This window comes from Streptomyces sp. NPDC002125 (assembly GCF_053593715.1).
The window spans coordinates 113,639-169,509 of the sequence record NZ_JBSFDD010000013.1 but is presented as its reverse complement, the minus strand read 5'-3'; the positions used below and the strand labels follow the sequence as shown (position 1 = coordinate 169,509).

The following is a 55,871-nucleotide window of genomic DNA, read 5'->3' as shown; positions in this document are numbered from 1 at the left end:
CATGCTGGAGCTGGCGGCGTCCGGCTCCAAGGTGCTGCTGCACCGCTGCGTCGAGTACGCACGCCGTTACAACATCCCGATCCACGTCCGCTCGTCCTTCTCCGGACTCCGCGGAACCTGGGTCAGCAACGAGCCGCAAGGGGACCAGCAGGTGGAGCACGCCATCATCTCCGGAGTCGCCCACGACGTCTCCGAGGCCAAGGTCACGGTCGTCGGCGTGCCCGACAAGCCGGGCGAGGCCGCAGCGATCTTCCGCACCATCGCGGACGCCGAGATCAACATGGACATGGTGGTGCAGAACGTCTCCGCCGCCTCGACCGGGCTGACGGACATCACCTTCACCCTGCCCAAGTCGGAAGGCCGCAAGGCCATCGACGCCCTGGAGCGGAACCGCGCCGGCATCGGCTTCGAGTCCCTGCGCTACGACGACCAGATCGCGAAGATCTCGCTCGTCGGCGCGGGCATGAAGACCAACCCCGGTGTCACGGCGGGCTTCTTCGAGGCGCTGTCCGACGTCGGCGTGAACATCGAGCTCATCTCGACGTCCGAGATCCGCATCTCCGTGGTCACCCGTGTCGACGACGTCAACGAGGCCGTGCGCGCCGTGCACACCGCCTTCGGTCTCGACAGCGACTCCGACGAGGCAGTCGTCTACGGGGGCACCGGCCGATGACCGCGCGCCGCCCTTCGCTCGCGGTCGTCGGGGCGACCGGGGCGATCGGCGGCGTCATGCTCCAGATCCTCTCGCAGCACGCGGACGTCTGGGGCGAGGTCAGACTGATCGCCTCCTCGCGTGCGGCCGGAACGAAGCTGGTCGTACGCGGTGAGGAGGCGGAGGTCCTCGCGCTCACCGAGGACGTCTTCGACGGGGTGGACGTGGCCCTGTTCCTGGTGCCGGACGAGGTGTCCGCCCGGTGGGGTCCCGTCGCGGCCGCCCGTGGCGCCGTGGTCGTGGACGACTCGGCGGCCTTCCGGCTGGACGACGACGTTCCCCTGGTCGTCCCCGAGATCAACCCGCATGCCGCGCGGCTGAGGCCGCGCGGCATCGTCGCGTCCCCGAACTGCACGACACTCTCGCTGATCGTCGCGGTCGGCGCGCTGCACGCCGAATTCGGGCTGCGGGAGCTGATCGTCTCCTCCTACCAGGCGGTGAGTGCCGCGGGCCGGGACGGCGTCGCCGCGCTCCGCGAACAGCTCGCCCTGGTCGCGGGCACGGAACTGGGCACCCGCCCCGGAGACGTGCGGCGGGCGCTGGGCGACGGGGACGAGAGCCCGTTCGCCGCCCCGGTGGCACTGAACGTGGTGCCCTGGGCCGGCACCGACGCCGGGGACGGCTGGTCCTCCGAGGAACTCGCGATCCGCGAGGAGTGCCGGAAGGTCCTGGGGCTGCCGGACCTCAAGGTGACGGCGACCTGCGTGTACGTACCCGTCGTCGCGACGCACTCCATGTCCGTGCACGCCCGCTTCGAGAGCGAGGTGGCCGTGGACCGGGCGCACGAGATCCTGGCGACCGCGCCCGGGGTGGTGCTCTTCGACAATCCGGCGGCCGGTGACTTCCCCACCCCGTCCGACGTCGTGGGCACCGATCCCACCTGGGTGGGGCGCGTGAGGCGTTCGATGGACGATCCGCACGCCATCGAGATGTTCATCTGCGGAGATAATCTCCGAAAAGGCGCGGCTCTCAACGTGGCCCAGATCGCCGAATCCGTGGCCGGGGAATTCACTCGGGTCTGATCGAACCTTCTTTGTAGAATCTGTGTGCGCCCTGTGGGCAATCAGCTGGTCTGAACATCTTGAGCTGGGACGTTGTCATGTCCGACGATGATCTCCTGGCCCACTGCAACCGCCGGCGGTGCACGGCGCGTCTATGCCGTCACTTCTTGCGTGGCTGGCTGTGTTTTCGGGGCATTTGGGGAAGAGCAGGTACGAATGAGGGCATGTCGCACAGCATCGAACGCGGTGCCGTACGCGTACAACCCTGACGGGGGGCAGCGTGTCCAACTGGCGTGGCAGAGGTTCTCGACATCACAGTGGTGGGCCCGTTGCGAGGCGCTTCGGTGCGTCCGCTCCGGCGGCCCCGCGCGCCCGGCGGTATGCCGGTGATCGCGCCCATGCCCGCTGCGCGACCCACCCGGCTGCCGTCGCAGCGCGAGGGCGCTGAGGAGACCGTGGCGGCAGGAACCACGGTCGACCACCTCACCGAGACCTATCGCGCCCACTACCGTTCGCTGCTGGGCCTGGCGGCCCTTCTGCTGGACGACACCGCGTCCTGCGAGGACGTGGTGCAGGAGGCGTTCATCCGGGTCCACTCGGCGCGCAACCGCGTGCGTGATCCGGAGAAGACCCTCGCGTATCTCCGCCAGACGGTCGTCAACCTCTCCCGCTCCGCGCTGCGCCGGCGCATTCTCGGGCTGAAGCTGCTCTCCAAGCCGATGCCCGACATGGCGAGCGCGGAGGAGGGGGCGTACGACCAGCTGGAGCGGGACGCGCTGATCAAGGCCATGAAGGGGCTGCAGCGCCGCCAGCGAGAGGTGCTGGTGCTGCGCTACTTCTCGGACATGACGGAAGCTCAGGTCGCCGAGACGCTGGGCATATCGCTCGGTTCGGTGAAGGCGTACGGCTCCCGGGGCATCGCGGCACTGCGCGTCGTGATGGAGGCGCAGGCATGAGCGGGCCCGAGCACAGGCACGACGATGACCGGACTGGAAACGGAATTGTGAACCACGGGCCGGAAGACATGCCGAACACCGATCCGGAGCAGGACGGTGAACGGAAACAGGGCGAGGACGCGCTCGACGGCGCGGAAGCGGCCTCAGGAACCGGCGCCACGGAGGTCGGCGCCGATGGCGGGGCCGATGGCGGGGCCGGCGGTGGGGTCGGTGCTGTCCCCTCCCGTGAGGGCTCCGGCAGTGGCTCCGGCGCCGGTGGCACGCTGACCGAACTCTTCGGTGGCGGCGGTGTCTCCGAGGGCCGCGGCTCCGCGGGGCGTGGCTCCGGTGGGGACTCCGGCGGGGGCTTTCCCGGCGGGGGCTTTCCCGGCGGTGATGACGGCGACGGCCTGGACGAGGCCGCGCTGCGCCGCATGCTGCGAGGTGCGGTCGAGGACCTCGAACCCTCGGACGGGACGCTGGACCATCTGCACCGGGCCGTGCCCGCCAGGAGGGCCAGACGGCGCCAGGGTGTGGTGGGCGCGGCGGCAGCCGCGCTGCTGATCGGTACGGCGGTCCCCGCCTTCGTCCACGTGGCCAGCTCGGACGGCTCGGCCACCGCCAACCCCGCGATCGCGGGCCACGGCGAGCAGGCGCAGGGCGGCAGCGGCGAAGACGCGGGCGCCGAGGCCGACGGCGGCAAGACGTCGGGCCCCGCGCAGGGCGGCAACACCGGTGGCAAGGGCACGGAGGGAAGCTCCGTGGCTCCCTCGGAGGGTGCGGACCCGGACGCCGAGGGCGGCGGGGCGGACGCCGACGGTGACGCCCAGGACTCCGTGGCGGCGACCACCGCGACCTGCGACCCCGGCCAGCTGAGGGTCGCCTCCGCCGAGACGGGCGCGGTGGGTGCGGACGGCACGGTCTACGGGACCTTCAGGATCTCCAACGCGTCCGGCGACGTCTGCTCGGTGACCAGTAACGGAACGGTCGGCTTCCAGGCCGCCGGCGCCGCGGACCCGCTGAAGATCTCGGTGGTCCAGCACACGGCGGGCGACCCCGCGAGCGCGTTGCCCGATCCCTCGCTCGAACCGGGGACCGTGCTGCTGAAGCCGTCGATGGCGTACGAGGTGCGCTTCGCCTGGGTGCCGTCGGACACCTGCCCGACCACCGGCGGTTCACCCAGCCCGACGCCCACGGACGGCGACGGAGGCGGAGGCGGCAGCGAGGGCGCGGGCGCCGACACCGGAACGACGGACGCCGCACCGCAGTTCGGCAGCGCCGACGGCGGCACGGCGGACGGCAGCGTCGCGGTCACGCACACCCCGGAGGCGGGGGCGCCGACAGCGGAGACCACGATCTCCAACGCCTGCGCCGGGACGATCTACCGCACAGGTGTGCTGGGCGCCTCGTAGCCGGTACGAGAAGCGGTGCGCAGTTACCCGAAGCGGGCTGCTCGGTGGCCCGGCCGAGAACACACGGACTCAGCACGAAGGCCGTGGGCGGCGGGGGAGCCGGGGCCGGGCAGGTCGAGGCAACCCACTTGCGGCCCCGCGCGTCCTGATAACTGGACCACGGGGCGTGAGCCTTGCAGCCCTCGACACGGATAGTGAGCACCATGAACGCGTCCCCTGCCGCCGCCTCGGTGCCCGTCACGAGCGGAAGAGCCTGGGCCCGCGCAACGGCGTCAGCATTCGCCGGAGGACTCCTTCTCGGCATACTGACCAACCTGGCCCAGGGCTGGCTACCGGGGGCATGGAACCAGATCGCCAACTCCGGCGCGATCTGGTCCGTCGCCGCCTTCGCCGCGGGCGCGCTGCTGGCCCGGCAGGTCAGCCTGCCCGCGGCCGCCGTCGCGGGGCTGTGCGCCGAGTCCGGCCTCGTCGTTGGTTACTACGGCTACGCAGACGTCGCGCGCGACGGCATGGGCTCTCTGCTCGCTCCCCTCGTCTGGCTGGGTATGGCGTTCGTCGCCGGTCCCCTGTTCGGGGTGGCGGGCTCCTGGGCGCGAGGTATCAGCCCGCGCCACCGCGTCGTCGGCCTTGCCGCCCTCGCTGGTGTTTTCGGCAGGGAGGCCATCCACTACGCCTGGGTTCTGCACTACGCCCCCCAGGCATGGGCCTGCCTCGCCGTTCTGGTCCTCGTGCCGCTGCTCATGGGCCGCACGCACAGGGAACGCGTACTGGCCCTCCTGGCCGCCATTCCCTTCTCGCTGCTGGCCTATCTCATCTTCGACGAACTGATCCTGGCGACGGTCCTCGGCTGATACGCCCTTCGCGCACTCTCGAACCGGAACCAGAACGAACCGCTGCGCCGGTTGTCGATCACCCTCGCACGCTCACCACTGTTCGCCATTGGTGACGGAGTTGCTGCCGGCACCCCGTGCTGCGTGCCGGGCCCTCAGTCCGCGTCGGCCGCGAGCCCCAGCTGTACGTCGCGTGCGGCTTCCGCCTCGCGGCGCATCAGGCGGAACCACATGAAGAGCACGAAGCCGGCGAAGACGAACCACTCGCCGGTGTAGCCGAGGTTCTGGAAGGCCTTCAGGTCGAGCCCGCTGCCCTGCGCCGCCGCGGCGGGCACCGGCTGCATGCCACCCTCGCCCGTGGCTCCCGTCTCCGCCCCGGGCAGGGTGACCCAGGCGTCGTACACGTCGTACGGGACGAGGTTGACCAGGGAAGCGGCGCTGATCATGCCGAGCTGGCCGCCGGGGAGCCCGCCGCTGAGGTCGACGCCGGTGGTGCCGGTGTTCTCGGAGGCCTGCAGATCTCCGGTCACGGTGACCTCGCCTGCCGGAGCCGGGGGAACCTCCGCGTCCCCCGGGGTGCCGGGGAGCCAGCCCCGGACGACGGGCAGCGCCTTGCCGCTGTCGGTACGCAGCAGGTCCAGCACGTAGAAGCCGCTGCGGTCCTCCAGCTTGCGCCCGGGGACCAGGAACTGATCGGCGTACGTCCCGGTCGCCACCGCCGGGCGGCCGGAGGTCTCCGTGCTCACGGGCAGCAGCTCGTCGAGCGGCTTCGCGGGGCGGGTGCCCGGATCGGGGCGCGCCTCGGCCTCCTCGTGCGTCTGCACGCGGTCCTCGAAGCGGCCGAGCTGCCAGGTGCCCATGAACACGCAGAACGGGATGGCCAGCACGACGAAGAGGTTGATCCCCCACCACCGCGGGGTCAGCAGGAACCGGTACACCCCTCCACGGTACGGTTCCCCGCTCCCGGCCTAAGGAGCGGGGTGCACCATTTATCCGCTCCTTATGCCTCCGGCGCCGTCTCCTCCCCGGCCGGACCGCCCTCTGCCGTCCCCAGATGCCGCAGCACGAAGTCCAGCTCCAGACGGACCTGTTTGATCCGCTCCTCCACGACGAGCGAGCCGTGACCCGCGTCGTAGCGGTAGACCTCGTGGACGGCGCCGCGGGCCGCGAGGCGGTCCACGTAGTTCTCCACCTGGCGGATCGGGCAGCGCGGGTCGTTGACGCCGGCCGAGATGTAGACCGGGGCGCGCACGGCGTCCACGTACGTCAGGGGGGAGGAGGCCTCGAAGCGCTCGGGCACCTCCTCCGGGGTCCCTCCCAGGAGCGTGCGGTCCAGGGCCTTCAGCGCCTCCATCTCGTCGTGGTAAGCCGTGACGTAGTCGGCGACGGGGACGGCCGCCAGTCCGAGCGCCCAGGCGTCCGGCTGCGTGCCGAGGCCGAGCAGGGTCAGATAGCCGCCCCACGAACCACCGGCCAGCACGAGCCGGTCCGGGTCGGCGAGCCCCGACTCCACCGCCCAGTCCCGGACCGCCGCGACGTCCTCCAGCTCGATCAGCCCGACCCGGTGCTTGAGCGCGTCCGTCCAGGCGCGGCCGTAGCCCGTCGATCCGCGGTAGTTGACCCGGACGACCGCGAAACCGTGGTCCACCCACGCGGCGGGACCCGAGGCGAAGGCGTCGCTGTCGTGCCAGGTGGGCCCGCCGTGTATCTCGAAGACCGTGGGGAACGGACCCTCACCCGTGGCCGGTGTCTGCACCAGGGCGTGGATACGGCCGCCGGGGCCCTCCACCCACGCGTCCCGCACCGGCACCGACGCGGGCGCCTTCGCGCCCGGCGGATCGAGGACGACCGCGCCGGACGTGGAGCGGACGGCCGGCGGCAGTGCCGCCGACGACCAGAGATACTCCACCGTGCCGTCGGGCCGGGCCGTGGCTCCCGACACCGTCCCGGCCGGGGTGTCGACCCTGACCGGCTCCGCCGCACCCGGCTCGTACCGCCACAGCTCGCTGCGGGCCTCGAAGCTGTGCTGGATGAGCAGCGCGGATCCGTCCGGATACCACTCGGCGCCCGCGTCTCCGGGCAGATCGACCGGCAGGTCCGTCTGCGTCCCCGCCACCGGGTCCCAGATCATCGGCTCCCATCGGCCGCGCCGCTGGTGACCGACCAGCAGCCGGGTGTCTCCGGCCACCGGGGCGAAGCCCAGCACCGAGAGGCCCAGCTCCTTCGTGCCGCCCTCGGTGTCGTCCAGCTCGGCCACCGTCGAACCGTCGGGGCGCACCACCCGCAGCGCGGAGTGCATGGCGTCTCCGTGCTCCGTGTGCTCCAGGGCGATCAGGGTCCCGTCGTGCGAGAGATCGCCGACCCCGGCGGACTCCCGGTGCCGGTAGATCTCGACCGGCTCCGCCCCCGCGCGCACCAGATGGACGGTCGTGCCGTCCTCGTCCGTCGACCGGCCGACCACCGCCGTGCCGTCCCGGCCGATCGCCAGCCCGGCCGGGTAGGAGGGATCCAGACCGGGGGTGGCAGGCTCGTCCGCACCGCCTTCGAACGGCTGCCGCATCCACACGCCGAACTCGTCGCCGTCGGTGTCGGAGAACCACCAGACCGCCTCGCCGTCCGGGGTGAGCACCCCGTCGGTCGTCCCGTTGGGCCGGTCCGTCACCTGGCGCTGCTTCCCGGTCCCGCGGTCCCACGCGTACAGCTCGTACGTGCCGGTGGCGTTCGAGACGAAGAGCGCGCGGTCCGGAGCGTCCTCGGCCCAGTCCGGCAGGGAGACCCTGGCAGCGCGGAAGCGCTGCTCCCACCGAGGGGGTTCCTGCTCCCGGTCCGGTACAAACGCGTCGTTCTGTGTGTCGCTCATGACCCCATCCAACCCGATGTGGCCACATCACCGGGCGGCCTGTGGATAACTGTTCGCACGGATCCTCAGCCTGTGGGTAACTTTCCCGCATGTACGCATCGACGCCCGACGACTGGCACGAGACCAACCGCGCGCGCTGGGACGAGCGCGTGCCCATCCACGCGGCCGGCGACTTCTACGGTCTGGACGCCTTCCTGGCGGGACAGGACGCCCTGCGCGATTTCGAGCTCGCCGAGGTCGGCGACGTCACCGGCCGCACGCTGCTGCACCTGCAGTGCCACATCGGCGTCGACACCCTCTCCTGGGCCCGCCACGGCGCCGCACACGTCGTGGGCCTCGACTTCTCCGAGCCGGCCGTCGAGACGGCCCGCGGGCTGGCCGGGTCGCTGGGGCTGGGGCCGGAGCGGGCGGCGTTCGTCGCGGCCGATGTGTACGACGCGGCCGAGGCCGTGCCGGACTCCGCGTACGACATCGTCTACACCGGGCTCGGTGCGCTGAACTGGCTTCCCGACATAGGCCGTTGGGCGGAGACCGCGGCCTCGCTGGTGGCACCCGGCGGATTCCTCTACCTCGCGGAGTTCCATCCGCTGACCGACTGCCTCGACGACGAGACCGGCTCGACGGTCACCTACGACTACTTCAGCCGCGACGCCTGGGTGGAGGAGTCGCCGGGCACCTACGCCGATCTGGACGCCGTGACCGTCCACAACCGCAGCGTGGAATGGCAGCATCCGGTGGGAGAGGTGGTCTCGGCGCTGGCGGCCGCCGGGCTGCGGATCGAGTTCCTGCACGAGCACGACGCCTCGCTCTTCCCGCGCTACCAGGCGCTGGAGCGGCACAAGGACGGGTACTACCGCTTCCCGGCCGGCCGCCCACGCATCCCGATGATGTACTCGGTCAAGGCATCACGGCCGGTCAGCGGCTGACCGGGCCGAGGCCCCGGCCGATTGTCAGTGGCGCCGTCCACACTCGGGGTATGACGGAGACGACCGGCAGGGACGGTACGCCATGGGGAGCCGCCGAGCTGCGGGCGGCGGTGCAGGCCTACTGGGCCGCCGCCAACGCCCGTGACTGGGGCGCCTTCGCCGCCACACTCGCCGACGACGTGGTGTACGACCTGCCGCAGACCCGGGAGCGCATCCTCGGCAAGGAGCGGTACACACGGTTCAACCAGGAGTATCCGGGGGACTGGCAGGCCCGGATCGAGCGGATCGTCGCCGACGCGGAGGGCCTGCAGGCCGCAGCCAGGACCCTGGTCACCGTCGGGCCGGAAGAGCTGTACGCCATCCACTTCTTCACGTTCGACGAGCGAGGCCGGATTGTCGGGGTGACTGACTTCTGGCCGGAGCCCTACGAGCCCCCGGCGGGCCGGGAGCACCTCACCGAGCGGTACTGAGTCCCACGAGGTCGATGGGGAGCCCCCCGGGGCCGCCGGGGCCCAGGCCCCGCAGGAGCCCCGGAGCGCCCGCCGGGGCCCCAGGGCCCGCAGGAGCCCCGGAGCGCCCATGAGCCCGCCGCGCGGGACGCGGCGGGCTCATGCACTGCTCTACGCGCGTTACACCGCAGAGCGGAAGGCGGGCAGATATCCGCCCGACTGCCCCACGGCCTTGGGGTGGTACGAGTTGGAGACCGGGATGGACACGCTGTGGATCCAGGCGTCGCCCGAGCAGAGCTCATGACCGGTGAACTCGTCCACCACGCTGGAGTAGGTGAACCCGGCGTTCGCCGCCCGCTTGGCGAGCACCCCGTTCAGCACGTCCGACGCGTTGTTGATCGCCCCCCGCTCGGTCTCCGTGAGCCCGGCGATGCAGGTGCCCGCCAGCTTGTAGAAGCGCGGGTAGCCCAGCACCACCACATCGGCCTGCGGAGCACGCGAGTTGATGCCCGCGTAGAGGGAGTCGAGGCGGCCCGGCAGCGTGCTCTGGATCTGCGAGATCGCCGTGTTCACCCGGCTCACGCAGGTGGCCTCGCTCTGCAGGACGCAGGTCTGCATGACGTCCGCGAAGCCGACGTCGTTGCCGCCCGCCGTGACGCTCACGAGCGTGGTCGATGAACTGAGCGCGCTCAGCTGGCCGCTGGACACGGTCGACGTCGTCGCGCCCGAACAGGCGACGAACTTGAACGACGCCGGGGCGTTCGCGTTGCTCCAGAGGTACGGGTAGGCGTTGGTGCTGCGCTTGCAGTCACCGCTCTCGGAGGTGTAGCTGCCGGCGCCTACTCCGGAGGAGTAGGAGTCACCGAGAGCGACGTAGTTGGCGCCCGCGGCGGATGCCGGCTGCGCGAGGCCGATGGCGGCCACGGCGGCGATCGCCAGGGTGCAGATGGATGCCCGGAACGTTCGTACTGACACGGCTGCCAGCCCTTCGAAATGTGGGGGACGAGTGGGGAGTTCGTGGGGCGAGCACGTTTGTAGCAGCTTCTGGTACCCGGCGGTAATGGCCCCGGGGAAAGTCGTCTGATATGCCCGAAGGATCGTTCGGTAGACGATGCTCCGCGCGTAGATAAACCTTCAACGGGCCCTCAAAATGGTGAAGTTACGGAGCTCTCCGGCACCCTGCGTGACTTCTCCGGGCCACCTCGGGCGGCTGCCGGCTGTTCGAATCGGCAGCCGTTCCACCGCCTTCACAATCCCCGCCGCGCGGCAGCCCCCCAGCACACGACTGCGGCCGCCAGGAGCCCTGGCGGCCGCAGTCGTACGCGGAAGCGCGTCCCTCTAGAGCGTGCGCTCCAGACGGTCCGCCATCAGCCTGCTGAACCGCGACGGATCGCTCAGCTCGCCGCCGTCGGAGAGAAGGGCCAGCCCGTGGACCAGCTCCGCGGTCTCGGCCAGCTCCGTGGTGTCCTTCTGCTCGCCGCTCCCGGCGGCGTGTGCCTTCTTCAGGCCGCTGATGAGCGCGTGCGAGGGGTTGAGTTCGAGGATGCGCTTGATGTGCGGCACCTCCTGGCCCATCGCGCGGTACATGTTCTCCAGCGCCGGCGTGACATCGTGCGTGTCGGAGACGATGCAGGCCGGCGAGACGGTCAGCCGCGAGGAGAGCCGCACCTCCTTCACGTGCTCACCGAGCTGCTCGGTCATCCAGGTCAGCAGGCCGGCGTAGTCCTGCTGCTGCTTCTCGCGCTCGGCCTCGACCTCCTTCTTCTCCTCGTCGGTGTCCAGGTCGACCTCGCCCTTGGCGATCGACTGCAGCTGCTTGCCGTCGAACTCCGGCACGGACTGGACCCACACCTCGTCGACCGGGTCGGTCAGCAGGAGGACCTCGAAGCCCTTGGCCCGGAAGGCCTCCATGTGGGGCGAGCTCTCCATGGCGGCACGCGACTCGCCCGTCATGAAGTAGATCTGCTCCTGGCCCTCCTTCATCCGCTCCACGTACGAGCGAAGGGTGGTCAGCCCCTCCTCGTCCTGCGTCGAGGCGAACGAGGAGATCTCCAGGATCGCGTCGCGGTTCTCGAAGTCCTGGAGCAGTCCCTCCTTCAGTACCCGGCCGAATTCCTTCCAGAACGTCGCGTACTTCTCGGCGTCGGCGGACCTCATGTCCTTCACCGTCGAGAGGACCTTCTTGACCAGGCGGCGCCGCATCATCTCGATCTGGCGGTCCTGCTGAAGGATCTCGCGCGACACGTTGAGCGAGAGATCCTGGGCGTCGACGACACCCTTCACGAAGCGCAGATACGTCGGCATGAGCGCTTCGCAGTCATCCATGATGAATACGCGCTTCACATAGAGCTGGACCCCGCGCTTGTGGTCCTGCATGAAGAGATCCTGCGGCGCGTGGGACGGCAGGAAGAGCAGGGCCTGGTATTCGAAAGTGCCTTCCGCCTGCATGCGGATGGTTTCGAGCGGATCGGTCCAGTCGTGGCTGATGTGCTTGTAGAGCTCGCTGTACTCCTCGTCGGTCACCGAGTCCTTCGACCGGGCCCACAGCGCCTTCATCGAGTTGACCGTCTCGGTCCCGGGCTCGGCGCCCTCCTCGCCCGATTCCGCCGCCATGCGGATGGGCCAGGTGATGAAGTCCGAGTAGCGCTTGACGATTTCCCTGAGCTTCCACGGCGAGGTGTAGTCGAAGAGCTTGTCCTCGGTGTCCTCGGGCTTGAGCCGCAGCGTGACCGATGTGCCCTGCGGGGCGTCGTCGACGGTCTCGACGGTGTACGTGCCCTCGCCGCCGGACTGCCAGCGCGTGCCCGTCTCCTCGCCCGCGCGGCGGGTCAGCAGGGTGACCTCGTCGGCGACCATGAAGCTCGAATAGAAACCGACGCCGAACTGTCCGATGAGCTCCTCGGAAGCCGCGGAGTCCTTGGCCTCCTTCAATTCCTGGACGAACTTCGCCGTACCGGAATTCGCGATCGTACCGATCAGCTGCACGACCTCGTCGTGATTCATTCCGATGCCGTTGTCGCGCACGGTCAGCGTGCGCTTCTCCTGGTCGGCCTCGATCGAGATGTGGAGGTCGGACGCATCCGCCTGGAGCTGGTCGTCGCGGAGAGTTTCCAGTCGCAGCTTGTCAAGCGCGTCCGAAGAGTTGGAAATGAGCTCCCGCAGGAATACATCCTTGTTCGAGTAGATCGAATGGATCATCATCTGCAGGAGCTGACGCGCTTCTACCTGGAACTCGAATGTCTCGGCCGGCATAGGTGCGGATTCCCTTTCCTGGGTAAGTCGTCTGGGCCGAGACATATCGTAACCAGGTACCGCGCCGCCCATGTGCCGTTCCGGACGGGGCCGTTGGCAGGCGGGTGCCCGGGGATCCGTCGCGCCGGGGCGCCCTCCGGGGGGCGCGGGGCCCGGAGCCGGGCAGACTGGTGCGCATGGGTGAGACGCGAGCGGACGCAGGACGTACGGGCGACCCGGGGGCACCGGTGATCACGGGCCGGGAGCCGGGCAGCTTCGCCCGGGGTGTCCTGGCCGAGCGCCACCCCGCGCTGATCAAGCAGGTGCGTGAGGCATTCCCGTACGGCCCCCGGCAGCAGGAGGCGCTGGACGCCCTGCTCCACGAGATCATCCACGGCGTCGTCGAACCGCTCACCCGTGCCAGCCCGGACCGCGAGCTCTGGCTCGCCGGCGGACGGGAGCACTTCGGGCGCCCGTGGTTCGACGCCCCGTTCCTCTGGTCCGAGAGCTACTTCTACCGCAGACTCCTCGGCGCCGTCGGCTACTTCGACGAGGGGGCGTGGCAGGGCGTCGACCCCTTCGCCCCCTTCAAGCGGGCCGAACTCCGGGGCGCCACGGTGGAACAGGAACTCCGCGCCCTGGACGACCTCGCCGGCGTACCCGCTCACGAGCGTGCGACGGCTCTGCTGCTGGCCTCGCTCTGGGGCAACCGGGCCGATCTCGGCTTCCGCGGGCCGGAGGGCGGGACGTCCCCCGGTGAGGCCGATCCCCGGCTGGTCGCCGACGACAGCGCGGCACTGTGGTCGCTCCTGGCGCCCGGGGCGCGGGCCGCCGTCGCCGTCGTCGCGGACAACACGGGCCGCGAGCTGATCCCCGACCTGCTCCTCGCCGACCACCTGCTGGAGCACGGCCACGCCGAGCGGATCGTGCTGTACGTCAAACCCACTCCGTACTACGTCTCCGACGCGATGACGGCCGATGTCGTCGACTGCCTGCGCCGGCTGGGCGAGGCCCCCGGCGAGGCGGGCCGGATCGGCGGGCGGATCTGGGAGTCCATGGGCACGGGCCGCTTCGAGGTGCGTACCCATGCCTTCTTCTGCGCGCCGTTCCCGTACGAGCGGATGCCCGCCGACCTGCGGTCCGAGCTGGCCGCCGCGACGCTGACGATCCTGAAGGGCGACCTCAACTACCGCCGTCTGGTGGGGGACCGGCTCTGGCCGGCGACGACGGCGTTCGACGCCCTCACGGCGTACTTCCCGGGCCCCGTGGCCGCGCTGCGCACCCTGAAGTCGGACGTGGCCGTCGGCCTGGGCCCGCGGACCCTGGAGCGGCTGGAGGGATCGGGCCGCGCGTGGCGTACCAGCGGTACGCACGCGCTGATCCAGGTGCGGACGCGTTGACCCGCTGACCCAGGTGCGCACACGGCGCGGCGTCAGTGCGCTTGTGGCACCGTGCCGGGCAGCCGTCAGCGCGCCCGTGCCACCCCGTGCCGGGTGAGGAGGTCGTGCCAGCCCTGCTCCAGACGCTCGATGGGCATCCCGCGTCCGCACGTCAGGTGGTGGACGAGGGTGGCGTCGATCGAACCGAGCAGGGTGTGTGCGACGAGCTCCCGCTCGCCGTCCGCTTCGGCCTCGCGCAGCAGCATGCCGACATGGCTCAGCCGCAGCCGGTACGCGGGCACGGCGTAGGTGCGCATCGGATCGGTGCGGGAGGCCAGGATCAGCTCGTGGTGGTCGAGCTCGTGGCGCATCACCGCGGGCCCGAAGGCGTGCAGCCGGTCCGCGGCGGGGGCACCGGGACCCATCGGCCGCGGTCCGGAGAGGAATGCGGCCTGGAGCATCGCCTCGCGGTGGTCGAGGAGCGCGATGAGCAGACCGGTGCGGTCCCCGAAGCGCCGGAAGACCGTGCCCTTGCCGACTCCGGCCGCGGCGGCCACCGATTCCATCGTGAGGTCCGCCGCTCCGCAGTGGGCGAGGAGGCGGGAGGCGGCGTCCAGCAGGAGCGTCCGGTTGCGTGCCGCGTCCGCCCGAAGCTGCTCGGGTTCGCCGACGCCGGCGAGCGTCAGGTTCGTCCGCGCCTCACCGGGGCCGGGCGGCCTGGGCGGCGGGGTAGGGGAAGCGGTCATGGCTTCAGAGTAGCGCCGTGAGACCGTAAGTGGACCGTGGTCCGTTTAGGTGGTACAACTTTAAACGGACTACGGTCCACTTACTTCTGCAGTCTCCGTCTCCCGGGAGCTTCACCATGTCTGTACGCATCCTCGCCCTCGTCGGCAGCCTTCGCGCCGGCTCCCACAACCGCCAGCTCGCCGAGGCCGCCGTCAAGCACGCGCCCGAGGGTGTCGACGTCGACCTGTTCGAGGGCCTGGCCGAGATCCCCTTCTACAACGAGGACATCGACGTCGAGGGCAGCGTTCCGGCTGCCGCCGCCGCCCTGCGTGAGGCGGCCGGCCGTGCCGACGCCTTCCTGCTGTTCTCGCCCGAGTACAACGGCACCATGCCGGCCGTCCTCAAGAACGCCATCGACTGGCTGTCCCGCCCGTACGGCGCCGGCGCCCTCACCGGCAAGCCGGTCGCCGCGGTCGGCACGGCCTTCGGCCAGTTCGGCGGCGTGTGGGCCCAGGACGAGGTCCGCAAGGCCGCCGGCATCGCCGGTGGAGCGGTCCTGGAGGACGCCAAGCTCTCCATCCCCGGCTCCCTGACCCGCTTCGCCGAGACCCACCCGGCGGACGACGACGAGGTCGTCGCCTCCCTGACCGAGGTCCTGCGCCAGGTCCGCGAGGGCGCTGTCGCGGCTGCCGCCTGACGTACCCCCTGACGGCGGCGCGCCGAGGATGCCGCGCCGCCGCCCGTGTGGCACCCGGCATCGTGTGGGCCCGGTCCGTTCCCCCAGTTCATGGGAGAGCGGGCCGGGCCCACACGCGTTTCCGCATACCCGGCCCGCACCCGCCGGCACGCTCACAGCAATATGGCCAACAGGATCGTTGACAATTCTGTTGGCCTAGATTTAGGTTCGACAGGCACTCACTCAGGGGGCAACGATGCCGAAGCAAGCCGGTCCGACCAGCGGTGAGCAGGCGAAACAGCTGGCTCTGGCACAACTGCGGCAGGCGATTCTGCGCGGGGAGATGGCACCGGCCCAGCGGCTGGTGGAGAACGAGCTCGCCGAGCAGTTCGGTGTGACACGGGCCAGCGTCAGGGCGGCGCTGATCGAACTGGAGTCGGAAGGGCTGGTCGAACGGATCCGTAACCGCGGATCGCGGGTGCGCCTGGTGAGCATCGACGAAGCCGTCGCGATCACCGAGTGCCGCATGGCCCTGGAAGGGCTCTGCGCCGCCAAGGCGGCCGTCGCGGCCAGCGACGAGCAGCTGGACCGTCTCACCGGGGTCGGCGAGGCGATGGCCAAGGCCGTCGCCGACGGCGAGCCCGTGCTCTACTCCGACCTGAACCATGAACTGCACGCCCTGGTGCGCGAGTTCTCGGGGCAGCAGACGGCCGTATCGCTCCTGGAGCGGCTCAACGGCCAGCTGGTGCGCCACAGGTTCCAGCTCGCGCTGAGGCCCGGACGCCCCCAGCAGTCCCTGAGTGAACACCTGGCCATGATCGAGACGATCAGGGCCAGGGAGCCGCAGGCGGCCGAGGCGGCCGTCCGCTCCCACCTCGCGAGCGTGATCGACGCGCTGCGCGCCTGAGGCGCGGCGCCCGGTCGACGCAGGCGCGCACGACGCGTCGCGCTGGTGGGTCAGCCCTGTCCAGCAAGGAGAGTTCAGCCATGACAACCGAGACGGCGCGGAGCGCGGGGGAGCCGGCATGAGCGGCGTCATCGTCACCGGCCCGCCGAGGGCGGACGCGCGCGACATCGAGGCCCTCGCCGGATACGGCGTGGCCACCGTGAGCGAGGCGATGGGGCGCAAGGGCCTCGTCGGCCCCGAACTGCGGCCCATCCAGCAGGGCGTACGGATCGCGGGCAGCGCGGTCACCGTACTCAGCTGGCCGGGCGACAACCTCATGATCCACGCGGCGGTGGAGCAGTGCGGCGAGGGGGACGTCCTGGTCGTCACCACCACGTCCCCCTCCACCGACGGGATGTTCGGCGAGCTGTTCGCCACCGCGCTCCAGCGGCGCGGAGTGCGCGGTCTCGTGATCGAGGCGGGCATCCGCGACACCCAGGAGCTACGGGAGATGGGCTTCGCCGCCTGGGCGAAGGCGGTCAGTGCGCAGGGAACCGTGAAGGCCACCGGCGGGTCGGTCAACATCCCGGTCGTGGTCGGGGGACAGTGCGTGCGCCCCGGTGACATCATCCTCGCCGACGACGACGGAGTGGTGGTCGTGCCCCGCGAGCGGGTGCGCGAGACCGCCGAGGCGTCCGGGGCCCGGGAGGCCAAGGAGGCCGAGGCGCGCGCCGAGTTCCAGGAGGGCCGGCTCGGCCTCGACCGTTACAAACTGCGCGGGAAGCTCGCCGATCTGGGCGTGCGCTACGCGTCGTACGAGGAGTACGCCGGGGAGACCGGCGCATGACCGGGGAGCCGTCCGAGGTCCGCTGTCTCCTGATGCGCGGCGGCACCTCCAAGGGCGCCTACTTCCTGGCCGACGACCTGCCGGCCGACCCCGCGGCCCGGGACGGTCTGCTGCTGCGCGTCATGGGCAGCCCCGACCCTCGCCAGATCGACGGTCTGGGCGGCGCGCACCCGCTCACCAGCAAGGTCGCGGTCGTCTCCGTGTCGGAGCATCCGGACGCCGACGTGGACTACCTCTTCCTCCAGGTCGCCGTCGACGCACCGGAGGTGTCGGACCGTCAGAACTGCGGCAACCTCCTGGCCGGCGTCGGCCCCTTCGCGGTGGAACGCGGTCTGGTCGCCGCCGAGGACGGGCACACCTCCGTACGCATCCGCATGGTCAACACCGACGGCCTGGCCATCGCGGCCTTCCCCACCCCGGGCGGGCGCGTCGACTACACGGGAACGGCGCGGATCTCGGGGGTCCCCGGGACCGCCGCGCCGGTACTGATCGAGTTCGCCCGGGGCGCGACCCCCCTGCTGCCCACGGGAAACGCCTGTGACGTGATCGCCGGTACGCCCGTGACCTGCGTCGACAACGGAATGCCGACCGTGCTCATCGAGGCGAAGGCCCTGGACATCACGGGGTACGAGACGCCGCGGGAGCTGGAGGAGAACACCGCCCTGCGCGAACGCGTCGAGAGGATCCGCCTCGAAGCGGGTCCCCTCATGGGCCTCGGCGACGTACGCGACACGACCGTGCCCAAGCTCAGCCTGCTCGCTCCGCCCGCCGAGGACGGCGCCGTGACGACCCGCACCTTCATCCCGCACCGCTGCCACACCTCCATCGGCGTACTCGGCGCCGCCGGTGTCGCGGCCGGGCTGCGGATCGCGGGCAGTGTCGCGCAGGGCATCGCCCGGCTCCCTCCGGACGGCGACCGGCTGCGCATCGAGCACCCCACCGGCTTCCTCGACATCGAGGCCGCCGTGGGGACCGGTGCCGACGGCACCCCCACCGCCGAGCGCACCGCGGTGGTGCGTACCGCACGAAAGATCTTCGACGGCACCGTCTTCCCCCGGTCCGCGCGCACAGCCCCGTAGGGCGCCTCGCGTCCGGAATCCGGCCCGATCCACACGGGAGAGCCTCCCGTCCGGACAAGGCCTGATCCACACGGAAGTCCCCGATCCGAACCCTCCTCCCAAGGAGCCGCAGATGACTCCCCCTCTCGGTGACATCGCCCATGTCGGCCACGCCGAACTGCTCACCCCGGACCTCGACGCCAGCGTCCGGTTCTTCACCGACTACCTCGGCCTGACCGTCAACGGGCAGGAAGGCGACTCCGTCTACCTGCGCACCTTCGACGACTACGAGCACCACAGCCTGGTGCTGACCGCCGCCGAGAAGCCCGGCCTGCGCCGCACCGCGCTCCGCACCTCCAGCGAGGAGGCCCTCCGGCGCAGGGTTGCGGAACTCGAAGCCGCGGGCCACGCGGGGCGCTGGGCGGAGGACGAGCCCGGCATCGGCAAGCTCTACCTCACGGCCGACCCGGACGGCCACGAGATCGCCCTGTACTGGGAGACCGAGTACTACCAGGCACCCCCGGAGCTCAGGCCCGCGCTGAAGAACCAGCCGCAGGCCAAGCCCAACCGGGGTGTCGGGGTGCGGCGCCTGGACCACATCAACTTCCTCGCCGCCGATGTCGCCGCCAACGCCGACTTTCACGAGCAGGTGCTCGGCGCCAGGCCCACGGAACAGATCCAGCTGGACACCGGCACGATCGGCGCCAAGTGGCTGACGTTCAACAACAAGTCGTACGACGTCGTCTACACCTCGGACTGGACCGGCTCCACGGGGCGGCTGCACCACATAGCCTTCGCCACCGACACCCGCGAGGACATCCTGCGGGCCGCCGATCTCGCCATCGACAGCGGCGTGTTCATCGAGACGGGCCCGCACAAGCACGCCATCCAGCAGACGTTCTTCCTGTACGTCTACGAGCCCGGCGGCAACCGCGTCGAGCTCTGCAACCCCCTCACCCGCCTCGTACTCGCTCCCGACTGGCCGCTGGTCACCTGGACCGAGGCGGAGCGCGCCAAGGGGCAGGCCTGGGGCCTCCAGACGATCAAGTCCTTCCACACGCACGGCACTCCGCCGCTGGACTGAGGCGACGGCGACGGCCGGGGCGACGGACGAGGGGCGGGTGGCACACGCATCAGGTGCCGCCCGCCCCGACGCGTCCGTACCGAGTCTGTGAATCCGCTGTGTCCACCGGTTCCAGGGCCGGAACGGGCGTAGCCAGATTGTTTCTTAGATTGTTGACAAAAGCGTTGACGTTAAATGCCGGGGTCCTTAACGTCATCGGCACCCTCGGGTCCGCCGCCGTCGAGCCGCACCGACCCACTCCTGACGAAGCTCCTTCAGGGACAGAGCTGTCCCGGACGAGAGGAAAACCCCGATGTCCTCCCCATCCCCCGCAACCGGTGCCCGCAGCAGCCGGCTCGCCCTGCTGGCCGTCGGTCTGTGCTGGCTGGTCGTCCTCTTCGACGGCCTCGACATGTTCATCTACGGCTCGGTCCTGCCGCACATGCTGGAGGAGAAGGCTCTCGGCATCGACCCGGGCAAGGCGGGCGACATCGGCTCGTACGCCACCTTCGGGATGCTGATCGGCGCCCTGTCCTCCGGCACCATCAGCGACTGGGCCGGCCGAAAGAAGACGATTGTCGTCTCCACCGCCGTCTTCTCGCTGGCCTCCGCGATCTGCGCCATGGCCGGCAGCATCGAGGTGTTCGGCCTCGGCCGCTTCCTGGCGGGCCTCGGTCTTGGCGGCCTCCTGCCGAGCGCGATCACCCTGGTCAGCGAGTACGCCCCGCGCGGACGCGGTGCGCTGATCGTCGGCTCCCTCATGACGGCGCACCAGGCCGGCGGCATCGTGGCCGGCTTCGTGGCGCTGTGGACCGGTGACTGGCGCGTGTCCTTCTGGATCTGCGTGATCCCGCTCTTCATCGGCGTCCCGCTGGCCGTGAAGTACCTGCCCGAGTCGCTGACCTTCCTCCAGGCCAAGGGGCGCACCGAGGAAGCCGCGGCACTCGCCGCCCGCTACGGCGTCGAGGCGCCCGGCTCCCCCCTCCCCGAGCCGCGCCCGGCCGCCACCGAACGCTGGAGCGCGCTCGCCGCCCTCTTCCGCGGCGGCCTGTGGGTGCAGACCCTCTTCTTCTGGCTCGCCTCCTTCGGCGGTCTCCTGCTGGTCTACGGCGTCTCCCAGTGGCTGCCCTCGATGATGCGCGCCGCGGGCTACGACCTCGGTTCCTCGCTCGGCTTCGTGATCGTCATCAACCTGGGCGGCATCGTCGGCATGCTCATCGGCGGCAGGCTCACCGACCGGTTCGGCGGCTCGCGCATCGGCGCGATCTGGTTCGGTGCCACCGCCGTCGGCGTCTACCTGCTCAGCGTCCACATGCCGCTGGCCCTGACCTACGTCGTCGTCTTCCTGACCGGCCTGTTCCTCTTCAGCGCGCAGGCGATGATCTACGCCACGGTCGCCGCCCGCTCCGACGACGACAACCGCGCCACGGCCGTCGGCTGGACCTCGGGCATGGGCCGCTTCGGCGCCGTCTTCGGCCCCTGGCTCGGCGGCCAGCTCCTCGCCACCGGCTCGACGACCACGGGCTTCACGGTGTTCGCGGCGGCGGGCGTCTTCTCCCTGATCTTCATAGCCCTGACCGGGCTGCCCTCCCTGAAGCGCGCCACCGGCCCGGACGCCGGCCGCCCGGTCTCCGCAGCCGGCTGACGATGTCCTTACGGCTCCGAGCGACGACGGCAGAGGGCGGGTGCTGGATTCGGCACCCGCCCTCTGCTGTTCGCCCCTGCCGGTGTCAGCCCGGGTTCCGGGCGGCGGTCGGCCGGTCGGCGGCGGTGTCCGAGGGAAGCAGCGGGCGCAGGGCTCCCACCGCGGCCCCGATGCAGGTGTCGCGCAGCTCGGTGCGGGTGCAGGTCTCACGGGTGAGCCAGTCCACGCACAGCACCTGCACGAACACCAGCCATGCCTTCAACGCCGCGGAGGCGGCATCGCGCAGGCGCTCGTCGGCGAGCGGGAGCACGCCGAGCAGGCGTGAGCGCAGGGCGTCGAGCTCATCCGTCATGATCGTCTGGATGACCGGGTCCCCCGCGAGCACCCGGTTCGCGGCCAGTACGGCATGGCGGTTCGCGATGAAGTAGTCGAGGTGGGCGTCCAGGCCCTGGGCCAGCTGTTCGACGAGCGTGGCTTCCGGATCGAACAGGGTCGCCGCCAACAGCCGGTCGGCCGCCTTCTGGTACACGGCCGCGAAGAGCGCGCGCTTGCTGGGGAAGTGCTGGTAGAGCAGGGCGCGGGACACCCCGGCCTCCTTGGCCACGTCCTCCATCAGCACGTCGTCGTACGGGGCGGCGGCGAAGAGCCGTGCGCCGACGACGAGCAGACGGGCGCGGCGCTCGGCGGGGGACAGACGTTGGCGGGGCGGCACACGTGCAGCTTACTTGACATGTGTCTACTAGTGACGCCTACGCTGACCCTTACTAGACGCATGTCAACTAAAGGCGAGGGGGAGTCATGAGCAGAGCGCTGCGGGTATTCGCTCGCGTGATGGGCGTCGCGTGCGTGGCGATCGGCCTGTTCCATGTGATCGGCGGCAATGCCGCGATCCCCGGCGAGTCCGACGCGGGCGCGACTCTCGACAGCCTGGGCCGTTTCTTCGGCGCGATCTTCGCCGGGTACGGGCTGGTCTGGCTGTGGGCCGCCCGGCAGGATCCCGTTCCGGCGCGCGTGGTGCGGTGGCTCGCCGCGGTGTTCCTGCTGGGTGGCGTGGGACGGCTGCTGTCCCTGGCCGTGCACGGGTGGCCGCACCCGTTCCAGGTGGTGCTGGCCGCGATCGAGCTGCTTCTCCCGCCGGTCTTCTTCTGGCTGGCGGATGCCGGCGAGCGCGCTTCCCGGGAGCGGGACCAGGGCGTCGGGGTACGCGTCCGCTGACGCTCGGCGGATCGATGGGCGTCGGTGGGTTCCCCGCTCAGGGCGATCGAGAGTGGTAGTCACGCAGAACTACACGCAGCAACGCCAGAGGGCCCAGTGCCACTTGCACACTGGACCCTCTGACCTGCTATTTCAGCTGTCGGGGTGGCGGGATTTGAACCCACGACCTCTTCGTCCCGAACGAAGCGCGCTGCCAAGCTGCGCTACACCCCGATGTCCACCGATTGTCCCGGCGACATCGATTACTTTAGCCCACCGGCGCCCGGAGGCGAAATCCGGTTTTGTGCGCGGGCGGGGGCCTCAGTCGCGGGGGGTCAGCGTCAGCAGCGTCGCTTCGGGCGGGCAGGCGAAGCGGACCGGGGTGTAGCGGTTCGTGCCGCAGCCCGCCGAGACGTGGAGGTAGGAGCGCTGGTCGCCGACGGTGTGGCCGGAGAGGCCCTTCACCCGGTCCGTGTCCAGGTCGCAGTTGGTGACGAGGGCACCGTAGAAGGGGATGCACAGCTGGCCGCCGTGGGTGTGGCCCGCCAGGATCAGCGGGTAGCCGTCCGCCGTGAAGGCGTCCAGGGAGCGCAGGTAAGGGGCGTGGACCACGCCGATCGAGAGGTCCGCGCCCGTCTCGGGGCCGCCCGCCACCTCGGCGTAACGGTCCCGCTTGATGTGCGGGTCGTCCAGGCCGGTGAAGGCGATCTCCAGCCCGTCGGCCTTGATCCGGCCCCGGGTGTTGGAGAGGTTCTGCCAGCCGGCCAGGTCGAACGCGTCCCGCATCGGCTCCCACGGGTTGTGGACGACGTCGACCGCCGGCGCGTTCCCGTTGAGCCCGTGCTTGCCCTGGGCCTTCTCCAGGAGGTAGCGCACGGGGTTGCGGAGCTTCGGACCGTAGTAGTCGTTGGAGCCGAAGACGTAGACCCCGGGGAACTCCATCAGCGGGCCGAGCGCGTCGAGCAGTTCCGGCACCGCTTCGGGGTCGGAGAGGTTGTCGCCGGTGTTCACCACGAAGTCCGGCCGCAGGCCCGCGAGCGACTGGAGCCAGGCGCGCTTCTTGCGCTGGCCGCTCACCATGTGGATGTCGGAGACCTGGAGCACGCGCAACGGGCGTGCTCCGTGCGGGAGTACGGGGATCGCGATCCGGCGGAGGCGGAACGAGCGTGCCTCGAACCCGGCCGCGTACACGAGGCCGGCGGCACCGACCGCTGCGCCGACTGCCGTGACTTTCAGGGGTACTCCGTAGCGTGCGCGCATGTGCCCATCGTCGCAGACAGAGGGCGGCCGGACGAAAACAGGCGGGCGGCGAGTGCTCCGTACCTGTCACAATCGCCGCATGACCACGCTCAAGTCCAAGCTCAAGGAAGACCTCACCACGGCCATGAAGGCGCGTGACGAGCTCACCTCGTCCACCCTCCGGCTCACCCTCACCGCGATCACGAAGGAAGAGGTCAGCGGCAAGACGTCGCGCGAACTCTCCGACGACGAGGTGCAGAAGGTGATCGCCAAGGAGGCGAAGAAGCGCCGCGAGGCGGCCGAGGCCTTCGCGCAGGGCGGCCGGACCGAGCAGGCCGAGCGGGAGAAGGCGGAGGGCGAGCTGCTCGACGCGTACCTCCCCAAGCAGCTCTCCGACGACGAGCTGAACGCGATCGTCGCGCAGGCGGTCGAGGAGGCGAAGGCCTCCGGCGCCGAGGGGCCGCGGGCCATGGGCGCCGTCATGAAGATCGTCAGCCCGAAGGTGGCCGGGCTCGCCGAGGGCGGCCGGGTGGCCGCCACGGTGAAGAAGCTGCTCGCGGGCTGAGGGACCGGCCCGCACAAGCGAAGGAGGGGCGCCCCGGCCGGGGCGCCCCTCCTTCACATCTCATGACTCGCCGCGGGGCGGTCAGGGACCGTTGCCGCCGCCGCGGGCCCCGCCGTCGTTACCGCCGATGATGCCGGGCGGCAGGGTGATCCCGCCGATGGGGTCGGCGCCGGGCTTGTCGCTGTCGTCCTCGTCACCGGAGTCCTCGCCGCGGCCCTCGTCGCGCCCCTTGTCCTTCTCCTTCTCCTTGGCGCGCGGCACCGCGATCGGGTTGAAGGACGGGGTCTCCGAGGCGTTCAGCGCTCCGGTCATCGCGGTCTTCCAGATGGGACCGGGCAGACAGCCACCGCAGACCTTGTCGTAGTACTGGCCACCGATGTTGATGTCGTACATCTTGGTGGTCTTCTCACCGATGTCGTCGCCGACCCAGACCGCGGTGGAGAGGTTCGGGGTGTAGCCGACGAACCAGGCGTCGAGGCGGTCGTTCGTCGTTCCCGTCTTGCCCGCGTTGTCGCGGTCGCTGAGACCGGCCAGGGTGCCGGTGCCGTCCTCGACGACGCCCTTGAGCATCTGGCTGATGGTGTCCGCCGTCGACTCGCTCATCGCGCGGGAGCACTCGGTCTTCGGCACGCCGAGCTTCTTGCCGTTGGCGTCGGTGATCGACTCTATGGCGATGGGCGAGCAGTAGGTGCCCCGGTTGGCGAACGTGGCGTACGCGGAGGCCATGGAGAGCGGGGTGCTCACCTCACCGCCGAGGGTGATCGAGGCGTTCTCCTCGATCTCCTTGCCGTCACCGCGCTCGTAGCCGACCTTCTTCGCCATCTCGACGGTCTCGCAGAGCCCGGTCTTCTGCTCCAGCTTGGCGAAGTAGGTGTTGATGGACTTGCCGAGCGCGCTGGTCATGTCCCAGCTGCCCTTCTCGGACTCCATCTCGTTCTGGAGATCCCAGTTGTCGCTGCCGGTGGGGGCGCCCGAACAGTCGCGGAACGAGCTCTTGGGCAGCGAGATCTTCCAGTCGGTGGCGTAGCTCTGGGCCGGGCTGATGCCCTTCTCCAAGGCGGCGGCGGCGGTGATCGGCTTGAAGGTCGAGCCGACCTGGAAGCCGTAGGTGCTGCCGCCCATCTTGTTGCTGACGGCGAGGTTGATCACCGTCTCGTGCTTCTTCTGGTCCAGTCCGTACGGCCGGGACTGGCCCATCGAGAGGATCTTGCCGGTGCCCGGCTCGACCTGGACGACCGAGGCGGCGACCTTGTCGTCCTTGTAGACCTTCGAGGTCGCGGCCTCGTCGGCGGCCTGCTGGGCGCGCGGCGAGAGCGTGGTCCTGATGGTCAGACCGCCGAGGTTCCAGAGCTTGGAACGCTCCTCGTCGGTCTTCCCGAAGGCCGGGTCGGTCAGGATGGTCTTGCGTACGTAGTCGCAGAAGAACCCCGCGCCGCTGACGGCCGTGATGCAGCCGTTCTTCGGCTTGCTGACCTTCAGCTTGAGGGGCGACGCGATGGCCTTGCCGGCCTCGTCCTGCGAGATGCTGCCGACGGCCGCCATCCGCTGGAGCACGGTGTTGCGTCGCTTGGTCGCCTCTTCCGCGTCGTTGACCGGGTCGTAGCGGGTCGGCGACTGGACGAGGCCGGCCAGCATCGCGGCCTCCTCGACCTTCAGGTCCTTGGCGTGCTTGGAGAAGTAGCGCTGCGAGGCCGCTTCGATGCCGTAGGCCTGCTGCCCGAAGAACGTGATGTTGAGGTAGTTCTCCAGGATCTTCTTCTTGCCGAGCTCCTCCTCGACCTGGATCGCGTACTTCAGCTCACGGACCTTGCGGCCCAGCGTCTGCTGGGTGGCCTCGGCGACCTTGTCGGGGTCGTCGCCGGCCTCCTCGACGAAGACGTTCTTCACGTACTGCTGGGTGAGGGTGGAGGCGCCCTGCGCGGCGCCGCCCTCCTGCACGTTGCGGTTCATCGCGCGCAGGATGCCCTTGAGGTCCACCGCGCCGTGCTCGTAGAAGCGCGAGTCCTCGATCGCGATGATCGCGTCCTGCATGTACGGGGAGATGTCCTTGAGCGGGACGACGGTGCGGTCACGCGAGTACACCGTGGCGATCGCGCCGCCCTCGCTGTCCAGGATCGTGGTCCGCTGGCTCAGCGGCGGGGTCTTGAGGTTGGAGGGGATCTCGTCGAACCCCTCGACCGTCCCCTTGGCCGCGAGCCCCAGCGCGCCGGCGGCCGGCAGTGCGATGCCTGCCAGAACAGCTCCGGAGAGCGCGGCGACACCGAGGAACTTGGCGGCCTGCTGGGTCGTCGTCAGACCCCCGCCTGAGCGCTTCTTTGGCATGGGGGCAGCCTACGTTCTCATTCGCCGGACACGCGTATAGGCCTTGGCCTAAGCTGCTCTCAACTGTCACAGCAGTCCGATTTTGTAGCAACCCCCATGCACGGTCTCAACGGAATTCAGCCAGGTGTCGAGGCGTTCCCGAATTCGCCTCTTGTGTCGTTGAATGTCCGTTACGACTTGGGCATCCTGTCCCGATTCTCTCGGGATAGTCGCGCATGTCCTCTCATCACTCCCCTGGGTGATCTCCCGCGCACGCATAGTCCGTTCGGGCCATTCAAGATTGGGCCCGAAGGGGGTGTTGTGCTGTCGCCACCTTCCGTAACGTCCTCAACTGGCAGCGGTGAATATGCCGCTTCCGCCGTGGGGGAGCCTCGATTCGGGAGAGGACGGCGCCGGGATGGGCTGGGTAACCGACTGGAGTGCGCAGGCAGCCTGCCGCACTACCGATCCGGATGAATTGTTCGTACAAGGGGCAGCGCAGAACAGGGCCAAGGCGGTGTGCACCGGATGCCCGGTGCGGACCGAGTGCCTGGCCGATGCGCTGGACAATCGCGTCGAGTTCGGCGTGTGGGGCGGAATGACGGAGCGGGAGCGTCGCGCACTGCTGCGCCGCCGGCCGACCGTCACGTCCTGGCGCCGCCTGCTGGAGACCGCGCGCAGTGAGTACGAGCGGTCCACGGGCATGCTGCCCGCAGCAGTGGGTCTGGACGACGATCTGCATGACGACGCGCTGCACGGGACGTACGCCGCCGTGGGGTGAGACCAGGGGTGTGACGCCCGGTGGGGCCGCCCGAGAGGGAAGCCTGGCGCGGTCGTCCTACGCAGCTCCGGCCGAGGCGGAACCGGTCGCGAGCCGTTCCCCGACGGCCCTGAGGCCCGAGAGGTCGTGCACATCACCGGGCAGCGCGGCCACCTCTGTCACCGGGACCTCCGGGTGGAGCGTGGTGAAGCGGTCGCGGGTGTCCTGCTCACGCGCGACGACCTGCATCCGCTCGGCATGCAGCCGCAGCAGACCGGCGGTCAGCTGCTCGACGGTCACGGCGTCGGTGGCGGGTGTGGCGTGGCTGTCTGCTTCCGTGTGCGTGGACGGCTCGGGGTGCGCGGATGACTCGGACGGGTCAGACGGCTTTCGGCCACGCGGCTCGTGGTCCTGCGTTTCCTGCTGGGGCGGCTCGGTGCTGTGCTCGGGGGAGAGCGGCGACTCCGGGGCTTCGGGAGAGGTGGCGGCCACCGCGTCCGCCGGGTCACCAAGGCCAGCCTTCCCGGCCGCCTGATCCACAATGCCGACGCTTTCAAGATTTTCTGCGGCCGTCAGCGCACGCTCCGCGGAGAGCCGTGAGGCCTCGCTGCCGTGCACGCGGTTGAGGACCAGGCCCGCCAGCGGCATCTCCTCCGCGGCCAGGCGCTCCACGAAGTACGCGGCCTCGCGCAGCGCGTCCCGCTCCGGCGTCGCCACCACGAGGAACGCCGTGCCGGGGGCCTGGAGCAGCTTGTACGTCGCGTCGGCCCGCGTACGGAATCCGCCGAACATGGAGTCCATCGCCGCGACGAAGGTCTGTACGTCGCGCAGGAACTGTCCGCCGAGCAGTTTGCCGAGGGTGCCGGTCATCATCGACATGCCCACGTTGAGGAACTTCATCCCGGCCCGGCCGCCGATCTTCGCCGGGGCGATCAGCAGCCGGATGAACTTCCCGTCCAGGAAGGAGCCGAGACGTTTCGGCGCGTCCAGGAAGTCCAGCGCGGAACGCGAGGGCGGGGTGTCGACGATGATCAGGTCCCACTCGTCGCGCGCCCTCAACTGCCCGAGCTTCTCCATCGCCATGTATTCCTGCGTGCCCGCGAAGCCGGCCGACAGTGACTGGTAGAAGGGGTTCTCCAGGATCGCGCGGGCCCGCTCGGCGTCCGTGTGCGCCTCGACCGTCTCGTCGAAGGTGCGCTTCATGTCGAGCATCATGGCGTGGAGCTCGCCGTCGCCCGCGATGTCCTCGACCCGGCGGGGGACGTTGTCGAGCTGGTCGATGCCCATGGACTGGGCGAGCCGGCGGGCCGGGTCGATGGTGAGCACGACGACCTTCCGCCCGCGCTCGGCCGCCCGCACGCCGAGAGCCGCGGCGGTGGTGGTCTTGCCCACGCCGCCGGAGCCGCAGCACACGACGATACGGATCTCCGGGTCGTCCAGGAGCGCGTCGGTGTCCAGCCCCGGCGCCGTCTCAGGGCCCGGCGCGGCCTCGGTGTCCAGTGTCATGAACCCACCCCTCGTCCGGAGCCGCGTCGCTCCTTGCCCCCGGGCTTCTGCTCCGCGGCGTCCGCCGTCTCGTCGCCCACACCCTGCTTGCGGAACTCCTCCGCCAGTTCGTACAGCGCGGACAGGCTCACCCCCTCGCCCATCAGCGGGAGCTCGGCCGTGGGCAGCCCCAGCCCGGCCAGCACCGCGCGCTGCTCACGCTCCAGGCCGACCCGCTGGGCATGCTCGGCGGCCTGCTCGACCAGCGGGCGCACCAGTCCCGCGGAACCGGTCACCCCGGCCCGGGTGAGCGTCTTCGCGATCTCCTTGCGACGGCCCCCCGAGGCCGTGCGCAGCGCGTCCTCGTCCAGCAGATGGGGCCGCACCATGTTGACCACGACCCGTCCCACGGGCAGTTCGGCGGCCCGCAGTTCGGCGATGCCGTCGGCCGTCTCCTGGACGGGCATCTCCTCCAGGAGCGTCACCAGGTGGACGGCGGTCTCCGGGGACTTCAGGACCCGCATGACGGCCTGCGCCTGATTGTGTATCGGGCCGATCCGCGCCAGCCCCGCCACCTCGTCGTTCACGTTGAGGAAGCGGGTGATGCGGCCGGTGGGGGGCGCGTCCATGATCACGTAGTCGTAGACGAACCTGCCCTGCTTGTCCTTGCGGCGTACGGCCTCGCAGGCCTTGCCGGTCAGCAGGACGTCCCGGACGCCCGGCGCGATGGTCGTGGCGAAGTCGATGGCGCCGAGCTTCTTCAGGGCCCGGCCGGCGCTGCCCAGCTTGTAGAACATCTGGAGGTAGTCCAGGAGCGCCCGTTCGGCGTCGATCGCCAGGGCGTGGACCTCGCCGCCGCCCGGCGCGACGGCGATCCTGCGCTCCTCGTAGGGGAGGGCCTCCGACTCGAAGAGCTGGGCGATGCCCTGTCTGCCCTCGACCTCGACGAGGAGGGTGCGCCTGCCCTCGGTCGCGAGGGCGAGCGCGAGTGCGGCGGCGACCGTGGTCTTACCGGTCCCGCCCTTGCCGCTGACGACCTGGAACCTGCTCACGTCTTCGAGCCTAACCAGTCGGCAGGCAGGCTACGCACGAGGCCGCCTGTGCCAGGCATTACAGTCGGCTCATGACCAAGTGGGAATACGCGACCGTGCCCCTTCTCGTGCACGCGACCAAGCAGATTCTGGACACCTGGGGCGAGGACGGCTGGGAGCTGGTCCAGGTCGTTCCCGGCCCGAACAACCCCGAGCAGCTCGTGGCCTACCTGAAGCGGGAGAAGCCGTAGTGGCGGGGGCCGTCGAGGCGAAGCTCGCCGAACTCGGCCTGGCGCTCCCGGACGTCGTACCGCCGCTGGCCTCCTACCAGCCGGCCGTGCGGTCCGGGGTGTACGTCTACACCTCCGGGCAGCTCCCGATGGTGGACGGCAAGCTCGCGGTGACCGGCAAGGTCGGCGCCGAGGTGACGCCGGACGAGGCCAAGGAACTGGCGAGGACCTGCGCGCTCAACGCCCTGGCGGCCGTGAAGTCGGTCGCCGGTGACCTGGACCGGATCGCCCGCGTCGTGAAGGTCGTGGGCTTCGTCGCCTCGGCCGCCGACTTCACCGGGCAGCCCGGCGTGATCAACGGCGCCAGCGAACTGCTGGGCGCGGTCCTCGGCGACAAGGGCGTGCACGCCCGCAGCGCCGTGGGCGTCGCGGTGCTGCCGCTGGACGCGCCGGTGGAGGTCGAGGTCCAGGTCGAACTCGTCGACGCCTGATCCCGCGCGCTTCCGATCCCGCCCGGTCGTGCGACCGGGCGGGATCACGTGCGTAAGGGGGCAGGAGGGATCACGTGCGTACGGCCCGGTGGCCTCGTGCGGGCGGGCCGGGCGGCTCACGCGTGTACGGGGCAGGTACCGGCGCCGGGAGCCTCTCGAACATCGGCGCGCTTCCGGATAGCCTCCGGCCATGCCCAACGGTCAGTGGTACCCACCCGAATGGCCCGCCCGGATCAGGGCCCTCGCCAGCGGCGAGCTGACGGCCGTGGTCCCCAGGAGAGCGGCCACGGTGATGCTGCTCAGGGACGATCCTCCGGGTCCGGACACGGCGGGTCCCGCCGTCCACATGCTGCGCCGGCGCACCTCCATGGCCTTTGCCGGGGGCGCGTACGCCTATCCGGGTGGCGGGGTCGACCCGCGCGACGACGACCACCTCGTGGGGTGGGCCGGCCCGTCCCTGGAGAGCTGGGCCGAACGCCTCGGCGTGGACACGGTGACCGAGGCCCAGGCCCTGGTCTGCGCGGCGGTCCGTGAGACGTACGAGGAGGCGGGCGTCCTGCTCGCCGGGCCCACCCCGGACACCGTCGTGGGCGACACCACGGGAGCGGACTGGGAGGCCGACCGCGAGGCACTCGTCGCCCGTGAGCTGTCCTTCGCCGCCTTCCTGGACCGCCGGGGCCTGGTGCTGCGCTCCGACCTGCTGGCGGCCTGGGCGCGCTGGATCACCCCGGCGTTCGAGCCGCGCCGGTACGACACCTGGTTCTTCGTGGCCGCGCTCCCGGAGGGCCAGCGCACCCGCAACGCCTCCACCGAGGCCGACAGGACCGTCTGGATCCGGCCCGGCGAGGCTGCGGACGGCTACGACAAGGGCGACATGCTCATGATGCCGCCCACTGTGGCGACCCTGCGGGCGCTGAGGCCGTACGGGACGGCCGCGGAGGCCCTGGAGGCAGCGGAATCCCAGAACCTCGCTCCTGTGCTGGCAGAGGCCCGTATGGAGGGTGACGAGCTGGTGCTGAGCTGGCCGGGGCACGAGGAGTTCACGAAGCACGTGCCGACGGGCGGCCCCGCCGCCACCGGCCGCGGCACGGAGGGGGACCGGGCATGAGCGACGCCGCCGCACTGCCCGGACAGCCCCGGGGCGGGGTCCTCTCCGGGCCCGCCACCGCCCGTACGGTCAACGTCCTGGCTCCCAACGCCTCGGCGATGACTCTGGACGGCACGAACACCTGGATCGTCGCGGAGCCGGACTCCGAGGTGGCCGTCGTGATCGACCCGGGGCCGCTCGACGACGGACACCTCGGGGCCGTCATCGACACCGTGGAGCGTGCGGGCAGGCGCGTCGGCCTCACGTTGCTGACGCACGGCCACCCCGACCACGCGGAGGGCGCCGCCCGTTTCGCCGGGCTCACACGGACGAAGGTGCGTGCCCTGGACGCCGCGCTGCGTCTGGGCGACGAGGGGCTGTCCGCGGGCGATGTGATCACCACCGGAGGCCTCGAAGTCCGTGTCGTGCCCACCCCGGGGCACACCGCGGACTCGCTCTCCTTCCATCTGCCCGCCGACCGTGCGGTCCTGACGGGCGACACGATTCTGGGGCGCGGCACGACCGTCGTCGCCCACCCCGACGGGCGGCTCGGCGACTACCTGGACACGCTGCGGAGGCTGCGTTCGCTGACGGTCGACGACGGGGTGCACACGGTGCTCCCTGGGCACGGGCCGGTGCTGGAGGACGCGCAGGGCGCCGTCGAGTTCTACCTCGCCCACCGGGCCCACCGTCTGGCGCAGGTCGAGACGGCGGTGGAGGCGGGACACCGGACGCCCTCCGAGGTCGTGGCGGCGGTGTACGCGGATGTGGACCGCTCCCTGTGGCCCGCGGCGGAGCTGTCCGTGCGCGCGCAGCTGGAGTACCTGACCGAGCACGGCCTGATCTGACCCGGAGCGGGCACGGCCTGGTCCGGAGCGGCAGGAGGCTGATTCGGAGTGCGCACGGCCTGGTCCGGAGCGGCGGGAGACCTGATTCGGAGTGCGCACGGCCTGATCCGGAGCGGCACGCGAAAGGCCCCACCGGTCGGTGGGGCCTTTTCGGTGAACACGTACCTCCGGGGCGGTCCGCCGTGCGGCGGCGCCCGTACGCGGCGGAGGCGTCAGCGGGACCGCTTCGCCAGCCGCTCCACGTCCAGCAGGATCACGGCGCGCGCCTCGAGGCGCAGCCAGCCGCGGCCCGCGAAGTCCGCGAGTGCCTTGTTGACCGTCTCGCGGGAGGCGCCGACCAGCTGGGCCAGCTCTTCCTGGGTCAGGTCGTGCACGACGTGGATGCCCTCCTCCGACTGCACGCCGAAGCGGCGCGACAGGTCGAGGAGCGCACGGGCGACACGGCCCGGCACGTCGGAGAAGACCAGGTCGGACATCTGGTCGTTGGTCTTGCGCAGCCGGCGTGCGACGGCCCGCAGCAGCGCGGTGGCCACCTCGGGGCGGGCGTTCAGCCAGGGCTGGAGGTCTCCGTGGCCGAGGCCGAGGAGCTTGACCTCGGTGAGCGCCGTCGCCGTGGCGGTGCGCGGGCCCGGGTCGAAGAGCGACAGCTCGCCGATCAGCTCGCCGGGGCCGAGGACGGCCAGCATGTTCTCCCGCCCGTCGGGGGAGGTGCGGTGGAGCTTCACCTTGCCCTCGGTGACCACGTACAGGCGGTCGCCCGGGTCGCCCTCGTGGAACAGCGCGTCGCCGCGTGCGAGGGTCACCTCACTCATCGAGGCGCGGAGCTCCGCGGCCTGCTCATCATCGAGCGCCGCGAAAAGCGGGGCGCGCCGCAGAACGTCGTCCACGAGTTCTCTCCTTGTCGGCCTGTTCAGGGAAGCGTGGTTTCCATGATGCCGGACGGTAAAACAGTGCGATCGATCACAAACCAGTTTGACGCACGAGCGTGCCGGACCCTACGGCAGGGGGCCGATTGGGCGTGGATGCGCGGTGACCGGGGCGGATGTCAGCCCCTGGCTCTAGGCTGGCCGGGTGTCCGGCGAGCCGGTGACAGCACAGGCCAAGGGGGCTGATGGGGTGTCGGGAGACAAGAATTCCGCCGTGGGCGAACAGGGTGTACGAAGTAGTAAAAAGGCCGCACAACGCCCGGCAAGAGCGACGGGCAAGCCAGCGAAGCAGGAGTCGCATCTCGCGATGGTCCGCCGCGCCCGCAGGATCAACCGCGAGCTCGCCGAGGTCTATCCGTACGCCCACCCCGAGCTGGATTTCCGTAATCCCTTCGAACTGCTGGTCGCCACGGTCCTCTCCGCCCAGACCACCGACCTGAGGGTCAACCAGACCACCCCCGCCCTCTTCGCCGCCTACCCGACGCCCGAGGACATGGCCGCGGCCGTCCCCGAGAAGCTGGAGGAGATCATCCGGCCGACCGGCTTCTTCCGGGCCAAGGCGCGTTCCCTGATGGGCCTGTCGGCCGCCCTGAGGGACGACTTCGGCGGTGAGGTCCCGGGGCGTCTCGCCGACCTGGTCAAGCTGCCCGGCGTGGGGCGCAAGACGGCCAATGTCGTCCTCGGCAACGCCTTCGGAGTGCCCGGCATCACCGTGGACACCCACTTCGGCCGCCTCGTCCGCCGCTGGAAGTGGACGCAGCAGGAGGACCCGGAGAAGGTCGAGGCGGAGATCGCCGCGATCTTCCCCAAGAGCGAGTGGACGATGCTGTCGCACCGCGTGGTCTTCCACGGCCGCCGCATCTGCCACTCCCGCAAGCCCGCCTGCGGCGCCTGCCCCATCGCCTCGCTCTGTCCGGCGTACGGGGAGGGCGAGACGGACCCGGAGAAGGCCAGGAAGCTCCTGAAGTACGAGATGGGCGGCTATCCGGGACAACGGCTCAGCCCGCCCCCGGACTACCCGGGCCGCCCCGCCCCGCCTCTGGGAGCCGGGTGAGCGGAGCCCGCCCCTGGCCCGCCCCGTGGGGCACCGGGCCCTCCGGCCGGGGCGCTGGTCCGTCCGGAGGTGCATCCGGTCCGTCGGGCCGGGGCCCCGGTCTGTCGGGTGGGCCCCGGCCCGTCGGGTGGGGCCGTCGGTCACTCGGGCGGGGCCGTGCGGAACGAAATGGCCGACGACAGGCGTTGCAACGACGGGGGTGCCCATGACGCACGCACAGAGCACACGGGCCGCGGCCGACGCGGCCACCACGGAGACGGGCGCGCCCCGCGACAGCGCGCTCACGGTCTCGGCCGAGGGGCTGCCCTCCTGGCTGGAGCCCGTCGCCCGGGCGGCGGAGACCGTCCAGGCCCGGCAGCTCAGCCGCTTCCTGCCGCCGGAGAGCGGCGCCGGGCGCCAGTCCGCCGTCCTGATCCTCTTCGGCGAGGGCGAGCGCGGCCCCGAGCTGCTCCTGATGGAGCGTTCCGGGTCCCTGCGTTCGCATCCGGGCCAGCCGTCCTTCCCGGGAGGCTCCCTCGACCCCGAGGACGGCGACCACGCCACCACGGGGCCACTCAGGGCCGCGCTGAGAGAGGCCGAGGAGGAGACCGGCCTCGATCCGAGCGGCGTCCAGCTCTTCGGCGTGCTGCCCCGGCTCTACATCCCGGTGAGCGGCTTCGTCGTCACGCCCGTACTCGGCTGGTGGCGGACGCCCAGCCCGGTGGGGGTCGTCGATCCGGCCGAGACCGCCAGGGTCTTCACCGCCCCCGTGGCGGATCTCACGGATCCGGCCAACCGGGCCACGGCGGTCCATCCCAGCGGCCACCAGGGCCCCGCATTCCTGGTCGAATCCGCACTGGTGTGGGGATTCACGGCCGGTGTGATCGACAGGATTGTGCACTACGCCGGATGGGAACGCCCCTGGGACAGGACCAGGCAGGTGCCGCTCGACTGGCGCGCATGACAGGCTGACTCCCGTGCTGCGCTGTTCCGGGCCTGGCCCGGACCCCGTCGAACCGGACGGGCCAGGTGACGAATCTGCGAGGCTATAGACGGTGAATGTGCTGGACATCCTGCTGCTCGTCGGCGCCGTGTGGTTCGCGGTCATCGGCTACCGCCAGGGTTTCGTCGTCGGCATCCTGTCCGTGATCGGTTTCCTGGGCGGCGGTCTCGTGGCCGTCTACCTGCTGCCGATCATCTGGGACCAGCTGACCGACGGATCGGAAGTCTCCTCCACCGCCGCCATCGTCGCGGTCGTGATCGTGATCGTGTGCGCCTCGGTCGGGCAGGCCTTCACCACCCACCTGGGCAACAGACTCCGCCGCCACATCACCTGGTCGCCCGCGCGCGCACTGGACGCCACGGGCGGCTCCCTGGTCAACGTGGTGGCCATGCTCCTGGTCGCCTGGCTCATCGGCTCCGCGCTGGCGGGCACATCGCTGCCGACGCTGGGCAAGGAGGTCCGTAACTCGTCGGTGCTGCTCGGGGTCTCCCGGGTGATGCCCGATCAGGCCTCCACCTGGTTCACGGACTTCTCGTCCGTCCTCGCCCAGAACGGCTTCCCGCAGGTCTTCAGCCCGTTCGCCAACGAGCCCATCACCGAGGTCGAGCCTCCGGACCCGGCCCTGGTCGGCAGTCCCGTCGCGGCCCGCGCCAAGAAGTCCATCGTCAAGGTCGTCGGCATGGCGCCGGGCTGCGGCAAGGTCCTCGAAGGCACCGGATTCGTCTTCTCCGACCGCCGTGTGATGACCAACGCCCACGTGGTCGGCGGCGTCGACGAGCCCACCGTCCAGATCGGCGGCGAGGGCCGGCTGTACGACGCCAAGGTCGTCCTCTACGACTGGCAGCGGGACATCGCCGTACTGGACGTCCCGGACCTCGACGCCGAGCCGCTGCGTTTCACCGACACGGACAGCGACGCGGAGAGCGGTGACAGCGCCATCGTCGCCGGCTTCCCGGAGAACGGCGCCTACGACGTACGCTCCGCGCGCATCCGGGGCCGTATCGACGCCAACGGCCCGGACATCTACCACCGGGGCACCGTGCAGCGCGACGTCTACTCGCTGTACGCGACCGTCCGTCAGGGCAACTCCGGCGGCCCGCTCCTCACCACGGACGGCAAGGTCTACGGAGTGGTGTTCGCCAAGTCGCTCGACGACCCGGACACGGGGTACGCGCTGACGGCCGACGAGATCCGCGAGGACATCGAGCTCGGCAAGTCCACCGCCCAGCAGGTCGACAGCCAGGGCTGCGCGCTCTGAGGGAGTTCCACGGAGCGGGCCCCGGGGCTTCGGGGCCCGGTGCCCCGCACGCGGTGTGCGGGGCCTCTCACGCGGTGTGCGGTGCGGGAGCCCGGACGGCCGGACCGCCCGTGGCGGGCGGTCCGGCCGTTGGCGGTCCGGTGGAAAGACGTCCGACGGCAGGGCCCCGGGTGGCGGGGCAGTCCGTCGACGGATCGTCCGGTGGTCAGGCGGTCCCCGCGTCAGCTGCGGGGATGGCGCAGCCTCGCCGACACCCAGCGGGCCCGGCGGTGGAGGATGCGCGGAATGCCCAGCCGCAGATCATGGAATTCACTCACATCGTGCACCCGGCTCGCAGAGCCGCCCCCCTCATGAATGCTCGGACCAGCAGGAGCGGTCGAGCGGCGGTTGCGTGCTGCGTCATTGAAGTCGCGCGTCCAGCCCATACCCCGACGTCTGCCCGTGACCCAAGGTCGGTAATCGCGTGCGAGTCAGCCAATTGGCTTATGCGGCAGGCAATTGGCTGTTCGTCGGACATCTGTGCCCGTCGGCTACCGGTCGGGCTCGGGATCCTTGAGCCAGTTGATGAGTTCGGTCGAGAAGCCGACCGGATCCTCCTCGTGCGGAAAGTGCCCCAGACCGTCGAAAAGTCGCCACCGGTACGGCGCTTCGACGTACTCGCCGGAGCCGGCGGAACTCCGGGTCCGGATCGCCGGGTCGAGCGATCCGTGCAGATGCAGCGTCGGTACGCGCACCGGCCGCTTCATCCTCCTGTTGAACTGGACGCCGTCCGGACGGGCCAGGGAACGGACCATCCAGCGGTACGGCTCGATCGAGCAGTGCGCCGTCGACGGGATGCACATCGCGCGCCGGTAGACGTCCACCGTCTCGTCGTCGGGGAAGTCCGGGGTGCGGGGCCCCGACCAGTCACGGATCAGCCGGGCGACCAACGCCGCGTCGTCCGCCACGAGCTGGCGCTCCGGCACCCACGGCCGCTGGAACCCCCAGATGTGCGAGCCGGCCCGGGACTGCGCGAAGTCGGAGAGCATCGAGGAACGCCAGCGGCGCGGATGCGGCATCGACGACACCACGAGCCGGCGCACCAGCTTCGGCCGCATCACCGCGGCGGTCCAGGCGAGATAGCCGCCCATGTCATGGCCCACCAGCGCCGCGTCGGGCTCACCGAGCGAGCGGATCACCCCGGTGACGTCCAGCGCCAGGTTGGCGGGGTCGTAGCCCCGGGGCGTTCGGTCACTGCCGCCGACCCCGCGGAGGTCCATCGCGACCGCGCGGTACCCGGCGTCGGCCAGGGCGGTCATCTGATGGCGCCAGGTCCACCAGAACTGCGGGAAGCCGTGGAGCAGCAGGACCAGCGGTCCGTCGCCGAGCTCCGCGATATGGAAGCGCGCGCCGTTGGCCGCCACATCGCGGTGGGTCCAGGGGCCGTCGAGGCGGACGGGCCCGCCTGACGGGGCTGCCGGTCCCAACGGCCCCACGGGACCGGATGCGCTGAAATCGGGGTCGGTCATGTGGACGAGCGTGCCACAGCGGCCGCCTTGTCCTGGACAGGGCGGTTCTCGATGGCCTTGTCCGCGAGTGTGCTGCCCTGGGCCCGCTCGATGGCCGCCGCGGTGACGACGGGGCGGGGGTGAGGCTTGACGCCCTGGAGCACCGCGGCGGTCTGCTTGGCCGAAGCGATGGACTTCTCCGGCGGCTTGACCTTCTTGAACTTGGCCAGCCCGAAGAGGGCGAGCAGGATGCCCAGCAGGATGAACGCGCCACCCACGATCAGGAAGGACCAGGCGAGACCGAGCCCGAGGTTGTGGATCCCATAGGCCGCGGCGAAGCTCAGCACGGGGATCGCGAACAGGATCAGCACACCCGTGACGATGAACGCCACGCTGCCGATCACGCCGCGCTTGACGTCCTGCCGTACCTCGGCCTTGGCCAGGGCGATCTCGTCATGCACCAGCGCGGACATCTCGGCGGTCGCCGAAGCGAACAGCTGTCCGAGACTACGGTCGGTGCTGCCCGCGTAGTTGCCGGGGTCGCTCATCCCTGACTCCCTCTCCTCTTCCGTACATCCGATGTCAGATCATGCCGGACTGTCCGGCTTGCTGCTCGCTGCCCCCGCCTGTTCGGCAAGGCGGCGGTGCTCGGCAGCCTTCCTCTCGTGGATCGCTGCCATCCGCAGGTGGTACTCAGGGTCTTCCTGCTCGTAGACGTCGGGAATCCCTGATTCGTCGGCGTCGATCTCCTCTTCCGCGTACAGCGCCCTGTATCTGCGTACCCGCAGTTTGAGCAGTACACCGGAGAGTACGGCGGCAATCAGGGAACCGATGAGGACCGCCGCCTTGACCTCGTTGATCATGTCCTCGTCGTTGGCGAAGGCGAGCTCCCCGATGAGCAGTGAGACGGTGAAACCGATGCCGGCCAGCGTGGCCACGGCGAAGACATCCGCCCAGGCCAGGTCCTTGTTCAGTTCCGCCTTGGTGAAGCGGGTGACGAGCCAGGTGCCGCCGAAGACGCCGACGGTCTTGCCGACGACCAGGCCGAGTACCACCCCGAGCGTTTCGGGCCGGGCGAAAACGCCGGCCAGGGCATCGCCCTTGAGGGTGACGCCGGCCGAGAAGAGCGCGAACAGCGGAACCGCCACGCCTGCCGAAAGGGGGCGCACCATGTGCTCGATGTGCTCGCCGGGGGAACGCGCCTCGCCCTCGCGCCTGGTGCAGCGCAGCATCAGGCCCATGGCGACACCCGCGATCGTCGCGTGCACGCCGCTGTTGTACATCAGCCCCCAGATGACCAGGGCGAGCGGGACGTAGACGTACCAGCCCTTCACACCGGTGCGCAGCAGCACATGGAACACGGCCAAGCCGGCGAAGGCTCCTCCGAGCGCCAGGAAGTCGATGTTCTCGGTGAAGAAGACGGCGATGATGAGGATGGCGAAGAGGTCGTCGACGACGGCGAGTGTCAGCAGGAAGGCGCGCAGCGCCGCCGGGAGCGAGGTGCCGATCACCGCCAGGACGGCGAGCGCGAAGGCGATGTCGGTGGCGGTGGGCACTGCCCAGCCGGCGGTCGTCCCTCCACCGAGGACCGCGGTCAGTGTGTAGACGACGGCGGGGACGGCCATGCCGCAGAGTGCCGCGGCGACGGGCAGGGCCGCCGCACGCGGGTCGCGGAGCTCACCGGCCACCAGCTCACGCTTGAGTTCGACGCCCGCGACGAAGAAGAAGACGGCCAGCAGCCCGTCGGCCGCCCAGTGGGCCACCGAGAGGTGGAGCCCCAGCGCTTCGGGGCCGAAGTGGAACCGGCTGACGGTCGCATAGCTGGAGCCGAAGGTGTTCGCCCAGATCAGCGCGGCTATGGCGGCGACCAACAGGATGACGCCGCCGATCGTCTCCGTGCGCAGCGCCTCGGCGACGTAATTCCGCTCGGGCAGGGGCAGCCGGCCCAACAGGGTGCTGCGGCGGTCGGAGGAGGGGGCGGGCGTAGCCAAGAGGAGAACCTCCGGGTTGGGTTACGGCAGTGACGGCATGGCGGATTCACATGCCGACCAGACTTCCCGGCGCCCCTGTGGAGATGTTCTGTGCAGTTGTCCGTACTGACGGAATCGGTCTGCTTGTCCGCGCTCGACACGCTCCGTCGACGAACCACCACTCTACCCGGGTGTCGAAACGGTATCCGGGTCCAGTGCCGGCCGCCCGGTGGCGTGCGGTGCCGGGAGGCCATGCGGCGTACGGCGCCGGCTGCCGATGGCGCACGGTGCAGGGAGGCCGGGAGCCCGGAGGCCGCGCGGAGGCCGCGCGGAGACCCGGAGGCCGGGAGGCCGGGAGGCCGGGAGGCCGGGAGTCCCTGCGGAGTGCGGTGCTGGCCGCCCAGACGGCGTACAACCTGGTCAGGCCCTTGATGAAGCCGCAGAGCCACCCGGGGACGCCCGTAGGGGCACCCGGTGGTGCCGGGTGCCCCTACGGATCCGTGCCGTGACCGTGGCCCTTCCTGGTCCCGTGGACCTGGTTCCCCTGGATCTGGTCCGGTGGAACTGGTCCCGGGAGGGTCAGTCCTCGGAGGATGTGGTGGGGAGCTGCGTCTGGATGAGGGCCATGACCGAGGAGTCGGTGAGCGTGGTGACGTCACCCAGCTCGCGGTTCTCGGCGACATCGCGCAGCAGACGACGCATGATCTTGCCGGACCGGGTCTTCGGCAGCTCGGCCACCGGGAGGACCCGCTTGGGCTTCGCGATCGGCCCGAGCGTGCTGCCGACGTGATTGCGCAGCTCCGCTACGAGCTCCTCGGAGGCGGTGGCGGTGCCGCGCAGTATCACGAAGGCGACGATGGCCTGACCGGTCGTCTCGTCGTTCGCCCCGACCACGGCAGCCTCGGCCACCGCGGGGTGCGAGACGAGGGCCGACTCGACCTCGGTCGTCGAGATGTTGTGCCCGGACACGAGCATGACGTCGTCGACCCGGCCGAGCAGCCAGACATCGCCGTCCTCGTCCTTCTTGGCGCCGTCACCCGCGAAGTACTTGCCCTCGAAGCGCGACCAGTAGGTGTCGAGGAAGCGCTGGTCGTCGCCCCAGATGGTGCGGAGCATCGACGGCCACGGCTCGGTGAGGACGAGATAGCCGCCCCCGCCGTCCGGAACCTCTCGGGCCTCGTCGTCGACCACGGTGGCGGAGATGCCGGGCAGGGCACGCTGGGCCGAACCGGGCTTGGTCTCGGTGACTCCGGGGAGCGGCGAGATCATCATCGCGCCGGTCTCGGTCTGCCACCAGGTGTCCACGATCGGGCACTTGTCGGCGCCGATGTGCTTCCGGTACCACATCCACGCCTCGGGGTTGATCGGCTCGCCGACCGAACCGAGGACACGCAGCGACGAGAGGTCGAACTTGGCGGGGATGTCGTCTCCCCACTTCATGAACGTACGGATCGCCGTCGGAGCGGTGTACAGGATCGTGACCCCGTACTTCTGGACGATCTCCCAGAAGCGGCCCTGGTGGGGTGTGTCGGGTGTGCCCTCGTACATCACCTGGGTCGCGCCGTTGGCCAGCGGCCCGTACACGATGTACGAGTGCCCGGTCACCCAGCCGATGTCGGCGGTGCACCAGTACACGTCGGTCTCGGGCTTCAGGTCGAAGACCGCGTGGTGGGTGTAGGCCGCCTGGGTCAGGTAACCACCCGAGGTGTGCAGGATGCCCTTCGGCTTACCCGTGGTCCCCGAGGTGTAGAGGATGAAGAGCGGCTGCTCCGCCTCGAAGGCCTCGGGAGTGTGCTCGGTGGACTGCCTGCCGGTGATCTCGTGCCACCAGACGTCCCGGCCCTCGGTCCACGCGGTGTCCTGGCCGGTGCGCCGGACCACGAGGACGTGCTCGACCGTGTCGAGACGGGAGACGGCATCGTCCACCGCGGGCTTGAGCGCGGAGGGCTTGCCCCGGCGGTAGCCGCCGTCGGAGGTGATGACGACCTTGGCGTCGGCGTCCTGGATGCGGGTCGCGATGGCGTCCGCGGAGAAGCCGCCGAACACCACGGAGTGGGCGGCGCCGATGCGGGCGCACGCCAGCATGGCCACGGCGGCCTCCGGGATCATCGGCAGATAGACGGCCACACGGTCGCCCTTGCCGACACCGAGTTCTGCGAGGGCGTTGGCCGCCCGGGAGACCTCGTCCTTGAGCTCGGCATAGGTGATCGCGCGGCTGTCGCCGGGCTCGCCCTCGAAGTGGATGGCGACCCGGTCGCCGTTGCCCGCCTCGACGTGCCGGTCGACGCAGTTGTAAGCGACGTTGAGCTTGCCGTCCGCGAACCACTTGGCGAAGGGCGGGTTGCTCCAGTCCAGCGTCTCGGTCGGCTCCGTGGCCCAGCTCAGGCGGCGGGCCTGCTCGGCCCAGAAGCCCAGCCGGTCCGCCTCGGCCTGCTCGTACGCCTCCACCGTCACGTTGGCGTTCGCGGCCAGATCGGCAGGCGGTGCGAACCGCCGCTCCTCCTTGAGCAGGTTGGAGAGGGAGGAAGGCTCGCTCATGCTGCGGTCTCCTCCTTGAGCGGATTGGCCAGGCTTGCGTTGCTCACGACATCTCCCATTCCCAGGGTGTCCGTTGTGTCCCGGGGGACAGCTCATCAGGCCACGGGCCAGGTGACAAGTGTCTGCCGGAAATTGGTTTAGACCTGTGCCTCGTGCTACGGAGTCACATGTCCCGCTTCCGCAAGCAGCGCTGTGCGATGCGAAAGCGGGACCACAAGGTCTCACGGACCGGGTGTGCGAGCGGTTCAGGCGCCGACCACGGTGTCGGGCGTGGGGAGCAGGGTTTCGGCGCTGTCGGCGGCACTCCATACGGCCCCGGGGGCGACGCGTGCGAAGACCTCGTCAGGGCCGGTCCCGGAACTGGCGCCCTCGGTCAGCAGATAGGCCTGAGCCTCGCCCACGTGGAAGTACATGCCGTGCAGCTGCAGAGTGCCCGCCGCGAGCCGGCGAGCCACCGATTCGTGCGCACGCAAATGCTCCAACTGCTGCACCACATTGGTCAGACAGAGCTGTTCCACCGCGTCGGTGGGCAGCCGTCCCGCGATCCGCGCCCAGGAATGGTGCCGGGAACGCATGCGCTCCAAGCTCGGCAGCCCATGCCGCAGCCAGCGCCACAGCGGCGTTCTGGGGGTCTCCGGCGCCGCTCCCAGCAGGGCCTGCATGGCCCCGCATCCTGAGTGGCCGCAGACGGTGATGGACTCGACCTCAAGCACATCCACCGCGTATTCGATGGCGGCGGCCACCGAATCGTCGGTCCCCGCGTCGTCCCCCGTGCCCGGCGGCGGAACGAGATTGCCGACGTTCCTTACGGTGAAGAGGTCGCCCGGGCCACTGGCCGTGATCATGCTCGTGACCAGGCGGGAGTCCGCGCAGGTGAGGAACAGCTGGGAAGGCCGCTGCCCCTCGGTGGCCAGTCGGTTCAGCTCCTCACGGACCAGCGGAGCGGTGGTGCGCTGGAACGAGCTGAGGCCGCTGAGCAGCCGATGGGCCCCCGGCCGGTCACCGGTCGAAGCTGCCATGGTGAGAGGGACGGTCTTCGCAGGGACGGGCGCAGCGGGGTCGGCAGTGGTGGGAACGGCGTCCCGCACACGGTCGTGGCAGTGATGGTTGCGCCACGGCGTCCATGGGCGGCAGCAGGAATGCGCCGCGGACGCGGGCTCGGCGATCCTGCCCCCGGACCGTCCCGTGAATTCGATCCGCCCGCCCATCGCGGTCTGCGCGGCGTACCAGTCCTGGATCGTCTCGTAGGCCGCGTGGTCCATGAAGAAGCCGTCCAACTCGACCACGGCGTCCACTCCGTGTGGAAGCCTTCCGAGCATGCGGCTGAGCCGGGGGACGGCCAGGAAGGTCAGCTGTCCGCGAGCGGTCACCAGATACTGGCCGTCCCGCTCCGTCACGGTGATCCTCGTGCGTGCCAGCCGGTGCAGGGCGACGGCCACCGCCACGACGATGCCGATCGCCACGCCCTCGAGAACCCCGGCGAGAAGCACGCCGCTGATGGTCGCCCCGTACACCAGGAATTCGCGGTGTCTGTGGACCTTGCGGATGTGGGCGAAGTTGACCATCTGGATGCCGACGACCATCACCAGAGCGGCGAGTGCCGCCAGGGGGATCCATTCGAGGACGGTGACCAGCAGTACGGTCGCGAGCAGCACCCAGACACCGTGCAGCACCGTGGCGGCCCGGGTCTGGGCGCCGGCCCGCACATTGGCGGAACTGCGCACCGCGCCACCGGACACGGCCAGACCCCCGACCAGTCCCGACAGTGTGTTGGCGACACCTTGGGCGCGCAGCTCCCGGTCGAGGTCGGAGCGCTTGACGGGCGCCGACGGCGTGGACCCGTCCTTGGGTGGGGTGGCGGCACGATCGGCTGCCAGCTTGTCGACGGACACGGCGGCGAGCAGGGATTCGAGACTGGCCACCAGCATGACCGTGAAGACAGCCGCGGCCAGCGCCGCGACCGGGCCCTGCGGCAGCTCTGGCAGCGCGTGGGACCGCCACGACGGAAGGTCCACCCGGGCGATTCCGGGGGTGGCCACAGCGGCCACAGCCGTCGCGATGCCCACCGAGGCGAGCGCGGCTGGAATTCTCCTCAGCGCCTTTCCGGCGCGCCCGGGCAGGCGTGGCCACATCATGAGGAGGGCGATCGTCAGCGCCCCGATGAGGGGCGCGGCCGGGCTGAAGTGCTGCAGGCGGCCGGGCAACGACAGGGCGTTGTCCAGAGCCGTGCTCTGCGGCGACCCGCCGAGCACGATGTGCATCTGGGCGAGCGCGATGGCGACGCCGATGCCCGCGAGTGTGCCGTGCACGATGGCGGGGCTGACGGCGAGAGCGCTGCGGGCGGCTCTCATCGAGCCCAGAAGAATCTGCAGGAGTCCCGCGCCGACGGTGATGGCGCAGGTGGTGCGCCAGCCGTAGATCTGGATCAACTCGGCGGTGACCACGGTCAGTCCGGCGGATGGGCCGCTGACCTGGAGGGGAGTGCCGCCGAGCAGGCCGGCGACGATGCCGCCGATCGCTGCCGAGACGAGGCCGGCTGCGAGCGGGGCGTCCATGGCGACGGCGAGGCCGAGCGACATGGGGACGGCGATGAGGAAGACGGTGATCGATGCGGACAGGTCGGCGCCCGAGACGCGGAAGCGTCCTCGGCGGGGCGAGGGTGGCGGACTGTGCGGCCGCTTGAACCCCGAGGCGCGGGATGGGCGTGAACTGCGGGATGAGCGGTCATTGCGGGTAGGGACGCAGGCAGACATGTTCCCGTCTCCTCCGGGGCAGCGCGGTCGCGGTATGTGAGTGACGGCGGCCGTGGATCACGGCGTGCAGCGGTGGGGTAATACGGCGGGATTTCTCAACTCTCCGTAAATGAATCGTAATGGAGAGTAAAGAAGTGTGTCCATGCTTTCGAGCAAATAGCCCAATGAGTCACTCATTCAAGTGAATAAGCATCTTTTCATCCGGCTTGTCGTACTGATTCCAGCAGAGCCGCGTGTGACGTTGACCGCGCCTTGTCGGCACTTCAACACACGACTCCTGCGAGGAAGAGGGTGGACGGATGATGGCCGCCACGAAGCGGATCGCCCTGGGCACTGTGGTCACGGCGGCGCTGGTCGCGGGCCTGGCCGGATGCTCGGGCCCGGGGTCCGCAGCTCCCGGGTCCGGAAGCGCAAAGAAGTCGGCACCCAGCGCGGAGGGAAACTCTCCGGCGGCGGCGCCGAAGGGTGCGGTGAAGCTGATCGGTGACGGCTCCACCGCGTTTACGGGAGCCCAGCCGAAACTTCCCGCGGCCAAGCGCCTGAAGCCCGGTCAGAAGCCTCCGCAGTTCGTGGTCTTCTCCTGGGACGGTGCGGGGGAGGACAGCCAGAAGCTGTTCTCGCATTTCCGCGCCGTCGCGAAGAAGTACGACGCCAGGATGACCTATTTCCTGAGTGGCGTGTACCTCCTGCCGGAGGAGAAGAAGGCCCTCTACAACCCGCCCCAGCACTCGGCGGGCCGCTCCGACATCGGGTTCAACGACACCGAGGGGATCCGCGACACCCTGAGGGAGCTGCGTGCCGCGTGGCTGGACGGCAATGAGATCGGCACGCACTTCAACGGGCACTTCTGCGGGCCTGACGGAGGCGTCGGCACCTGGTCGGTCGAGGAGTGGAAGAGCGAGATCAGCCAGGCGAAGGCCTTCGTGAAGGGCTGGAAGACCAACGCCCCGGCCCTGAAGGCCGAAGCGCCGCTGCCCTTCGACTACGACAAGGAACTGATCGGCGCCCGCACCCCGTGCCTGGAGGGCCAGAAGAACATGGTCGCGGCCGCGCGGACCATGGGCTTCCGCTACGACTCCAGTGGCGTCGGCAACCAGGTCTGGCCCGCGAAGAAGGACGGGCTCTGGGACCTCCCCCTCCAGCTCGTCCCCGTGCCGGGCCGAGCGTTCGAGACGCTCTCCATGGACTACAACTTCATGTTCAACCAGTCCGGCACGAAGACGCAGGGTGACCCCGGCCAGCACGTGTACTGGGGCAACCAGATGCGGGACGGCCTGCTCCAGGCCTTCGGCCGCGCCTACAACGGGAACCGGGCGCCACTGATCATCGGCAACCACTTCGAATCCTGGAACGGCGGCACATACATGCGCGCTGTCGAGGAGACGATCAAGACCGTGTGCACCCAGCAGGACGTGCAGTGCGTCACCTTCCGGCAGCTTGCCGACTGGCTGGACGCTCAGGACCCGGAGACGCTCGCGAAGCTCGGGACGCTGAAGGTGGGCGAGAAGCCCAAGCCGGGCTGGCCGGCGTTCCTCGCGGGGACGGTTCCGGGGAAGCCCGCCACCAGCCCCGTGCCTGCCAGGCCGGCTGACCAGCCGGCAGGCCAGGCAGCCGGCAGCGGCGCGGAATAGGCAACGCCCATGGCGCCGCTCCGCCGGGTTCATGCCGGCTGGGCGGCGCCCGTCGCAGGAGCGTGCTCATGCAGGACGAAGGCGGGGTCGACCTGGGCGGCCAGGTCGGCGCCCGTCTTCTCGTTGCCCCAGCTTTCGGCGTTCTTCAGGTGGAAGTGCACCATCTGGCGTGTGTAGCGCTCCCAGTCCCTCAGCTCGTACGAGTCCTCGGCGGCGTCCTGCAGGGACTGCAGCGCCATCCGGTTGTCCGCCTCCAGCAGGTCGAACGGCGCGGGCCGGCCCTTTTCCATCGTCCCTACCCAGTCGGACTGGCCGATCCCGACCAGCAGGTCGTCGCCGACCTCGGCGCGCAGGAAGTCGAGGTCGTCCTGGCCCTGCACCTTGTTGCCCACGACCTTCAGTGCGACGCCGAAGTCCCGCGCGTACTCCTTGTACTGGCGGTAGACGGAGACTCCCTTCCGGGTCGGCTCGGCCACCAGGAAGGTCATGTCGAAGCGGGTGAACATCCCCGAGGCGAACGAGTCCGAGCCCGCCGTCATGTCCACCACCACGTACTCGTCCGGACCGTCGACCAGGTGGTTCAGGCAGAGCTCCACCGCCCCGACCTTGGAGTGGTAGCAGGCCACACCCAGATCGGACTCGGTGAACGGGCCGGTCGCCATCAGCCGGATGTCGCCGTGGTCGAGCCGGACCGTGCGTGCGCAGGCGTCGTAGACCGGGTTGTCCTCGCGGACGCGCAGCAGCCGCGACCCCTCCCCGGGGGGCGTGGTTTTGATCATCGTTGCCGCGGATGCGATGCGGGGGTTGCTTCCGCGGAGGTAGTCCTTGATGAGGGGCAGCTGGGCGCCCATCGCGGGCAGCGCGGCTGACTGCTCCTCGTCGAGGCCGAGTGCGGCCCCGAGGTGCTGGTTGATGTCGGCGTCCACCGCGACGACATGGGCTTCATTGGCGGCGAGGTGGCGGATGAAGAGCGAGGACAGCGTCGTCTTGCCGCTGCCGCCCTTCCCTACGAAAGCGATCTTCATGTTCACCTAGGGTAGCCGGTTCATCGCACAACGTTGTCGCTATCCGTGAAGAAGGCCACTCCTGGGCGGCATTGGCACGGGGGGCGCGTAGCCTCCCTACTTATGAGTACGACTTCCTCGGACCCGCTTGCCGCTCTGGGTGCCCTGCCGGGGGTCACCGACGCGGTGGACTCCGTACGCAAGGCCGTGGACCGGGTCTACGGCCATCGGGTCATGCGGCGCCGCAGCAATGAGGTCACCGCGGAAGCGGCCCTGCGTGGAGCCCGGGGGTCGGCGGCGCTCTCCGGCGCCGACTGGAATCTCGAAGAGGTGCGCCGGCGTACGGACTTCAGTGGTGATGACGAGGCCCGCACCATCGGTGCGGCCCTGCGGCTCACAGCTGAAGCGGGGCAACTGCTGTCCATCTGGCGGCAGTCACCACTTCGCGTCCTGGCCCGTCTGCACCTGGTCGCCGCAGGCGGGGCGACACCGGACGATGCCGTGGGCCGGCCTCGGCTCGCCGGTGAGCCGGTCGAGGAGCCGTTGATCGAAACACCCCTTCCGGACGCCCGCGAGGTGTCCGGAAGGCTCGAAGGGCTGTCGGAGCTGATCATCGCGGGCAGCTCGGCGCCCGCGCTGGTGATGGCGTCCGTCGTGCACGGTGAACTGCTGGCGCTGCGGCCCTTCGGTTCGCACAACGGCCTGGTTGCCCGGACCGCCGAGCGGATCGTGCTGATCGGCAGCGGCCTGGACCCCAAGTCGATCTGCCCGGCGGAGGTCGGGCACGCGGAGCAGGGGCGTGCGGCGTACGTGGCGGCTTTCGAGGGGTATCTCTCGGGGAGCCCGGAGGGTATGGCGTCCTGGATCGCGCATTGCGGGCGCTCGGTGGAGCTCGGTGTCAGGGAGTCCACTGCGGTGTGTGAGGCGTTGCAGCGCGGAGCGGCGTAGAGCGCGGGGCGGTCCGGCGGCGGCCTGTGGCGCCGCCCGGCACGGGCTCCGGAAAGGGTTGCGGCGGTACCGTTTCCGGTACCGCCGCTGGCACGTCTGCCCAGTTACCAAGCGTCCTCGATATGTGCCCATCAGGCCGGGGTCGTTGCCCGTCACCTGGTGCGGCTGGCCCGTAATCGACGGGTCGACGTCGCGTGGGTACTCGGCGTTCGTGCTCGGTCCGTGGGGCCATCTGTGCGTGAAAAGGTGATCCTCTCGGATGTCCTTGGTCTCGCGGGCCATTGAATCCTTTGTACTCCACGTCCGGGGAGAGCGGAAGCCTTGGCCCCACTTCTTTACTTTTAGCTTCAAATATGAATGATCCGGACATCTTCGGGCAGGGTCGTATGACGGCTGTGCCGTCGTCCGGTCAGGAGGGACGCGGCGGCTGCCGCACCCTCTCAGGCAGTGCGCGCGGCGGAGCGGCGACGGTTGGCGTACCAGACGAGTCCGGCCGTCACGGCCGCGGCGCCCAGCGCCGCGGTAGCCATGAGGGCCGGCCGGGGTGGCATGGAGAACGTGGGCAGGCGCTGCTTGAGCCGCACCGGCCGGTCGAAGACGAGAATCGGCCATTCGCGGAGGGTGGCCTCGCGTCGTAGCGCCCGGTCCGGGTTGACGGCGTGCGGGTGGCCGACCGACTCGAGCATCGGCACGTCGGTGGCCGAGTCGCTGTATGCGTAGCAGCGGGAGAGGTCGTAGCCCTCCGATTCGGCGAGGGCCTTGATCGCTTCGGCCTTGGTCGGCCCGTAGGCGTAGTACTCGACCTCGCCGGTGAAGCACCCGTCGTCTCCGACGACCATCCTGGTCGCGACGACCCGGTCGGCGCCGAGGAGCTCCCCGATCGGTTCGACGACCTCGGCGCCGGAGGTCGACACGATGACCACGTCGCGCCCGGCCGTGTGATGCTCCTCGATGAGAGTGGCCGCTTCGTCGTAGATGATGGGGTCGATCAGGTCGTGCAGGGTTTCGGCGACGAGCTCCTTGACCTGCTGGACGTTCCAGCCCTTGCAGAGTGCCGAGAGGTATTCGCGCATCCGCTCCATCTGGTCGTGATCGGCGCCCCCGGCGAGGAACACGAACTGTGCGTACGCGGTGCGCAGTACGGCGCGGCGGTTGATCAGCCCGCCTTGGTAGAAGGACTTGCTGAAGGTCAGCGTCGATGACTTCGCAATGACCGTCTTGTCCAGGTCAAAGAAGGCTGCTGTGCGCGGCGAGAAGCAGTTTTCCACAAAGGTGAGCATAAGGGCCCGCCATTCGGCGTAAAGTCCGGTAGGTGGGTTTGCCTGAGAAGGTGCTCGGGTACACCATGGAAGTCACGGATCGTTCGCGACCGTGCTAACCCGGTCCGACTCCTCCCCCCCGAGTCGGCCGTGGGGACGACCCCCGCTCTCCCCCCCCGGCGGGGGTCGTCGCATGTCCGGACGCATTTTTCGGTGTTCGTCCACGGCTCCTGCGCCTCCTTGCGCCTCTTCGGCCCTTCGCTCTCGCGGGCTTCCACGATCATCGCTCGTCACGGTGCGTAGCGGAAGGGCTGCGCTCCGAAAGTCCCCTGTACGAGCTACCGAGATATTCACAACGTTGTGGTTATCCACAGTTTTTGAGCAAGATCCACATGTTTTTCCGAGCCGTTGCATGTTGATTCCACCCGTGAAGTCCACGGGTTCCGGAATCGCGCATCTCGGAACGGTCCGAGGCCGCCGCGAAACCGCACTGAAGGGGCAGTGAGAAGGGGGCGGAGATCGTGGCTGGATCTTTCGCGGACGTAGGTCTGCCGAGCGCCGAACGGCTGGGCGGCGGACCGATGATTGTGACCGAGGACGCGGATTTGCTGGACGATCTGCTCAGGCTCTGCGCGGCGGCCGGGGTGGTGCCCGAGGTGCGTCACGGACCGCCTGAGGAGCGAGGCTGCTGGGAGCGGGCCCCACTGATTCTGGTGGGCGACGACGCGGCTTCGCGGTGCCGCGGGGTGCCGAGAAGGCGCGGGGTCATGCTGGTCGGGCGGGATCAGGACGACCCGGACGTATGGCGGAGCGCCGTGGAGATCGGGGCCGAATACGTGCTGCGGCTGCCTGATTCCGAAGGCTGGCTCGTCGACCAGATCGCCAATGCGGCGGAGGGCGTGGGTCGGTCGGCGCTGACCGTGGGAGTGCTGGGAGGGCGCGGTGGTTCCGGCGCATCGACGCTGGCCTGTGCCCTGGCGGTGACGGCGGCCAGGTCGGGCAGGCGGACCATGCTGATCGACGGGGATCCTCTGGGCGGCGGCATCGATGTCCTGCTGGGAGGAGAGGAATCAGAAGGTCTTCGATGGCCGGATTTCGCCCGTTCCAAAGGGCGGGTGGGCGGCGGGGCGCTGGAAGAGTCCCTGCCCGCGCTCCATGGTCTGCGCGTGCTCAGCTGGGGCAGGGGCGAGGCGACGACCGTTCCTCCGCAGGCCATGCAATCGGTGCTGGCTGCCGCGCGTCGGCTCGGCGGAGTGGTCGTCGTGGATCTGCCGCGCCGGGTCGACGAAGGTGTGGCGGAGGCGCTGGCGCAGCTGGACGTAGGGCTGCTGGTCGTGCCCGGTGAGCTGAGGGCGGTGGCGGCTGCCCAGCGGGTGGCGGCTGCGGCCGGGGCGGTCCTGGAGGACCTGAGGGTCGTCGCCCGTGGTCCCTATACGGCGGGCCTGGACGAGGAGTGGGTGGCGCATGCCCTGGGCCTCCCCCTTGTCGGGGACCTGCCCACGGAGCCGGGGCTGTCGGCGGCCCAGGACAGCGGGCTGCCCCCGGGCGCCAACTCCCGCGGAGTGCTGGCCCGGTTCTGCAAGGAGTTCTGGGACAGGGCGGATGCGCCGGGCCACATCGAGGGCGTCCCTGCCCTGCACACCGGTGGGGGGACGTCATGACCGACGCGCTTCTCGACGCGGTGCGGCAGCGGCTGGCCCGGAGCGGGGCGGCGCCGACCCCGGCCGGAGTCGCTGCCGCGCTCCGGGAGCAGGGACGTCTCCTGGGGGACGCCGAAGTCCTCGGTGTTGCCGAGGAATTGCGCGGCGAGCTGGTCGGCACGGGAGTGCTGGAAAGGCTGTTGGCCGATCCGGCGGTGACCGATGTCCTGGTGTCCGCTCCGGACCGTGTGTGGGTGGACCGGGGCGGAGGCCTGGAGCTGACCCGAGTCACGTTCCCGGACGCGGCGGCCGTCCGGAGGCTGGCGCAGAGGCTCGCCGCGGTAGCGGGGCGCCGGCTGGACGACGCAAGGCCATGGGTGGACGCGCGGCTCCCCGATGGAACGCGCATGCACGCGGTCCTGCCGCCGGTGTCCGTCGGCTCGACGTGTCTCTCGCTGCGGGTGGTGCGGCCGAGGGCGTTCACACTGGCGGAGCTCGTGGAGGCCGGGACGCTTCCGCCCGGCGGTGACCGGGTGCTCGGGGCGCTGGTGCGGGCCCGGGTCTCGTATCTGATCAGCGGAGGGACCGGAGCGGGAAAGACGACCCTCCTGTCGAGTCTGCTGGGTGCGGTCGGCGAGCGCGAGCGCATCGTGCTGGCCGAGGATTCGGCTGAATTGCGCCCCGATCACCCACATGTGGTGCGCCTGGAGTCGCGCCCCGCCAACCAGGAAGGGGCGGGCAGAGTGACGCTCCGGGACCTGGTGCGCCAGGCGTTGCGCATGCGTCCGGACCGGCTGGTGGTGGGCGAGGTCCGAGGCGCCGAGGTGACTGATCTCCTGGCAGCGTTGAACACCGGACATGAGGGCGGTTGCGGGACGGTCCATGCCAACGCCGCAGAGCATGTCCCGGCACGGCTCGAGGCACTGGGAACGGCCGCGGGGCTCGACAGGGCGGCCCTCCACAGCCAGTTGGCCGCCGCGCTCTCCGTGGTGGTCCATCTCGTACGGGACCGGGGCGGGCAGAGGCGCCTCTCCGAGGTGCATGTGCTCGAGCGGGACCCGGCGGGCCTGGTGGTCACCGTGCCCGCGCTGCGATGGGACGCGGAAGGGTTCGTGCCGGAGCGGGGCTGGGAGCGGCTCGGGGCACTGATCGGGCTGCACTCATGACGGCGGCGGTCTCCGGCGCGCTGACGCAGGCGCCGGTGTGGGTGATGGCGGGCTGCGCCGGAGTGGCCGGCTGTATCGCTGCCGCGCGGGACCCGGGGGCGCGGCGGGCACGGGTGCTGATGGCGCGGGGCCGGATGGAGCTGCCGTTCGGCGCGGCGGGATGGGCGAGGATCCGCAGGGTTCTCGATGGGCATCGGGAATGGCTGTGCGCCCCTGTGGCGGTCCTTCTCGCGCTACTGGGTGAATCGGTGCTGCCGCTGCTCGCGGGGGCCGTGGCGATTCCGCTGGTGCGTCGCTGGGTGCGGCGCAGGGCACGGCGGAGGGAGCGTGAGCAGGCCGCCGATGCGGTCACGGCTCTCTGCGGGGCGGTGGTGGGCGAGCTCCGGGCCGGGCGTGAGCCGGGGCAGGCGTTGCTCGTCGCGGGGCGGAGCGCCGGCGCATTGGGCCTTGCCGAGTCCGCAGTGCTGGCAGCCGCGAGGTTCGGTGGAGATGTGCCGGGGGCTCTGCGTCAGGCGGCGGCAGGTCCGGGCCTCGAAGGGCTCGCGGGGATGGCCGCGTGCTGGCGGGTGGCCGTCGACGGCGGGGCCGGCCTCGCGGCGGGCCTGGATCGCCTGGAGGGCACTCTGCGGGCTGAGCGGCGCCGAAGGGAAGAACTCCGCGCCCAGTTGGCCGGTGCTTGGTCGACGGTCGTCGTGCTGGCTTTGCTGCCGGTGGTGGGACTGGGGCTGGGAGCAGCGCTCGGAGCGGATCCGCTGGGGGTGCTGCTGCACAGTCCAGGAGGTCTGGTCTGCCTGATGACGGGCGGCCTGCTGGAGGCCGCCGGGCTGTTCTGGGCGTCGCGGATCGTGAGCGCGGGGGAGACGGCATGAGCACAGGGCCCGAGGCGGGAGAACGGCTGAGCGCGGTCGGAGTGGTGGGGGCGGTGCTCGGGACCGCTGTGTATCTCGCCCTCGTGATGACCGCGCGGCGGCACGAGCGGACGATACGGCGGCGGGGGGTGTTGCTGACGGGTGCCCGCTCGGACCGGCCTGGGCCAGGGTGGCCGGGCCTGCGGGCATCGGGCCTGGGAGGTGCCGGTCGTGCCCGGCGATGGGCGGCACCCCTCGGCGCCTGGGCGGTCTGCTGGATCCTCGTCGGTGGATTGACCGGCTGCGGTGTGGGTCTTGCTGCGGCGTACGGGGTGTGGAGATGGCAGCGCACCGGGAAGGCGCCAGGGGCTGCCTTGCGGGAGGCCGAGGCCGCCCTGGTTGCCCGGCAGTTGCCGCTTGCCGCTGATCTGCTGGCCGCCTGCATCTCGGCGGGCGCCGGGCCTCGGGACGCGGCGGAGGCGGTCGGAGAGTCGATGGGAGGCCCGGTCGGCGACGTGCTGGCTCGGACGGCAGCAGAGATCCGGCTCGGAGGCGAACCTGCCGAAGCGTGGGGACGGTTCGGTGAGATACCGGGCGCCGCGGCACTGGCGCGCTGCCTGGAGAGGGCCGGAACCACGGGAGCCCCGGCGGCAGAGCCGGTGTCCCGACTGGCCGACGAGATACGCGCCGAGCGGGCGAGTGCGGCGGTGGCGCGTGCCCAGCGTGCCGGTGTGCTGATCACCGCACCGGTCGGGCTCTGCTTTCTGCCCGCGTTCCTGGCGGTCGGGGTGGCGCCGGTGGTGATCGGGCTGGCCGGCGGTCTGCTGCACCACAGATGAACGGCCTTCTTACCGGAGCTCGGTGGTGGGCGGTCTGGAGCTCGACAGCCGCATCCGATCCGTGCCTCTGAGCCGAGGAGTTCCGAACCGGCGTTCCGAACCGGCGTTCCGAACCGGCGTTCCGAACCGGCGTTCCGAACCGGCGTTACTGACCAAGTTCCTGATCAATTTCTGTACGACACAACACGGGGGTCGCGATGAGTAAGCAAGTCATGCGCCGGATGGCAGATGCGGTACACCTCGCCTGGGAGAGCAGGTTCGGCACACACGTCCGGTGCGGTGGCCTCGACCGGGGGATGACGACGTCCGAGTACGCCGTGGGCACGATCGCCGCCTGTGCGTTCGCGGCGGTGCTCTACAAGGTGGTGACGAGCGGTGCCGTGCTGTCGGCGTTGCAGTCGCTGATCAAGAATGCGCTCGATGCGAAGTTCTGAGGCATCCCCGGGGGGCCGGACCGGCGACCGGGGAGCCGTGGCCGCTGAGGCTGCCATGGCCCTTCCCGTGCTGGTGGCGTTTGTCCTGGCACTCGTCTGGGCTCTGGTTGCCGCGTCTGACCAGATCCGCTGTGTGGACGCGGCGAGGGCCGGGGCGCGGGCCGCGGCCCGCTCGGAGCCGGAGGCCGAGGTCCTGTCCGCGGCGAGGGAGGCGGCACCGAGCAGGGCGCAGGTCTCGGTGGAGCGTGCGGGGAAGATGTGGCGGGTTCGGGTCGAGGCGCCGACGCCCGGGCCCGGGCCGCTGGCTCTGACCCTCGAAGCCGAGGCGGTCGCGCTGGCCGAGGACACGGTGGGGGTGGACCCGTGAGAGTGAGGAGGCTCGGATCGGGGAGCGGGGACCAGGGCCTGGCGACGGTCTGGGTGGCGGTCACCACAGCGACACTCTGCGCGGTGTTCGCGATGGTGCTCGCTCTCGGCCAGGCCGTGGCCGCCCGCCACAAGGCCGGTGCTGCGGCGGACCTGGCAGCGCTCGCGGCAGCCGACCGGGCGCTCCTGGGCGCGGAGACCGCCTGCGGGGCGGCGACCGAGGTCGCCGTGGCCCAGGGCGCGGAAGTCGTGCGGTGCGCGGTCCAAGGGGAGATCGCCGATGTGACCGCTCGCGCGCGCTTCGGTCCCTACGCACCGGAGGTCAGGTCGCGAGCGGGGCCTCCGGAGGCCGAGGGACCGGCGCCGGCGCGTTCGGCGACGCCGATATCAACGGGAGCACCGGCTGAGACGGCTGGACTCAGCCTTCGTCCGAATCCGGTTGCCCGCTCTCCTGGGGACCACGCTCCGTGGGGTCGCCGGACCCCGGGGCGCCCTCCTCGGGGTCCGGTGGTGCGGTCCTGAGGAGTTCGGTCAGGAGGCGTACGGCGCCTCGTTTGTGCAGAGGATCGTTGCCGTTGCCGCACTTGGGGGACTGGATGCAGGAGGGGCAGCCCGCGTCGCACTCGCAGGACGTGATGGCCTGCCGTGTTGCTGTCAGCCACGTACGGGCCGTGTGGAACGCGCGTTCGGCGAATCCGGCACCGCCGGGGTGGCCGTCGTAGACGAAGACCGTCGGAAGGAGCGTGTCGGGGTGCAGCGGGACGGAGACGCCACCGATGTCCCAGCGGTCGCAGGTGGCGAAGAGCGGCAGCAGCCCGATGGAGGCGTGCTCCGCCGCGTGCAGGGCTCCACCGAGGATCTCGGGACCGATCCTGGCGGCGTCGAGCTGGTCCTCGGTGAC

The 55,871-nt window shown here is 70.4% G+C and carries 53 protein-coding genes and 1 tRNA gene (2 of these 54 running past the window's edge); 33 read left to right on the top strand and 21 right to left on the bottom strand.

The window, feature by feature from the left end:
* The 5 genes from ACWCQM_RS22845 to ACWCQM_RS22825 all read left to right on the top strand — a co-directional run.
* On the top strand, positions 1-673 hold the 3' portion of the coding sequence (locus ACWCQM_RS22845) for an aspartate kinase (RefSeq protein ID WP_450916996.1). It extends 599 nt beyond the left edge of the window; the window shows 673 of its 1,272 coding nt (coding positions 600-1,272); its start codon lies off the left edge, out of view; its stop codon occupies positions 671-673.
* Complete coding sequence (locus ACWCQM_RS22840) at positions 670-1,734, top strand: aspartate-semialdehyde dehydrogenase (protein ID WP_450916995.1); 1,065 nt, start codon at positions 670-672, stop codon at positions 1,732-1,734. Before ACWCQM_RS22845 ends, ACWCQM_RS22840 begins: the two co-directional genes overlap by 4 nt.
* Before the next feature lie 359 nt (positions 1,735-2,093).
* Entirely contained in the window at positions 2,094-2,669 is a 576-nt protein-coding gene (locus ACWCQM_RS22835; protein WP_031090798.1) for a SigE family RNA polymerase sigma factor, read from the top strand.
* Positions 2,666-4,060, top strand: coding sequence for a hypothetical protein (locus tag ACWCQM_RS22830; protein WP_450916994.1), 1,395 nt, complete (start codon positions 2,666-2,668; stop codon positions 4,058-4,060). Before ACWCQM_RS22835 ends, ACWCQM_RS22830 begins: the two co-directional genes overlap by 4 nt.
* Positions 4,061-4,263: 203 nt before the next feature.
* Positions 4,264-4,911, top strand: coding sequence for a DUF6518 family protein (locus ACWCQM_RS22825; protein ID WP_450916993.1), 648 nt, complete (start codon positions 4,264-4,266; stop codon positions 4,909-4,911).
* A gap of 134 nt (positions 4,912-5,045) precedes the next feature.
* On the opposite strand, the gene ACWCQM_RS22820 is transcribed toward ACWCQM_RS22825, so the two are convergent.
* Together ACWCQM_RS22820 and ACWCQM_RS22815 are read right to left on the bottom strand one after the other, a co-directional pair.
* Entirely contained in the window at positions 5,046-5,828 is a 783-nt protein-coding gene (locus ACWCQM_RS22820) for an SURF1 family protein (protein WP_450916992.1), read from the bottom strand.
* 62 nt (positions 5,829-5,890) lie between these two features.
* A complete protein-coding gene (locus ACWCQM_RS22815) occupies positions 5,891-7,750 on the bottom strand; it encodes a S9 family peptidase (protein WP_450916991.1) in 1,860 nt (619 codons plus the stop codon).
* An 89-nt stretch (positions 7,751-7,839) separates the two neighbouring features.
* Here ACWCQM_RS22815 and ACWCQM_RS22810 point away from each other — a divergent pair, with 89 nt between their 5' ends.
* Complete coding sequence (locus ACWCQM_RS22810; RefSeq protein ID WP_450916990.1) at positions 7,840-8,676, top strand: class I SAM-dependent methyltransferase; 837 nt, start codon at positions 7,840-7,842, stop codon at positions 8,674-8,676.
* Between the two features lie 50 nt (positions 8,677-8,726).
* Positions 8,727-9,146, top strand: a complete 420-nt coding sequence (locus ACWCQM_RS22805; RefSeq protein WP_450916989.1) for a nuclear transport factor 2 family protein — start codon at positions 8,727-8,729, stop codon at positions 9,144-9,146.
* A gap of 159 nt (positions 9,147-9,305) precedes the next feature.
* Here ACWCQM_RS22805 and ACWCQM_RS22800 read toward each other — a convergent pair whose 3' ends face one another.
* Together ACWCQM_RS22800 and htpG are read right to left on the bottom strand one after the other, a co-directional pair.
* Entirely contained in the window at positions 9,306-10,100 is a 795-nt protein-coding gene (locus tag ACWCQM_RS22800) for an SGNH/GDSL hydrolase family protein (protein WP_450916988.1), read from the bottom strand.
* Positions 10,101-10,463: 363 nt separating this feature from the next.
* On the bottom strand, positions 10,464-12,377 hold the full coding sequence (gene htpG, locus ACWCQM_RS22795; RefSeq protein ID WP_450916987.1) for a molecular chaperone HtpG: 1,914 nt from the start codon (positions 12,375-12,377) through the stop codon (positions 10,464-10,466).
* A 176-nt stretch (positions 12,378-12,553) separates the two neighbouring features.
* Here htpG and ACWCQM_RS22790 point away from each other — a divergent pair, with 176 nt between their 5' ends.
* Positions 12,554-13,756, top strand: coding sequence for a damage-control phosphatase ARMT1 family protein (locus ACWCQM_RS22790; protein ID WP_450916986.1), 1,203 nt, complete (start codon positions 12,554-12,556; stop codon positions 13,754-13,756).
* Between the two features lie 65 nt (positions 13,757-13,821).
* On the opposite strand, the gene ACWCQM_RS22785 is transcribed toward ACWCQM_RS22790, so the two are convergent.
* Positions 13,822-14,481, bottom strand: a complete 660-nt coding sequence (locus ACWCQM_RS22785; protein WP_450916985.1) for a TetR/AcrR family transcriptional regulator — start codon at positions 14,479-14,481, stop codon at positions 13,822-13,824.
* 116 nt (positions 14,482-14,597) lie between these two features.
* Between ACWCQM_RS22785 and ACWCQM_RS22780 the strand changes: the two genes are divergently transcribed.
* The 6 genes from ACWCQM_RS22780 (at position 14,598) to ACWCQM_RS22755 (ending at position 20,636) form a co-directional block, all read left to right on the top strand.
* Positions 14,598-15,158, top strand: coding sequence for an NAD(P)H-dependent oxidoreductase (locus ACWCQM_RS22780; RefSeq protein WP_450916984.1), 561 nt, complete (start codon positions 14,598-14,600; stop codon positions 15,156-15,158).
* 235 nt (positions 15,159-15,393) lie between these two features.
* Positions 15,394-16,044, top strand: a complete 651-nt coding sequence (locus ACWCQM_RS22775; protein WP_450916983.1) for a GntR family transcriptional regulator — start codon at positions 15,394-15,396, stop codon at positions 16,042-16,044.
* Positions 16,045-16,162: 118 nt separating this feature from the next.
* Entirely contained in the window at positions 16,163-16,870 is a 708-nt protein-coding gene (locus tag ACWCQM_RS22770) for a 4-carboxy-4-hydroxy-2-oxoadipate aldolase/oxaloacetate decarboxylase (RefSeq protein ID WP_450916982.1), read from the top strand.
* Entirely contained in the window at positions 16,867-17,949 is a 1,083-nt protein-coding gene (locus ACWCQM_RS22765) for a 4-oxalomesaconate tautomerase (RefSeq protein WP_450916981.1), read from the top strand. Before ACWCQM_RS22770 ends, ACWCQM_RS22765 begins: the two co-directional genes overlap by 4 nt.
* A gap of 112 nt (positions 17,950-18,061) precedes the next feature.
* Entirely contained in the window at positions 18,062-19,012 is a 951-nt protein-coding gene (locus tag ACWCQM_RS22760; protein ID WP_450916980.1) for a catechol 2,3-dioxygenase, read from the top strand.
* Positions 19,013-19,304: 292 nt separating this feature from the next.
* On the top strand, positions 19,305-20,636 hold the full coding sequence (locus ACWCQM_RS22755) for an MFS transporter (RefSeq protein ID WP_450916979.1): 1,332 nt from the start codon (positions 19,305-19,307) through the stop codon (positions 20,634-20,636).
* Positions 20,637-20,721: 85 nt separating this feature from the next.
* On the opposite strand, the gene ACWCQM_RS22750 is transcribed toward ACWCQM_RS22755, so the two are convergent.
* A complete protein-coding gene (locus ACWCQM_RS22750) occupies positions 20,722-21,348 on the bottom strand; it encodes a TetR/AcrR family transcriptional regulator (protein WP_450916978.1) in 627 nt (208 codons plus the stop codon).
* Between the two features lie 86 nt (positions 21,349-21,434).
* Here ACWCQM_RS22750 and ACWCQM_RS22745 point away from each other — a divergent pair, with 86 nt between their 5' ends.
* Positions 21,435-21,851: a DUF4345 domain-containing protein gene (locus tag ACWCQM_RS22745; protein ID WP_450916977.1), complete on the top strand. Its 417-nt coding sequence runs from the start codon at positions 21,435-21,437 to the stop codon at positions 21,849-21,851.
* 139 nt (positions 21,852-21,990) lie between these two features.
* On the opposite strand, the gene ACWCQM_RS22740 is transcribed toward ACWCQM_RS22745, so the two are convergent.
* A tRNA-Pro gene (locus tag ACWCQM_RS22740) sits at positions 21,991-22,064 on the bottom strand.
* An 87-nt stretch (positions 22,065-22,151) separates the two neighbouring features.
* Positions 22,152-23,090, bottom strand: coding sequence for a metallophosphoesterase (locus tag ACWCQM_RS22735; RefSeq protein ID WP_073750323.1), 939 nt, complete (start codon positions 23,088-23,090; stop codon positions 22,152-22,154).
* Positions 23,091-23,169: 79 nt separating this feature from the next.
* Between ACWCQM_RS22735 and ACWCQM_RS22730 the strand changes: the two genes are divergently transcribed.
* On the top strand, positions 23,170-23,634 hold the full coding sequence (locus ACWCQM_RS22730) for a GatB/YqeY domain-containing protein (protein WP_073750322.1): 465 nt from the start codon (positions 23,170-23,172) through the stop codon (positions 23,632-23,634).
* An 81-nt stretch (positions 23,635-23,715) separates the two neighbouring features.
* On the opposite strand, the gene ACWCQM_RS22725 is transcribed toward ACWCQM_RS22730, so the two are convergent.
* On the bottom strand, positions 23,716-25,956 hold the full coding sequence (locus ACWCQM_RS22725; protein ID WP_450916976.1) for a transglycosylase domain-containing protein: 2,241 nt from the start codon (positions 25,954-25,956) through the stop codon (positions 23,716-23,718).
* Between the two features lie 397 nt (positions 25,957-26,353).
* On the opposite strand from ACWCQM_RS22725, the gene ACWCQM_RS22720 reads away from it, so the two are divergent.
* Positions 26,354-26,716 (top strand): WhiB family transcriptional regulator, encoded by a 363-nt coding sequence (locus ACWCQM_RS22720; RefSeq protein ID WP_450916975.1) that lies wholly within the window; start codon positions 26,354-26,356, stop codon positions 26,714-26,716.
* Positions 26,717-26,773: 57 nt separating this feature from the next.
* Here the strand turns inward: ACWCQM_RS22720 and ACWCQM_RS22715 are convergent, their stop codons facing one another.
* Together ACWCQM_RS22715 and ACWCQM_RS22710 are read right to left on the bottom strand one after the other, a co-directional pair.
* Positions 26,774-28,201, bottom strand: coding sequence for an ArsA family ATPase (locus ACWCQM_RS22715; RefSeq protein WP_450916974.1), 1,428 nt, complete (start codon positions 28,199-28,201; stop codon positions 26,774-26,776).
* Entirely contained in the window at positions 28,198-29,232 is a 1,035-nt protein-coding gene (locus ACWCQM_RS22710) for an ArsA family ATPase (RefSeq protein ID WP_450916973.1), read from the bottom strand. Before ACWCQM_RS22710 ends, ACWCQM_RS22715 begins: the two co-directional genes overlap by 4 nt.
* Before the next feature lie 71 nt (positions 29,233-29,303).
* Here ACWCQM_RS22710 and ACWCQM_RS22705 point away from each other — a divergent pair, with 71 nt between their 5' ends.
* The 4 genes from ACWCQM_RS22705 to ACWCQM_RS22690 all read left to right on the top strand — a co-directional run bounded on the left by ACWCQM_RS22705 (position 29,304) and on the right by ACWCQM_RS22690 (position 31,867).
* The gene (locus ACWCQM_RS22705) at positions 29,304-29,462 is read left to right on the top strand and encodes a DUF4177 domain-containing protein (protein WP_019992579.1); all 159 of its coding nucleotides are present in this window, start codon (positions 29,304-29,306) and stop codon (positions 29,460-29,462) included.
* On the top strand, positions 29,462-29,932 hold the full coding sequence (locus tag ACWCQM_RS22700) for a RidA family protein (protein WP_450916972.1): 471 nt from the start codon (positions 29,462-29,464) through the stop codon (positions 29,930-29,932). Before ACWCQM_RS22705 ends, ACWCQM_RS22700 begins: the two co-directional genes overlap by 1 nt.
* 190 nt (positions 29,933-30,122) lie before the next feature.
* The gene (locus ACWCQM_RS22695) at positions 30,123-31,040 is read left to right on the top strand and encodes an NUDIX hydrolase (protein WP_450916971.1); all 918 of its coding nucleotides are present in this window, start codon (positions 30,123-30,125) and stop codon (positions 31,038-31,040) included.
* Positions 31,037-31,867 (top strand): MBL fold metallo-hydrolase, encoded by an 831-nt coding sequence (locus tag ACWCQM_RS22690; RefSeq protein WP_450916970.1) that lies wholly within the window; start codon positions 31,037-31,039, stop codon positions 31,865-31,867. The genes ACWCQM_RS22695 and ACWCQM_RS22690 overlap by 4 nt, the downstream gene beginning before the upstream one ends.
* Before the next feature lie 212 nt (positions 31,868-32,079).
* On the opposite strand, the gene ACWCQM_RS22685 is transcribed toward ACWCQM_RS22690, so the two are convergent.
* On the bottom strand, positions 32,080-32,754 hold the full coding sequence (locus ACWCQM_RS22685; protein WP_014046869.1) for a Crp/Fnr family transcriptional regulator: 675 nt from the start codon (positions 32,752-32,754) through the stop codon (positions 32,080-32,082).
* Positions 32,755-33,007: 253 nt separating this feature from the next.
* Here ACWCQM_RS22685 and nth point away from each other — a divergent pair, with 253 nt between their 5' ends.
* The 3 genes from nth (at position 33,008) to ACWCQM_RS22670 (ending at position 36,087) form a co-directional block, all read left to right on the top strand.
* Positions 33,008-33,847: an endonuclease III gene (gene nth / locus ACWCQM_RS22680; RefSeq protein ID WP_450917038.1), complete on the top strand. Its 840-nt coding sequence runs from the start codon at positions 33,008-33,010 to the stop codon at positions 33,845-33,847.
* A 205-nt stretch (positions 33,848-34,052) separates the two neighbouring features.
* Positions 34,053-34,790, top strand: a complete 738-nt coding sequence (locus ACWCQM_RS22675) for an NUDIX hydrolase (protein WP_450916969.1) — start codon at positions 34,053-34,055, stop codon at positions 34,788-34,790.
* A gap of 91 nt (positions 34,791-34,881) precedes the next feature.
* A complete protein-coding gene (locus tag ACWCQM_RS22670) occupies positions 34,882-36,087 on the top strand; it encodes a MarP family serine protease (RefSeq protein WP_450916968.1) in 1,206 nt (401 codons plus the stop codon).
* A gap of 221 nt (positions 36,088-36,308) precedes the next feature.
* Here the strand turns inward: ACWCQM_RS22670 and ACWCQM_RS22665 are convergent, their stop codons facing one another.
* The 6 genes from ACWCQM_RS22665 to ACWCQM_RS22640 form a co-directional block, all read right to left on the bottom strand.
* Entirely contained in the window at positions 36,309-36,512 is a 204-nt protein-coding gene (locus ACWCQM_RS22665; RefSeq protein ID WP_450916967.1) for a hypothetical protein, read from the bottom strand.
* Between the two features lie 105 nt (positions 36,513-36,617).
* Positions 36,618-37,595, bottom strand: coding sequence for an alpha/beta fold hydrolase (locus ACWCQM_RS22660; RefSeq protein WP_450916966.1), 978 nt, complete (start codon positions 37,593-37,595; stop codon positions 36,618-36,620).
* Positions 37,592-38,122: a phage holin family protein gene (locus ACWCQM_RS22655; protein WP_073750309.1), complete on the bottom strand. Its 531-nt coding sequence runs from the start codon at positions 38,120-38,122 to the stop codon at positions 37,592-37,594. Before ACWCQM_RS22655 ends, ACWCQM_RS22660 begins: the two co-directional genes overlap by 4 nt.
* A gap of 39 nt (positions 38,123-38,161) precedes the next feature.
* Entirely contained in the window at positions 38,162-39,565 is a 1,404-nt protein-coding gene (nhaA, locus tag ACWCQM_RS22650; protein ID WP_450916965.1) for a Na+/H+ antiporter NhaA, read from the bottom strand.
* A 558-nt stretch (positions 39,566-40,123) separates the two neighbouring features.
* A complete protein-coding gene (acs, locus tag ACWCQM_RS22645) occupies positions 40,124-42,082 on the bottom strand; it encodes an acetate--CoA ligase (protein WP_450916964.1) in 1,959 nt (652 codons plus the stop codon).
* Positions 42,083-42,327: 245 nt separating this feature from the next.
* Entirely contained in the window at positions 42,328-44,835 is a 2,508-nt protein-coding gene (locus tag ACWCQM_RS22640; RefSeq protein ID WP_450916963.1) for a SulP family inorganic anion transporter, read from the bottom strand.
* A 299-nt stretch (positions 44,836-45,134) separates the two neighbouring features.
* On the opposite strand from ACWCQM_RS22640, the gene ACWCQM_RS22635 reads away from it, so the two are divergent.
* Positions 45,135-46,466, top strand: coding sequence for a hypothetical protein (locus tag ACWCQM_RS22635; RefSeq protein ID WP_450916962.1), 1,332 nt, complete (start codon positions 45,135-45,137; stop codon positions 46,464-46,466).
* 29 nt (positions 46,467-46,495) lie between these two features.
* On the opposite strand, the gene ACWCQM_RS22630 is transcribed toward ACWCQM_RS22635, so the two are convergent.
* Positions 46,496-47,491, bottom strand: a complete 996-nt coding sequence (locus ACWCQM_RS22630; protein WP_450916961.1) for an ATP-binding protein — start codon at positions 47,489-47,491, stop codon at positions 46,496-46,498.
* A 102-nt stretch (positions 47,492-47,593) separates the two neighbouring features.
* Here ACWCQM_RS22630 and ACWCQM_RS22625 point away from each other — a divergent pair, with 102 nt between their 5' ends.
* Positions 47,594-48,418, top strand: coding sequence for an oxidoreductase (locus ACWCQM_RS22625; protein ID WP_450916960.1), 825 nt, complete (start codon positions 47,594-47,596; stop codon positions 48,416-48,418).
* A 440-nt stretch (positions 48,419-48,858) separates the two neighbouring features.
* Here the strand turns inward: ACWCQM_RS22625 and ACWCQM_RS22620 are convergent, their stop codons facing one another.
* Positions 48,859-49,698: an HAD family hydrolase gene (locus ACWCQM_RS22620; protein WP_450916959.1), complete on the bottom strand. Its 840-nt coding sequence runs from the start codon at positions 49,696-49,698 to the stop codon at positions 48,859-48,861.
* 500 nt (positions 49,699-50,198) lie between these two features.
* Here ACWCQM_RS22620 and ssd point away from each other — a divergent pair, with 500 nt between their 5' ends.
* From ssd to ACWCQM_RS22585, 7 genes are all read left to right on the top strand, one after another.
* Positions 50,199-51,338 carry a septum site-determining protein Ssd gene (gene ssd / locus ACWCQM_RS22615; protein WP_450916958.1) on the top strand — a complete coding sequence of 380 codons (1,140 nt, stop codon included), beginning with the start codon at positions 50,199-50,201 and terminating at the stop codon, positions 51,336-51,338.
* Entirely contained in the window at positions 51,335-52,483 is a 1,149-nt protein-coding gene (locus tag ACWCQM_RS22610; protein WP_450916957.1) for a TadA family conjugal transfer-associated ATPase, read from the top strand. The genes ssd and ACWCQM_RS22610 overlap by 4 nt, the downstream gene beginning before the upstream one ends.
* On the top strand, positions 52,480-53,352 hold the full coding sequence (locus ACWCQM_RS22605; protein ID WP_450916956.1) for a type II secretion system F family protein: 873 nt from the start codon (positions 52,480-52,482) through the stop codon (positions 53,350-53,352). Before ACWCQM_RS22610 ends, ACWCQM_RS22605 begins: the two co-directional genes overlap by 4 nt.
* Positions 53,349-54,170 (top strand): type II secretion system F family protein, encoded by an 822-nt coding sequence (locus tag ACWCQM_RS22600; RefSeq protein WP_450916955.1) that lies wholly within the window; start codon positions 53,349-53,351, stop codon positions 54,168-54,170. The genes ACWCQM_RS22605 and ACWCQM_RS22600 overlap by 4 nt, the downstream gene beginning before the upstream one ends.
* A gap of 197 nt (positions 54,171-54,367) precedes the next feature.
* Positions 54,368-54,604 (top strand): DUF4244 domain-containing protein, encoded by a 237-nt coding sequence (locus tag ACWCQM_RS22595; RefSeq protein ID WP_450916954.1) that lies wholly within the window; start codon positions 54,368-54,370, stop codon positions 54,602-54,604.
* A 37-nt stretch (positions 54,605-54,641) separates the two neighbouring features.
* Positions 54,642-54,971: a TadE family type IV pilus minor pilin gene (locus ACWCQM_RS22590; RefSeq protein ID WP_450916953.1), complete on the top strand. Its 330-nt coding sequence runs from the start codon at positions 54,642-54,644 to the stop codon at positions 54,969-54,971.
* Positions 54,863-55,492, top strand: a complete 630-nt coding sequence (locus tag ACWCQM_RS22585; RefSeq protein WP_450916952.1) for an Rv3654c family TadE-like protein — start codon at positions 54,863-54,865, stop codon at positions 55,490-55,492. Before ACWCQM_RS22590 ends, ACWCQM_RS22585 begins: the two co-directional genes overlap by 109 nt.
* Here ACWCQM_RS22585 and ACWCQM_RS22580 read toward each other — a convergent pair.
* Positions 55,389-55,871, bottom strand: the 3' end of a protein-coding gene (locus ACWCQM_RS22580; RefSeq protein ID WP_450916951.1) for a DEAD/DEAH box helicase. Its footprint extends 2,052 nt past the window's final position; only the last 483 of its 2,535 coding nucleotides appear in the window; the start codon falls outside the window, past its right edge; the stop codon is at positions 55,389-55,391. The two genes, ACWCQM_RS22585 and ACWCQM_RS22580, sit on opposite strands and share 104 nt — an antisense overlap.

Coding starts and splice junctions, on each gene's coding strand:
- ACWCQM_RS22790 (WP_450916986.1), top strand. CDS start 12,554: ATGGGTGAGACGCGAGCGGACGCAGGACGTACGGGCGACCCGGGGGCA.
- ACWCQM_RS22815 (WP_450916991.1), bottom strand. CDS start 7,750: ATGAGCGACACACAGAACGACGCGTTTGTACCGGACCGGGAGCAGGAA.
- ACWCQM_RS22635 (WP_450916962.1), top strand. CDS start 45,135: ATGATGGCCGCCACGAAGCGGATCGCCCTGGGCACTGTGGTCACGGCG.
- ACWCQM_RS22725 (WP_450916976.1), bottom strand. CDS start 25,956: ATGCCAAAGAAGCGCTCAGGCGGGGGTCTGACGACGACCCAGCAGGCC.
- ACWCQM_RS22760 (WP_450916980.1), top strand. CDS start 18,062: ATGACTCCCCCTCTCGGTGACATCGCCCATGTCGGCCACGCCGAACTG.
- ACWCQM_RS22745 (WP_450916977.1), top strand. CDS start 21,435: ATGAGCAGAGCGCTGCGGGTATTCGCTCGCGTGATGGGCGTCGCGTGC.
- ACWCQM_RS22805 (WP_450916989.1), top strand. CDS start 8,727: ATGACGGAGACGACCGGCAGGGACGGTACGCCATGGGGAGCCGCCGAG.
- ACWCQM_RS22630 (WP_450916961.1), bottom strand. CDS start 47,491: ATGAAGATCGCTTTCGTAGGGAAGGGCGGCAGCGGCAAGACGACGCTG.
- ACWCQM_RS22605 (WP_450916956.1), top strand. CDS start 52,480: ATGACGGCGGCGGTCTCCGGCGCGCTGACGCAGGCGCCGGTGTGGGTG.
- ACWCQM_RS22735 (WP_073750323.1), bottom strand. CDS start 23,090: ATGCGCGCACGCTACGGAGTACCCCTGAAAGTCACGGCAGTCGGCGCA.
- ACWCQM_RS22695 (WP_450916971.1), top strand. CDS start 30,123: ATGCCCAACGGTCAGTGGTACCCACCCGAATGGCCCGCCCGGATCAGG.
- ACWCQM_RS22690 (WP_450916970.1), top strand. CDS start 31,037: ATGAGCGACGCCGCCGCACTGCCCGGACAGCCCCGGGGCGGGGTCCTC.
- ACWCQM_RS22610 (WP_450916957.1), top strand. CDS start 51,335: ATGACCGACGCGCTTCTCGACGCGGTGCGGCAGCGGCTGGCCCGGAGC.
- ACWCQM_RS22620 (WP_450916959.1), bottom strand. CDS start 49,698: ATGCTCACCTTTGTGGAAAACTGCTTCTCGCCGCGCACAGCAGCCTTC.
- htpG (WP_450916987.1), bottom strand. CDS start 12,377: ATGCCGGCCGAGACATTCGAGTTCCAGGTAGAAGCGCGTCAGCTCCTG.
- ACWCQM_RS22705 (WP_019992579.1), top strand. CDS start 29,304: ATGACCAAGTGGGAATACGCGACCGTGCCCCTTCTCGTGCACGCGACC.
- ACWCQM_RS22785 (WP_450916985.1), bottom strand. CDS start 14,481: ATGACCGCTTCCCCTACCCCGCCGCCCAGGCCGCCCGGCCCCGGTGAG.
- ACWCQM_RS22730 (WP_073750322.1), top strand. CDS start 23,170: ATGACCACGCTCAAGTCCAAGCTCAAGGAAGACCTCACCACGGCCATG.
- ACWCQM_RS22810 (WP_450916990.1), top strand. CDS start 7,840: ATGTACGCATCGACGCCCGACGACTGGCACGAGACCAACCGCGCGCGC.
- ACWCQM_RS22835 (WP_031090798.1), top strand. CDS start 2,094: ATGCCGGTGATCGCGCCCATGCCCGCTGCGCGACCCACCCGGCTGCCG.
- ACWCQM_RS22770 (WP_450916982.1), top strand. CDS start 16,163: ATGAGCGGCGTCATCGTCACCGGCCCGCCGAGGGCGGACGCGCGCGAC.
- ACWCQM_RS22660 (WP_450916966.1), bottom strand. CDS start 37,595: ATGACCGACCCCGATTTCAGCGCATCCGGTCCCGTGGGGCCGTTGGGA.
- ACWCQM_RS22840 (WP_450916995.1), top strand. CDS start 670: ATGACCGCGCGCCGCCCTTCGCTCGCGGTCGTCGGGGCGACCGGGGCG.
- ACWCQM_RS22755 (WP_450916979.1), top strand. CDS start 19,305: ATGTCCTCCCCATCCCCCGCAACCGGTGCCCGCAGCAGCCGGCTCGCC.
- ACWCQM_RS22600 (WP_450916955.1), top strand. CDS start 53,349: ATGAGCACAGGGCCCGAGGCGGGAGAACGGCTGAGCGCGGTCGGAGTG.
- ACWCQM_RS22775 (WP_450916983.1), top strand. CDS start 15,394: ATGCCGAAGCAAGCCGGTCCGACCAGCGGTGAGCAGGCGAAACAGCTG.
- ACWCQM_RS22640 (WP_450916963.1), bottom strand. CDS start 44,835: ATGTCTGCCTGCGTCCCTACCCGCAATGACCGCTCATCCCGCAGTTCA.
- ACWCQM_RS22715 (WP_450916974.1), bottom strand. CDS start 28,201: ATGACACTGGACACCGAGGCCGCGCCGGGCCCTGAGACGGCGCCGGGG.
- ACWCQM_RS22720 (WP_450916975.1), top strand. CDS start 26,354: ATGGGCTGGGTAACCGACTGGAGTGCGCAGGCAGCCTGCCGCACTACC.
- ACWCQM_RS22825 (WP_450916993.1), top strand. CDS start 4,264: ATGAACGCGTCCCCTGCCGCCGCCTCGGTGCCCGTCACGAGCGGAAGA.
- ACWCQM_RS22595 (WP_450916954.1), top strand. CDS start 54,368: ATGAGTAAGCAAGTCATGCGCCGGATGGCAGATGCGGTACACCTCGCC.
- ACWCQM_RS22780 (WP_450916984.1), top strand. CDS start 14,598: ATGTCTGTACGCATCCTCGCCCTCGTCGGCAGCCTTCGCGCCGGCTCC.
- ACWCQM_RS22655 (WP_073750309.1), bottom strand. CDS start 38,122: ATGAGCGACCCCGGCAACTACGCGGGCAGCACCGACCGTAGTCTCGGA.
- ACWCQM_RS22830 (WP_450916994.1), top strand. CDS start 2,666: ATGAGCGGGCCCGAGCACAGGCACGACGATGACCGGACTGGAAACGGA.
- acs (WP_450916964.1), bottom strand. CDS start 42,082: ATGAGCGAGCCTTCCTCCCTCTCCAACCTGCTCAAGGAGGAGCGGCGG.
- ACWCQM_RS22665 (WP_450916967.1), bottom strand. CDS start 36,512: ATGGGCTGGACGCGCGACTTCAATGACGCAGCACGCAACCGCCGCTCG.
- ACWCQM_RS22625 (WP_450916960.1), top strand. CDS start 47,594: ATGAGTACGACTTCCTCGGACCCGCTTGCCGCTCTGGGTGCCCTGCCG.
- ACWCQM_RS22765 (WP_450916981.1), top strand. CDS start 16,867: ATGACCGGGGAGCCGTCCGAGGTCCGCTGTCTCCTGATGCGCGGCGGC.
- ACWCQM_RS22675 (WP_450916969.1), top strand. CDS start 34,053: ATGACGCACGCACAGAGCACACGGGCCGCGGCCGACGCGGCCACCACG.